Origin of the sequence: Collinsella aerofaciens (assembly GCF_028207065.1) — a bacterium.
In the GTDB taxonomy this organism is placed as follows: domain Bacteria; phylum Actinomycetota; class Coriobacteriia; order Coriobacteriales; family Coriobacteriaceae; genus Collinsella; species Collinsella aerofaciens_AR.
Map to the genome: position 1 here is coordinate 1 of NZ_JAQLFP010000012.1, position 57,131 is coordinate 57,131.

A 57,131-nucleotide genomic window follows, 5' to 3' on the forward strand; every position below is an offset into this window, starting at 1 on the left:
CGCGAGTTCCGCACGAGCCGGAGAGCACTTAATGTGCTCTCCGTGCGAGTCAGGACTGTCCGAGCAGGCGACCTTATGCCCCGCACCTCGGGACGACGGGATAGATTAAAGGAGCAGCCATGGCAGGCAAGCCGCAAACATTAGCTACGACCTCGGCATTTGAGATCTTGGGGCCCGTCATGGTCGGCCCCAGCTCATCGCACACCGCCGGCGCCCTGCGCTGCGCCCAAGTTGCCGCCAGCCTGCTGGAAGGCCGCATCACTAAGGTCACCTTTGGCCTGTGGAACTCCTTTGCCCACACCTACCGCGGCCACGGCACCGATCGTGCGCTCGTCGCGGGCATCCTGGGCCTCGACACCGATGACGAGAACATCAAGCAGGCCTTCGACCTCGCGCACGAGCAGGGCCTCGAATATCACTTTGACATCAAGGGCGACGACGCCTCCATCCACCCCAACACCGTCGACATCGACATGGTCGACGACACGGGCGCCACGGCCCAGGTCCGCGGTGAGAGCCTGGGCGGCGGCAAGATGCGCATCAGCCGCATTAACGGCGTCGGCGTCGACATCTCGGGCATGTACTCCACACTCTTCGTGGCGCACTACGACGTCCCCGGCGTGCTCGCCGCGCTCACGAACCTGCTCGCCTACGCACACGTGAACATCGCCTTCTGCCGCACCTACCGCACCGAAGTGGGCGGCCAGGCCTACTCCGTCTTCGAGACCGACGGCGCGCCCGACGACACCGTCGTCCCCATGCTCCGCAAACTCGACAATGTCGATTACGCGACCTTTATCGAGCTCCCCGGTTCTGCCTCGTCGCTCTCCCCCGGTGTCTCGGCAAAGGAGATCTTCGACGACGGCGAGCAGCTGCTCGATGCGTGCGCCGAGCTCGGCCTGAATATCGGCGCCGTTATGGCCGTGCGCGAGGCGCGTCTGACCGGCGAGGCCCACGCCGTCGCCGCCATGCGCCGCGTGCTCGACGTCATGCGCGAGGAGACCACGACCCCCATCGTCAATCCGCAACGATCGCTCGGCGGGCTTATCGGCGGCGAGGCTAAACTCGTCGATGCCACCGGCCGCAACGATTTGAGCACGAGCCTGATGGGCACCGTTCAAACCGACGCCGTGGCCCGCGCGATGGCCGTGCTCGAGCGCTCCGCCACGATGGGAGTGATCGTCGCCGCTCCCACGGCAGGCTCCGCGGGTGTCGTGCCCGGCTGCGTGCTGGCGCTCGCCGATCACCTTCAGCTCGACGACGAGCAGGTCATGGACGCGCTCTACTGCGCAGCCGCCATCGGCCTCAACCTCACCACGAGCGCCTGCGTCGCCGGCGCCGAAGGCGGCTGCCAGGCCGAGGTGGGAAGCGCCGCCGCCATGGCAGCCGCCGCGCTGGTGCAGATGCTCGGCGGCACGCCCGAGCAGGCGCTCGACGCCAGTTCCATCGCGCTGAGTAACCTGCTGGGCCTCGTTTGTGACCCCGTCGGTGGCCTCGTGGAGGTGCCGTGCCAAAACCGCAATGCCATCGGCGTGGCCGCGGCATTTAGCTCGGCGCAGCTTGCACTTGCCGGTATCAAGAGCCTGGTGCCGTTTGACCAGATGGCGCACGTCATGCTCTCCGTGGGCCACGCGTTGCCGACCACGCTGCGCGAGACAGCAAAGGGTGGCATCGCGCAGGCTCCGGCCGCACTTTCGGCCTGTGCAAAATGCGGTGTGTGCGGATAGCGACAAAGAAAGACTCGAAGGTGGGACAAATGTCCCACCTCTTTTGAATGCCACCGTTTCCATACCACAAACAACTGGGTAATCGCTATAATGCAAGCCCAGTAAAAACACGATGAGCCGCAAGGCGAAATTCGAAGGATATGCATACGATGTCGCAAAACGATCGAACTCAACTGATTCCCGATCCGCAGCAGCCGAGCAGGCACACAGGCGGCGTTCAGTCGCCGCGTCCTATCGCGCCGAGCCGCGGTCAGCAGCGAGGTGCGGCAAACGTTTCCCAACGTCCGAACAAGCAGCATCAGCAGCGCCAGGCAAATGGCAATGCGCCCAAGCAGCCCCCCACGCACGCTCGAGGCGATCGCGGCCCCGCACGCAAACCCGCCGAGAACAATAAGTCGGGCAAAAAGACGACGCTCTTTGTCGTCCTGGGTCTTATCGTCATTGTCTATATCGTAGGCGTCGTAGCGTTTTCGCAGGTAGCCTACCCCAACACCACTATCGCCGGCGTCGATGTCTCGTTCTCCAACGCTTCGTCTGCCGCCACCAAGGTCAACTCGGCTTGGAAGCACTATAAGCTCACCGTGACAGGCGATGACTTTAGCTGGACCTATCAGCCCGAGTCCGATGAGCCCATTGTCGACGGCGAAGCTGCCGCAAAAGAGATTATCAGCCGCAACGAAGCCTTTGTATGGCCGGTTCGCCTTGTAGAATCCTTAAGCGGCAAGACCAAAACAACCGCTAGCTCCAACGAAGTCGATCTTGATCAAGACGTCGACCTGTCCATGCTCTCCGACACCTTTGACCAAAAGCAGTTTGAGAAGGATCTGGGCGCCGCCATCGACGAGTTTAACGAGGGGCGTTCGGGCGCGTTCGAGGCCAATAGCTCCTATGACGAGCAGGCCGGCAAGTTTACCGTCGAGAAGGCGCGCTCCAACGAAAAACTCAACCGCGAGCATATCATTAAATATGCCGAGCTCGAGCTTGCCTCGCTGGCCGAGACCGTAGACCTTTCCAAGCTCGGCAACGATGCCTATGAGCCGCTCAATGGAACGCTGACCGATGATCAGATTCAGGCCGCATGCGATGCCGCCAACAACTTCCTGGGCGTCAACGTGACCCTCAAGCTCAACGGCGAGGATGCCGGCAAGGTTGATGGCAGCTCCGTGTTGCAGTGGATCAGCTTTGCCGATCCGGCCAACCCCACACTCGATACGTCGCAGATCAGCAGCTGGGCAGCCGAGCTCGCCAACGGCTTCAATACCGTGGGCTCCACTCGCTGGTGGACGCGCGCCGATGGCAAGCAATGCGCCGTCGAAGGCGGCGACTTTGGTTGGTCCATCGACAGCAGCTCGCTCGCCAAGCAGGTCGAGGACGCCATTAACAACAAGCAGACCGGCGAAATCGAGATCAAGTACTCCCAGAAGGCCGACACCTTTACTGCAAAGGGAGAGCCCGACTGGAAGGCATACGTCGATGTCGATCTGTCCGAGCAGCATGCGCGCTACTATGACGAGAACGGTAATATCGTTTGGGAGGCCAACTTTATTTCTGGCAAGCCGGGAGAGGACGCCACCCCCGAGGGCGTATGGCAGATCAACAGCAACAATGGCGCCAGCAAGCTTATCGGTGCCAAGGACCCCGAGACCGGCAAGCCCAAATACGAGAGCCCGGTCAGCTATTGGATGCCGTTCGAGGGCAATATGGTCGGATTCCACGATGCAACGTGGCAAAACGACAAGAGTTTCGACGATCCCAACTCCTACAAGTGGTGCGGCAGCCACGGTTGCATCAACCTGCGCCTGGCCGATGCAAAGGCACTTCACGACTGCATCAAAGTCGGCCTGTGCGTGGTTGTCCACTCGTAGTGCAACGCGCGCATTAATACAACGTGGAACCGCTGCAAACAATCTAACAGTTCCGAAAGAAACCGTCCTATGCGCCCATCCCAACCGATGGGCGCATATACTTATCGAGGTTCTATCTATAAAGGAGACGCTATGCCGAATGTCCCCACGATCGCCCCGGGCCCGGATGATACCGAGCACACGCCCGAAGGTGCCACCGAAACGATTCCTCTGATTACAAACGTACATGCCGACAAGCAGAGCGAACGCACGAACGATACGGCCGAGATTTCCGATGAAGAGGCGTACGCCAAGCTCAAGGCAAAACGTGCCGACCGTCGACGCAAAAAGCTGATTCGACGCGGTATTGCCGTCGGCGTCGTAGGTGCCATCGCGCTCATTGCCATTGTCGCAACCCTGGTTATCAATGCGCAGCCACAGGGCGCTAGCGAGCCGGTAACCGACATGGTGACCGAGGGCACGTTTAGCACAACGGTCGAGGCGAAAGGCCAGCTCAAACCCATTTCGTCCTCAGTGGTCTCCCCTTCTGTCGACGGCACGGTCGATTCGATCAACGTGCAGGCGGGCCAATCCGTCAACGAGGGCGACGTGCTCATGACCATTAAAAACGACGAGCTCGATCGTAACGTTGCCGAGGCGCAGCGTGCAGTTGCAGCCGCTCAAGAAGACCTCGCCAACGCGCAGAAAGCCGCAGCTGCCGCGCAGGCCAACCCAACGACGGACGTCGACGGAGGTTCCGCAGCGGCTGGCATCTCCGCCGCATCAGCGGACACGAACGCCGTATCGGCCGCTCAGCGCAGTCTCGCATCGGCCCAGGCAAACCTCGATCAGGCGAACGCCAAGGCCGCCAGCCGAACGGTCACGGCCCCGAGCTCGGGCAGCATCGTGGAGCTCAACGCCAAGGTGGGCGCCACGGTAACAGGCGGAATGATCATGGGCGAAAGCGATACGAGCGGCGGCAAGCAGTGCATGCAGATCGCCGACCTGTCCAAGATGAAGGTGACGGTTCAGGTAGGCGAAAAGGATATCGCCAAAATTGCCGTGGGCCAAAGCGCCAACGTGACCTATCCCGCGTTTCCCGATATCGTGAGCCAGGGCACCGTCACGGCTATCGCCTCGGTTGCAAACTCTGACTCCGGCTCCGGTAGCGGCGGCAGCGTGACCTTTAACGTCGACATCCTCATCGAAGCACCCGACAGTCGCCTCAAGCCGGGTATGACTGCCGAGGTCTCGGTAGTGACCGAGAAGCTCGACGACGTGGTGATGGTGCCGACGATGGCGCTCATGACCGAAGATGGCGAACACTATTACGTCAACGTGGCAACCGATGACGAGGGCAAGCAAACCCGTCGCGTGAAGGTGACCATCGTGACACAAAACGACAACGAAGCCGTAGTCGGCAAGACACAGATCAAGCGCGACGACCAGGGCAACGAAATCAATCCTGGCGTGCCCACAACCAAACTGCGCGACGGTGACACCCTCGTCATGGACACCGGAGCGGGCGCAACGGCTGACGGCGGCCACAGCGCGGATTCGGGCAACATGTCTGCCGACGAGGGTATGTAATGCGTCCCGTCATCGACATTCGCAACGTGCACCGTATCTTTGAGAGCGAGGCCGGCTGCGCCCATATCCTGCACAACGTGAGCCTGGCGGTAGATCCCGGCGAGTTCGTCGCTATCACCGGCCCCTCGGGCTCGGGCAAGTCGACGCTCATGAACATCCTAGGCTGCCTGGATAAACCGACGGCAGGCGACTACTACCTGCAAGGGCTCAACGTGGCCGAGCTCGATGATGACGAGCTCACCGAAGTTCGCGCCCTGAGCATTGGCTTTGTCTTTCAGAGCTTCAACCTGCTGCCGCGCCTGTCGGTTATCGAAAACGTCATGCTGCCGCTGGCCTACACCAATGTGCCCCGTAGCCAGCGCGAGATGCGCGCCGTGCACGCACTGCAGGCCGTCACGCTACCGGTCGACCACTGGGACCACCGCATATCCGAGCTCTCGGGCGGCCAGATGCAGCGTGTCGCCATCGCGCGCGCCCTCGTCAATGACCCGCCCATCATCCTGGCCGATGAGCCAACGGGAAACCTGGACTCCGCAACCGGAGCGCTTGTGATGGAGACCTTCCATAAGCTCCAGGAGCGTGGCAAAACCATCGTGCTTATCACACACGACCCCGGCATTGCCGCCGAGGCCGACCGTGCCGTGACCATACGCGACGGTCGCATTCACGACGGCGCGTATATTCCACATGCACCGCGGACCCTGCGCAGCGCCGTAGATAGCCTGCCCATGATTTCCGCCTCCGCCAACCCGCCGAAAGGAGTGATGGCATGAGCGCCCGCGATCTCATCCAGGAAGCCCTTCATTCGCTCGAGGCCAACAAGGGGCGCAGCCTGCTCACCATCCTGGGAATCGTCATTGGCATTGCCTCGGTCATCGCCATGACCTCGCTCATCGGCGGCATCCAAAACAGCCTGGTCAACAGCCTGGGCCTCAATGCGGCACGCATGGTGCAAATCTATTCGTCGCAAGAACTCACCGAGTCGGACATCGAGAAGCTTCAAAAACTGTTGCCGCAGATTGAGCAGATCGGCATTGTCGACAGCGCGTATACCGAATACAAGACCGGCGATAAAAGCTATACCGTCATGGCGCAGGGCGTCGACAGCGACATGCTCGACGCCGTGGGGGCCAGCAAGCTCGTTGCGGGGCGAACCTATTCCCAGGCCGAGTCCCAATCAGGCTCGCGCGTGGCGCTCATCAGCCGCGGCGGCGCCGATCAGCTTTACGGCAACGAACAGGACGCACTGGGGAAAACCATCAAGGTGTCCAACGGCGAGGTGCAGATTGTAGGCGTGATTGATGGCGGCAGCGACTCCATGGGCTCGCTCACGCTGTATATGCCACGCGAAACCATCTCCGGCCTGTTTGGCGACGAGAATCCTTCATTTCCCAGCGTGACGGCACTTGCCGCCGAGGGCACAGACATGGACGAGCTCTGCAAGACCATCGAGTCTAAGGTGCGCGCGATGAAGGGCATCTCGGAGGATGATGAGTACGACAGCGTATCGGCGACCTCCATGAAAAGCGCCATCGATGCACTCAACTCGTTTATGGGCGCCTTCTCGCTCATCATGGGCGCTGTCGCCAGTATCTCACTGCTTGTCGGCGGAATCGGCATTATGAATATGATGCTTACCAACGTGACTGAGCGCATCCGCGAGATCGGTATTCGCCGTGCCTTGGGCGCCAGTCGCCGCGATATCACCGCGCAGTTTTTGGCCGAGTCCTCGGCGCTGTGCGTCACCGGTGGCCTGCTGGGTGTCCTGATTGGCTATCTGCTGGCCTGGGGCCTCGCGATGTTTGCCGCAGGATCAGGGGTTCTCAACGAGCTCGGTGCCAGTGGGGAGATCACACCGAGTTTTTCGATCGCCACGGTGCTGCTGGCCTTCGGCGTCTCCGTCGGCATCGGCGTAATCTTTGGCTTCTACCCCGCTCGCCGCGCGGCAAAGCTCAACCCGGTGGAGTGCCTACGCTACCAGTAAGCCACCACCAGCTACCAGTAAGCCACCACCAACAAGTTGCGGTGAATTAGGGACTGAATATGCTATCTAGCAGCAAAAACAGACACTATTTCACCGCAACTTATTGAAGGGCTGTTTGCGCCAGTTCTGGGCGTCGTCCTCGAGCTATTGATGGATGACGGGCTTGTACGGGTCGAGCTTGCTCGGGACGCTCCTCCTCGCGGGCGGGAGGGCGCGCAGGCGCGGCAAGCGCCTAGCGCGCGAACTCCCGTAAGAGCGCGTCTTCCACTTCCCGAAGCGAAAGGGCCCCGCTTCCCTCGGCGGGACGGGTGACCACGATGCAGCGCGCTCCCACGTCGCGCGCGGCGGCGAGCTTCTCGGCCGTGCCGCCTACGGTTCCCGAGTCCTTAGTCACAAGCCACTGGGCGCCCACCTGCCGAAGCATCGCCTCGTTGAGCTCGCGGGTGAAGGGCCCCTGCATGCCGATGACGTGCGACGGCGAAAACCCCGCGTCGATGCACTTCGTTATAGCACCGGGCAGCGGGAGCACACGCACGAAGAAGCGCTCCGCGAAATCGGCGACGCGCGTGTAGGGAGCAAGCTCCTTGCTCCCCGTCGTGAGAAGCGCGCGACCCGGGTTCTCGGAGAGAAAGCGCGCCGCGCAGGCGATCGACGCGACCGGCACGACGCCTTTGGGCAGCGCCTCGACCGGGCGCGCAAGGCGCAGGCATCGTGCACCCACGGCGAGCGAAGCGGCCCGGATGTTGCCGCTTGCGAGCGTAGCGAAGGGGTGCGTGGCGTCGACAACGATGTACGCGCCGGAAAGCTCGCGCTCCATGTCGGCATCGTCGAGCCTGCCCGCATACACCTCGATGCCCGGAAGCTCGCCCAAAAGCTCGCCTCCGTACTCGGTTGCCGCGTAGGCACGGGCGGGGATGCCCGCCCTGCTCGCCCATTCGCACAGAAGGCGGCCCTCGGTGGTGCCGGCGAAGATGCGCAGCGCCAGCGCGGATGCGGGGGCCGTCACTTCGGGCCGCCTGTGCGCGTGATCTGGTAGAGCAGCGCGTTCATAATGGCGGCCGCCACGGTCGAACCGCCCTTGCGACCCCTCGCGACGATGGCCGGAACGCGTCGTGCGAGTAGCTCCTCTTTCGCCTCGACCACGTTCACAAACCCGACCGGCACCCCAACGACGAGCGCGGGCGCGATCTTCCCCGCGTCCATGAGCTCGGCGAGGCGCAGAAGTGCTGTGGGAGCGTTGCCGACGGCCACGATGAGCGGACCCTCGATGCCGCAAGCTTTGTCCATGCTCGCAACGGCGCGAGTCGTGCCCGCGGCGCGCGCAGCCGCGGCGACATCAGGGTCGGCCATGAAGCACACGGCCTTGCAGCCGAGCTTCTCGAGCGCGGGCTTGCTTATGCCTGCGAGCGCCATGTTCGTGTCGGTGAGCACCGTGGCCCCTGCGCGCAGTGCGTCGAGCGCACAGTGCGCGGCGTCATGGGTGAACACGAGGGAATCGGCGTACGAGAAGTCGGCAGTGGTGTGGATGACGCGCTTCACGACGGGCTCTTCGAGCGGCGGGAACGTGCGGCCGCCGAGCTCTTCGGTGATGATCTCGAAGCTGCGCCGCTCGATGTCGCCGGGCGCCATCTCCTTGGAATCCATCTAGTACTCCACTCCTTCCCTTGCACATATCCCCTGCTCGTAGGGGTGTTTCTCGCACCGCATCTCGGTTATGTAGTCGGCCTTCTCCACGATCTTGCGGGAAGGCGCGCGCCCGGTGAGCACTACTTCGACGCCGAGCGCGGACATATCGAGTGCGCGGTCCACGAGCGCCTCGTCGACAAGCCCCTTCGAAAGCGCGTCGAGCGCCTCGTCGAGCACGAGCAGTCCCTCTTGCGCGCACTCGAGCTCGACGAGCGCGGAAGCGAGGTTCCCATCGTGCAGCTCGCACGTCGCGGCAAGTTCTTCCGACGTCATCGACCAGGTAAACTTGTCCGACGCCTTCCCCGCGAACACGGGCACGCCGAAATGCTCAGCGAGCAGGCGCACCTCCCCGCTTTCGCCGTCTTTCAGGAACTGTACGACGACGACGCGGCGGCCTGCAGCGAGCATGCGAAGGGCGAGGCCCATCGCCGCCGTGGTCTTGCCTTTGCCGTCGCCATGATACACGTGGATCATACGCCCTCCTCGATAATGCGGTAGACATACTCCATGTCGAGCGCCCCGCGCACGACGTCGGCCAGGCGGTCGAACTCACGCGCACGGTGATCGGCCGCGGACGCCGCGCCCGCGTCACCCACGACGCTCTCGGGCAGGCCGCGCATGCGCGCGAGCGAGCGCGCGAGGGCGAGCGCCACCCCCGGTTCGTCGAACAGGCCGTGGAGATAGGTTCCGAACACGTTACCGCAGGCCGCGCCTTCCGGTTTGCCGCCAATCGTGCCCGCAGGGGCGCAGGAGACGGTCGTTTCGCCGTCGTGAATCTCGTACCCGCGCGCCATCATGCCGTTCCACACCGAGAACGCGCCTTGGGCGCCCGTGATGCGCAGTGCCGACTGGGCGAGGCGCTTTTCCTTCTTGAAAACCGTACTTGCAGGGATGAGCCCGAGCCCGCGCGCGGTACCAGCGCCTTCCCTGCCGTGCGGGTCGGAAAGCTCGTCTCCCAAAAGCTGGTAGCCTCCGCATATGCCGAGCACCGGCGTGCCCGCGCCCGAAAGCGCGCGTACACAGGCTCCGATGCCGCTAGCCGCAAGCCAACGCGCGTCGTCGAGCGTAGTCTTCGAGCCGGGAAGCACCACCAGGTCGGGTCGGCCCAGATCGGTCGTCGAGGAAACGTAGCGCACGCCCACGCCGGGCACGCGCGAAAGCGGGTCGAAGTCGGTGAAGTTCGACAGATGCGGAAGACGCACGACGGCGACGTCGATGACGCCGCGCGCCTCGCGGGCAGATAGGCGCGGCGCGAGCGAGTCCTCGTCGTCCAGGTCAAGCGTGAGATACGGCACGACCCCCACGACGGGAACCCCGCACATCTTCTCGAGCGGGGCCAAACCCGGGCGCAGGATTTCCACATCGCCGCGGAACTTGTTCACCACAAGCCCCCGCAAAAGCGCGCGGTCCTCGGGCGCAAGGAGCGCGACCGTGCCGTAGAGCTGGGCAAATACCCCGCCCGGGTCGATGTCGCCCGCAAGCAGCACGGGGGAGGACACGGCGCGCGCGAGCCCCATGTTGACGATGTCATTTTCGGCAAGGTTGATTTCGGCGGGGCTGCCGGCGCCCTCGATGACGATGACGTCGTTTTCCTCCGCGAGCGAATCGAACGCCTCCAAAATCTGCGGCATGAGCGCCTTCTTTCGCGCGAAGTAGTCCCTCGCAGCGAAGGCTCCCTGCGCCTTGCCGGCCACGATGAGCTGGCTTCGGTGGCCGCTTTCGGGCTTGAGCAGGATGGGGTTCATGCGCACGTCGGGCGCGATGCCGCACGCCTCGGCCTGCATGATCTGGGCGCGCCCCATCTCGAGCCCGTCGGCCGTGACGCCGCTGTTGAGTGCCATGTTCTGGCTCTTGAAGGGAGTCACGCGCAGGCCGTCCTGCGAAAGTACGCGGCACAGCCCCGCCGCGAGCAGGCTCTTCCCCGCGTTCGACATGGTGCCCTGGATCATGATGGGCTTGGCCCTACCCACGGGTATCGACCTCCTTCGCCAAGCCTCGGCCATCCGCGCCCGCCATAGCGCCGCTGAAAGAAGCGCCGCCCCGTTCGTCGGGTTCGCCTTCGCCCGATGCGTCTTCCGCCCGAAGCGCACGGCCGAACGCCATCGCAAGCCGGGCGTTCTCCTTGCGCGTGCGCACCGCGACGCGGCACCAGAAACGGGACAGTACCGAAAACGAGTCGCACGTGCGGACCAAAACCCCCTGATCATACAGGCGCTCGGGGATGTCTTTCGCCGGCGTGCGGACTAAAAGGAAGTTCGCATCCGACGGCACGACGGAAAGCCCGAGCGAGGAGAGCTCGTGGGAAAGCCACGCTCGCTCGCCCTCCAATACATTGCGCGTGCGCGAGACGTATTCAATGTCTTCCAGGGCGGCGATGCCCGCGGCCTCGGCGACCGAAGAGACGGGCCACGCCTGCCCCGCCCGGCGAATCCCCTCGATGAGTTGGGCGTTTCCGCTGATCAGATATCCCAACCGCAACCCCGCCATTCCGTAGAGCTTGGTGAACGCGGAGAGCACGGCCACATGGCGCGAACACGCGGCGCGTGCGGCCACGCTCCTTTCGCGGGCGTCGGGCGCAAATCCGAGGAAGCACTCGTCCACGACGAGCAGCGCGCCCACCTGCTCGCAGCGGCAAGCCGCGGCATCGATCACACGGGGGTCGACGAGGCGCCCCGTCGGGTTGTTCGGATTGCAGAGGTACGCCACGTCTCCCGGCCCCTCGATCGCGCGGGCGAAGGAGGCGGGCACGTCGAAGTCGTCCGCTTCGGAGAGCGGGAACTCCTGCACGCATGCGCCGTAGTACGATGCCGCCTCCGCATATTCAGAGAACGTCGGCGCGCACACGACGATGCGTTTCGGGCGCACCGCCGCGGCGAGCCGCCAGATGATGTCGGACGCGCCCGCGCCGCAGACGATAGTATCTTCGGGAATGCCCTGGTCGCGCGCTAGGGCGCGAACGAGGGCGAGGCTTTCCCTATCGGGGTAGGCGTCGATTCGAGAAAGCGCCTTGCAAGCTGCGGCGACGGCGCGCGGCGAGGGGCCTGCCGGATTCACGTTCACCGAGAAGTCAATGAGGTCGGAGGCACCCCCTTCGCAAGCGATGCCGAGCGATTGCGCGCTGCCCCCATGCGTGCGGGCGCGCAGGATTCCCCCGGCAGCCCGGGGCGCGGCGTGGTCTTTCCTCATGCCATCGCCCCCACGGCGAGCACGACCGCCGCGCGCGCGGCGCCGAAGACGACGAGCGCGCATACGGACGCGGCGAGCATGAGCCTTGTCGCCCGGGCGATGTCGCCCCACTCGATTTCGCAGGACGCGTCGCCTATCGTCGGTTTCTCAACGAGCTTGCCGAAATACACCGCGGGTCCTGCCAGGCGCAGTCCGAGCGCACCCGCGCACGCCGACTCGGTCTGCGCCGCGTTCGGGCTCGCATGGCGACGCCTGTCGCGGCGCCAGATGCGCGCCGCCCCGCGCGCGTCGAGCCCGACGATCGGGCACACGGCGATCATGAGCAGAGCCGATAAGCGCGAGGGAATCCAGTTCAGCGCATCGTCGAGGCGCGCCGAAGCGCAGCCGAAGTCGATGTAGCACTCGTTTTTGTAGCCCACCATGCTGTCGAGCGTGTTCACCGCCTTGTACGCCATGCCCAAGGGCGCACCCCCGATCATAAGGTAGAAAAGCGGCGCGATGACGCCGTCGCTCGCGTTCTCCGCCACCGTTTCCACAGCGGCGCGCGCGACGCCCTGCTCGTCGAGAACAGACGTGTCGCGTCCCACGATGAGCCCGACGGCTTCGCGCGCCTCGACAAGTCCGCCCTTCGAGAACGCGCGGGCCACGGCCAGGCTCTGGCGGCGCAGCTCGCATGCCGCGAGAATCTGATAGCTCGCCCATGCCTCGGCCACGAAGCGCAAGCCGGAGTGAACCATGCCGCAAAGATGCAGGATTCCCCAGGTCAAAAGCCCACACGTAAGCGGAAGCGCCACGGCAAGCACAAGCCCTGCGGCGCGCGTGCCCGCGGACGTTTGCGGGAATGCGCCCCGCAGGCGGCCTTCGGCCCACGTGATCGCGCGCCCCATGGCGACGACGGGATGGGGAAGCCAGCGCGGGTCGCCGAAGGCAAGGTCGGCCGCGAACCCGGCGGCGACGGCAAGAATCGTCATCACCGGGCATCGCCCCCCGAAGCGGGGCGAACGTCGCGAAGGCAGCGCCCATCCCAAGTGGCGGCCCATGCGCCGCCCGGCTCGGTATGCACGTCGAAGTATCCCATTTTCGGGACAGCTAGCTCGGAGAGCAGCGCTTTCACGGTACCCGCGTGAACGACGAAGACGGCGCGCCCACTCCCCTGGGCGCGCTCCGATTCGCACGCCTCCCGAAACGCCGCGATGACGCGGCGGGTGAAATCGCTCTTGCCCTCGCCATGCGGGCAGCGCGTCTCGCACCAGGAGTCTACCCAGGCGCGATAGCGCGCATCCTCTTTAAGCTCGGCGGCGCTTCGCCCCTCGAAGTCGCCGAAATCCATCTCGCGCAGACCGGGGCACGCCATAAGCTCCGCGTTCGGGAAGAGGATGCGCGCCGTCTGGTCGGTGCGGGCCATGCCGCTCGTGATAACACGGAACACGTCACGATCGCACGCGAGGTCGCGCAAAGCGCGCTCGCCCGCACTCGACAGGGGCTCGTCGGTGCCCGCCCCGCTGTAGCGATGGTCTTCCGTGCCCGCCGTGGCACCATGGCGCACGAAGACGACTTCCAAAGGCGCACCCGCGCCCTGCGTCCCTCGAGGTGCATCGGCAAGGTTTCCTTTGATGACCTGGGGAATCCCGCACGTCATGCGCACGACGACGTCGGCGCGCGCAGCGAGCGCGCATCCCAGGCGCCCCGCGCGCTCGCGCCATTGGGCGTCTTCCGCACTCATGGGGACGACCCCCGAGCCGACCAAGGGCAGAATCACTGCGTCGAAGCCGATCAGCCGCTCGAGCGCCCGGTCAGCGTCGAGCGCGCGTACGAGTTCCTCAGCACGGTATGCGACGCGGCCGGCAAAAGCCGCGGGCACGCCGCCCTCCGCAAGCTGCGCCGCATCGACGAAATCGTCCGCCGCGAACCCGAGTTTTTCGCGCACGAAGGTCCTCTTCCCCGAATGCGCGCCACCTACCACGAGCATCATAGGAGCATGCCCCCCACCACCAGCATGGCAAGCATCGCGAGCTCGGCCCATTGCAGAAACCATCCGGCCAAATCCCCCGTCACCCCGCCGAAGCGGGACAGGGCAACATGGCGGTACCACGCGAGCACCAAAAGCCCCGCCACCGCCATAAAGGCGCCGACGGCCTGAGCGCACGCGACCATCCCTGCAGCCGAAGCCGCAGCGAAAGCGCAAAGCGGCACGACGATCGCCGCGCGCTTCTTCGCAGGCGAGAGCCCCGCGGCCATGCCGTCCGCCCGCGCGGCAGGCCAGCATTCAACGGCGAGTCCCGAAAGCGCGCGGGAGAACACGAGCGAGCACAGAAGCGCGAGGAACGCCCCCGCCGTAAGCGGCAGCGCGGTGAACAGGGAAAACTGCAGAATAAGGTACACAACAACACCGATGACCCCGAAGGCGCCCGCCCGCGGATCGTGCATGATCTCGAGCTTTCGCTCGCGCGGGGCCCAACTTGCAAGCGCATCGGAGGTGTCGCAGAGCCCGTCTAGGTGGATGCCTCCCGTCACCGCCACAGGCAGCGCCACGAGCACGGCCGCGACGATGGTCGCGGGCACGCCGAGCAGGTTCGCCACGTGCCCCCACACCGTCATGAGGAACCCTTCCGCAAGGCCCACCAGGGGAAACGCGGCAAGCGCATGGGTTGACCCGAAATCGGTCCAGGCCGATTTCGGGACGGGGATGCGCGAGAACGTTCCGAACGCCGCGCCGATTGCCTCTGCTATCTTCACCTTGTAGGTCCTTCGCCTTTCATCCACACGGGAATCCCGCATACCACTTCGACTGCATGGTCGGCCAGCGCCGCCACGCCCGCGTTCACGCGCGCGAGCGCGCGCCTCCATGCCTCGGTCCCCTCATCGTAGCGCATCTCATCGGCGAACACGTCGACGGTGACCACCACCGTATACGCAGCGGCCTGAGCGAGCCGTTCGATGCCTCCGAGCACCTCGCGCGCCGCAGCGTCGGGGTCACGTGGGGACAAGCCGCCTTCCGCGAAAAGCTCGTTCGCAACCAGGTTGCCCACGTCCTCCAAAAGAAGCGTGCAGCCGCGCGGAAGCCCGGACACTGCGGCGCCCACGTCACGCGTTCGCTCGAGGGTGGAAAACCCCTTGCCCTCGCGCAGCGCCCGATGGCGCGCGATGCGGCGGGCGCCCTCTTCCCCGAAGGGCTCCATCGTTGCCAGGTACACGCGAGGGCCGTCGTGCCCGAGGCACAGGGACTCGGCGTAGGCGCTCTTGCCGCTCGCGGCGGCGCCGATGACGAGCGTCACCGTCATTTCCCGGCCTCGAAATGCTCGTAAGCAGCCATGCCAGTCGCCGTGAACGTCTTCCCATCCCGGTACACGCGCAGCGCCGAATCCAGAAGGGGGAGATACGCCATGGCGCCCGCGCCCTCGCCCAAGTGCATGCCTGCGTCGAGGGGCGCCTTTATGCCGAGCTCGCGAAGGAGCTCCCGGCTTGCGGGTTCGCTTGATGCGTGGGTGCCCACGAGGTAGCCCAAGGCGTTGGGGCACAGGCGCGCCGCGCACAGGGCCGCCGTGCAGGATATGACCCCGTCGAGGAGCGCCGGCGCCTTCGAGACCGCGGCCCCCAGGTAGAAGCCGCACATCGCAGCGATGTCGAAGCCGCCCACCTTCGAGAGCACGTCGATCGGGTCGGCGGGATCGGGCGAGTTCGCGTCGATAGCGCGCTCGACCACGTCGCGCTTGCGCGCGAGCGAGGCGTCCGAGAGCCCCGCGCCGCGCCCGACAAGGCTCCGCGCGTCCGCCCGGATGAGCACTGCGGCCACCGCCGCCGAGGTGGTCGTGTTGCCGATGCCCATCTCGCCCGCGGCGAGAAGGCGCACGCCGGCGCGGGCAAGCCCGCACGCGACGGCGATTCCTACCTCGATCGCGCGCACGGCCCCATCGCGAGACATAGCGGAGCCGAGAGCGATGTTGCCGCTCCCCCGCCGCACGTTCGCGCGCACCATGCGCGCGTCTTCTATGCCCCGGGCCATACCCACGTCGACGGGCACGACCTCGGCACTCGCGAACGCCGCCATGCGGCAGGCGCTCGCGGCCCCCTCGCACATGTTGCGCGCGACGGCTCGCGTCACATCTTGCCCGCTTTGCGACACGCCTTCGGCAACGACCCCGTTGTCGGAGAAGAATACCGCGAGCGCACGGGGAAACTCGGCCACCTCGGCGCTCCCCTGAGCTGCGGCGATACACGCGACGGCGTCTTCAAAGTCGCCCAATCCCCCCAAGGGGTGCGCGATGGAGTCCCACGCGGCGTACGCGGCGGCACGGGCGCACTCGTCTGCGGGCGCGATCCGGGAAAGCGCGGCTTCGAGCACGGCGCCCGGCGCCGACGAGAACACGCGCTCGACTTCCTCGCGGATGCAGGCAAGCGCGGTTTTGGTTGCTTCAGCCATGCCGCCTCCTCTCTGTGAACGACGCTGCGGCAGACGCGAACGCGCGCGCAACGTCGGGGTTCGCAGGATAGTACACATGCGGGAAGCCCGCCACCAGGGACGGGGTGGTCGTCATGCACGGCCAGCCCTTGTCGCGCCGGGGCTTCTGCGCCCAAAAGTCGCCGCCCGGGCAGGTGGACTGCCAGTAGTGGAACTCGTGCGCGCGGATGCGTGTGCCGCGCGGCCCGTAGAGCCCGTCGCGTTGGGAAGTGAGCTCCACGTACCCGAAATGGGACAGCCTTCCCCCGTTCTCGCTTGCGCCCTCAAGGGCGCCCGCAACAGGCCAGCGCCACCCCTCGCTATCGGCGATTTCGCGCTGCAGGTACAGAAACCCACCGCATTCGGCGACCGTCGGCATGCCGGATTCCACAGCGCGCCGCACCGCCCCGCGCATCGACACGTTCTCGGAGAGCTGCCGCGCATGGAGCTCCGGGTAGCCGCCCCCCAGATAGAGGGCGCTTGTCCCCCGGGGCAACTCGCCATCACACAGGGGGCTGAAAAAGGCCAGCTCGCAACCCAGGTCCTCGAGCGCGCGCAGATTCTCCTCGTAGTAGAACGAGAACGCCTCGTCACGCGCGACGGCGACGATGGGCCGCGCTCCCGCGATCGGCTCCAACCGGTAAGGTTCCTCGCGGATATCGGGTGCCGTCGCCGCTATTTCGAGCAAGCGGTCGACGTCGATGCTCTTTTCCACCAGCTCGGCCATCTTGTCGATGCGCGCGGAGAGCTGCTCGACCTCGTCGGCGGTCACAAGCCCCAGATGCCGGCTTTCGAGCGAGAACGCCTCGTCGGCGGGGATATTCCCCAAAACCGCGACGCCCGTGTGCTTCTCGATCGCAGGCGCCGCGTAGGCGCAGGCAGCGGCGCTCGTCTTGTTCAGCACGACGCCGCGCACGTTCGCACAAGGCAGGAACTCGGCGATGCCGCGGATTACAGCGGCGAGCGATAAAGACGCCCCGCGCCCGTTCACCACTAAAACGACCGGCGTTTCCGTGTCGCGCGCAACCTGGTAGCTGCTCGCGTCGGCCACGCCGGGCGCCATGCCGTCGTAGAAGCCCATAACCCCCTCGAGCACCGCGACATCCGCGCCCGCGGCGCCGCGTGCGAGCAGGGCGCGCAGCGTCGGGGCGTCGGTGAAGAAGCCGTCTAAATTGCCCGAGCGCGCACCCACGACGCGGCGATGAAAGAGCGGGTCAATGTAGTCGGGGCCGCATTTGAAGGCCGCGCATGCAATGCCGCGGTGCGCGAGCGCGCGCAGGAGCGCGCACGTTACGACCGTCTTGCCGCTCCCGCTCGAGGGCGCAGCGACCATGAAGCGCGGGATGGACGTGCTCACCGGGCGCCGCCTTCCCCACCTGCGGCGCTGCAGTTAGCAAGCGAGACCACCTCAACGGATGGGTTCCCCTCGACAGAGAGGTCCTTCCCGACAGGCGACTCAGCAAGCGCGCCGACTTCGGCAAGCTCCTCGGCATCCGCGCCCGCACCACGCGCGCTGACGAGGAACACGGGGTTTTGCGCCTTCATAAGATGGTGCGAGCCTACAGCCTCGGCACGGGCGGCCGACACCTGGCACGCCTCGAACCCCTTAAAGCGCGAACCCGAGAGGAGCGCGCACGCCTCGGTGAGCGTCTCAACGGTGACGCATGGCACGCACAGGCGAACCTGCGAGCTCTTCTCGAGCGCCGCCTCCACGATGGAGGGAAGCTCGCCCGCGCTCCCGCCGACGAACACGGCGTCGGGGACAGGCAGTTTCGCGAGCGCTTCGGGGGCGACACCGGGGACCGCATGCACGTTGCCGCACCCGAATGCATCCGCGTTCTCTCGGATGAGCCGCACGCCGGCCGCGTTGCGCTCGACCGCCCATACCGACCCCGCTCGCGCGACGAGCGCCGCCTCGATCGACACGCTCCCCGTGCCGGCGCCGACATCCCACACGGTGTCGGTCGCGGTAAGGCGCAGCTTCGCGAGCGCGACGGCGCGCACCTCCTGCTTGGTCATGGGAACGTCGCCGCGGATGAAGAGCTCGTCGGGAATGCCCGAGGAAGCGTACGGCCAGCGGGAGCTCGCGGCGCGGGATGCGCCCGCAGAGTCCGCCGCGAAAGAAGCCGCCGCGGGCGCAGACGCGCCGGCCGGCGCCTCGGAGGCTGCGCTAGAGCCCGCAGGCGACCCGGCGCAGCCTGCGAACTCGATAAGCATCACGTTCAAGTCATCGAACGTCTGACCTGCGATTTCACTTGCGGTCGCGCAGGTGATGCGCTCGTCGGGGTACGACAGGCGCTCGGCCACCGTCACGCGCGCGTCCCCGAAGCCCGCCTGCACAAGCTCGCCCGAAAGCCGCGAGGGGTCTTCCCCGCCCGACGTGGCGAGGAAGAGCTCACCTGCGCGCTCGGCCTCGGCCACGATGTCGCACGCCACGCCGTGAGCGCTCGCGAAGCGCCAATCCTGCCATGGACGCGCGAGGCGCGCGGCGAGATACGACGCTGAGCTTATGCCGGGAATGACGCGCACGTCCACCCGCGCGTCGCCGGAGAGCGCCTCCACCAGGCGGCGCGCGCCGCTGAACAGCCCCACATCGCCCGTCATCACGACCACGGCGCGCTGCCACGACGCCGCATCGATGAGAGCGGCGACGATGTCCGCCGTCTTCACGAGCTCGCATCTCACCACGTCGGGCGGCACGTCGATGCCGACAAGCGCGCGATGAGCGCCGATGACCACGTCGGCGATGTCGATCGCGTCGAGCGCCGCGCGCGAGAGCAAGTCGGGGTTTCCGGGCCCCGCCCCGATGATCGTTACCTTTCGCATGGAATCTCCCGATACCCGCGCGGCGTGACCATACGGCCGCCTACGCGCTTCGTGTCCGCGTTGCCGACGAACACGGTGGTGAACATGTCGGCGTCGAACTCCCCCAGCTCGGAGAGCCTGCACATGCCCGACTGCTGCCCCTCGCGCCCGATGTTGCGTACCCAGCCGCAGAGCGTGTCGGGGGCCTTCCATTCGAGCATAATCTTCGCCGCGCGCGAGAGCCTGTCGGCGCGCTTTCTGCTGCGCGGGTTGTACAAACAGATGCAGAAGTCGGCGCTCGCCACGGCGGCGAGCCTGCGCTCGATGACCTCCCACGGCGTGAGCAGGTCGGAGAGCGACACGACCGCGAAGTCGTGGGCAAGCGGGGCGCCGAGCACCGCCGACCCGCTCTGAGCCGCGGTGGCCCCGGCGATAACTTCCACGTCTACATCGGGGTAGTCCTCCGCAAGCTCCAGCACGGGGCTCGCCATGCCGTACACGCCCGCGTCACCGCTGCACACAAGCGCCACGGCTTCTCCGCTCTGCGCGCGCGAAAGCGCCAGGCGGCACCGTTCGACCTCGTGCATCATCGGCGTCGCTAGATGCGCCGCGTCGGGCACGGCGGCGAGCGCGAGCTCCACGTATTTCGTGTACCCCACAACGATGTCGGCCGCCTCGAGCGCGCGCCGAGCCGCAATCGTCATGCCGTCGGGGCCGCCCGGGCCGATCCCCACCACGAAGAGCTTTCCCATCACAGCTCCTTAAACGAAAGTTCGATAGTTACCTTGGAAAACGCGACGGTCACGCCGCCGTGAGCGAGCTTCGGGAAGATTAGTTTGCCCCCGTCCGCGAGCGCCGCGCGCTCGCACACGTTGTCGACCCCCACCGTCGCGCGCACGAAATCAGATGGCGAAACGCTGCCTTCGACCTGCGACAACTCCTCTACGGAATACGTCGCAAGCGGAATCTTGCGCGCGCGGCAGAAGGCGAGCAGACCCTCCTCGTGCGCCTTCACGTCGATCGTCGCCGCCTCGCGCACGGCCGAAGGCGAGATACCCGCCTGCCCGCACGCGAGAAGAAACGCCTCCCCGATCGCTTCGGCGCACGCACCGCGACGGCATCCTATGCCCGCAACGATGCAGGGCACGACAAGACGAAGCGGCTCGGGCGCAGGCTCCTGCGCCCGCACGCCCGCCGGCTTCCCCGTCTCACCGGCGGGCACAACATCGCCCGTCGTCTCCGCTGCGCGAACGGACGCACCTGCATTCGCGCCAGCGAACGGCGACACGACGATATCGGCCCGAGCGCGGTCGGACGCAATGTCAACCCCCTCAGGCGGCTGTCCCGAAATCGGCATGTCGGAATAGAGCGCCACGCGCCCGCCCGAAAGCAGCCGCGCCGACACTCGCTTGATGGCCTCGGGATTCGAAACGGCGAGCCCCGCACAGCGCGCCCACGTATCCACCGCCCACACGCCGCGGACGTCGGTCGCCGTGGTGATGACGGGGATGGCCCCTGCCGCGCGTGCCACAGTTTGCGCAAGCTCGTTCGCACCGCCCAAATGCCCCGACAAAAGCGGGACGGCAAAGCGCCCCGCCTCGTCGATCGCCACAACCGCGGAATCGCTTGCCTTCGAGGCGACATGCGGCGCGATCGCCCGCACGGCGATGCCCGCCGCGCCCACGAACAGAAGCGCGTCCGACGCTTCCCACGCGAGCGCCGTCCATGCGCGCAGGTCGGCCTTCCCCTCGCCGAACCCGCGCGAAACGGAAACGTTCCAGCCAGGGTCATCTTCACCTGTCTGCGCGCAATCGGAAAGCGCGCGTGCGACGCGCTCCGCCAACGCATACCCCCTCTCAGTGAACGCTATGCAGGAAATCCTCATCTAGCGCACCACCATCGTCGAGAAGTAGCTGCCCCGATCGGGCACATCGTCGAGCGAGCGGTACACGCGCTCGCCCGGAAGCCCACAGTCCTCTACGAGCTCGGCACCGTCGAAGGCGCCCTCCTCGCGAAGGATGCGCTTCGTGTCCGCAAGCGAGCGGCGCGCCCTCATGACCACCTTCGTCCCCGGCCAGCCGATTGCGTGGCGCACGTCGTCGTAGCCGCCGGGCACGATGTGCAGAGGCGACGACATCTCGGGCGTGAGGTCGCGCTCGAGCGCCGCGGCGACCGCGCAGAAGCTCGGCACGCCGGTAATAGCGCACGCCTCGAACCCGCGGGCGCGCACGTCGGGCGCTATGCGCTGGAAGGTGGCGTGGATGCTCGGGTCCCCCAGGTTCAGCAGCGCGACGTCGCGGACCGCATCCAGGTGAGCGACAAGCTTGCGAACAAGCGAGGCATGCTCGGCCGCGCGGCGCTCGGCGTCGCGCGTCATCGAGAATCGCACGGGGATCACCGTCTTGCCTGTAAGGTCGACGGCGCCGCGCACAATGTCAAGCGCGACCATGACCCCGTCCGCCGTCTGCGGCGCGGCGATGACCGGACACGATTCGATTGTGCGGACGGCCTTGATCGTGAGCAGCTCGGGGTCGCCAGGCCCCGTGCCCACCCCGTACAGCACGCCTTTACTCATACGTCGCCCCCAATTCCCCGATAATTGCATCGGCGCCCGACGTGCGGAAAAGCTCGCAGCGCTCGGCGTCGAACACGACCGCGGCGATGTCGCATCCGCCCGCCGCGCGGCGGCGCAACCTGTCCTCGATTGCCACAGCGAGCGAGGCGCGCGCAGCGTCCCCCACGCCGGCGGCCTCGATTACCTCGAGCGCCGCCGTGGTCGTGACCGACGACATGATCTCGCGCACAGTCTTCGTGCCCGCGCCGGCCAAGGCCGCGTGGGCGGCCAGAATCTCCGCGCGGCAGTCGGCGGTACGCGAATGGGTGTCCATGATGCCGCCCGCGACCTTCACCAGCTTGCCGATGTGTCCCACAAGAAGGACATTGGTAAATCCCTCGCGAACGCAGCAATCAATCGCATCGCCCACGAAGTTGGAGATGAAGACCACCGGCGCACCGTTTAGGTGGAAATGCCCCGAGATGAACTGCGCGCCGTAGTTGCCGGGCGTGAGCACGACTCCGCGCCGCCCCATAGCCGCATGCTGCCGGATCTCGAGCTCGATGCTGTCGCGCAAGGCAGCGAGGCTGCGCGGCTCGACGATGCCCGTCGTGCCCAGGATGGAGATGCCGTCCTCTATCCCCAGGTGCGGGTTGAAGGTCTTTTCGGCAAGGGCAACACCCTCGGGTACCGAAATCGTCACAGCAATATTTCCAGAAAAGCCATGCGCGGCGCACACCTCGCGCACCGCCGAAGTGATCATCGCGCGCGGCGTCGCGTTGATGGCGGCCGCCCCCACCGGCTGCTCGAGCCCGGGCAACGTCACGCGCCCCACGCCCACGCCGCCATCGACGGAAACTTCCGATTCGCGCGCGGGCACGCCCTTGCTGCCCGCAGCACCCGTGCCCGACCCCGCATGTTCCACGCGCGCGTACACGAGCACGCCGTCGGTCACATCGGCATCGTCGCCTGCGTCCTTTCGCACGGCGCACTGGGCGCGCCCCTCGCCGATACATGCGTCGACCACGTTCGCCTCGACGGGCAGCCCGCCGGGGGTGACGATCGACACGCGGCCGACGGGCTTTCGTGACAAGAGCATCTCGCAGGCCGCCTTCGCCGCGAGCGCGGCGCAGCTCCCCGTGGTGTAGCCGCAGCGCAGGCGGGTCGTCCCGGTATATATGTAGTGCTCGAAGGCCACGCTAGCTGCTCGCCTTCCGATACCCTGTGGCAAACGAAGGGTCGTAAAGCTTGCTGCGCTCGTACGACTCCGCTTGCCCGCCGTTGTGCGCAAGCCCGCCGCGAGCTCCGAGCACGCGGCCCACCACCACGAGCGCCGTGCGGTCGATGCCCTCTCGCGCGCCCGCATCGGCGAGCGTGCCCACTGTGCATCGCACCACGCGCTCCTCAGGCCAGGTCGCCTTGTACACGAGCGCCGCCGGCTCGTCGGAGCTGCGGCCCGCGGCCAAAAGCTCGGCGGAAAGCTCGGCGAGCATACCCGAGCTCAGGAAGATGACCATAGTCGAGCCGCTTTCCGCCATGGTGCGCATGCCCTCGCCCGCGGGCATGGGGGTGCGCCCGGAAAGCCGCGTGATCACGACCGACTGGCTGATTCCCGGCAGCGTGTATTCCTGGCGAAGCGCCGCCGCGGCACCGCAAAAGCTCGACACGCCGGGCACCACCTCGTAGTCCACGCCGCGCGCGTCGAGCGCGTCCATCTGCTCCTGGATGGCGCCGTACAGGCACGGGTCGCCCGTGTGCAGGCGCACCACTTCCTCGCCCCGCGCATCCGCCGCGCACATCACGTCGAGCACTTCCTCCAAGGTCATGTGCGCGCTGTCGTAGACGACGCAGGATTCCTTGCACTCGGCGAGCAGCTCGGGGTTCACAAGGCTCCCCGCCCAAACGACCACGTCGGCCGCGCGCAGAAGACGCGCCCCGCGCAGCGTGATAAGGTCGGCGGCGCCCGAACCTGCGCCAACGATATGAATCATCCGAGCCTTCCCTTCCCGTTTCTCATCGCAACCGTTTACGCCGCCCTTCGCGCAGCAGGCAAGACACGGCGCCCGCAGCGGCAATCGGCGCAAATACGTAGGCAGGAGGCGCAATGCCGCCCGCCCTGGCTTTGACACGCCCACAAACGCCCACTATCATAGTGGTAGTTTCGGCAACGAGCATATGACAATCGAATAAAAGGAAATGACCGGCGCGGCGCCCACACAGCCCGCGCTGGCTTGCGGAGGGAACCAGGTGGGAATCCTGGGCAAGGGACATTACTGTGTAGGACGCGCGGGCGAACCACCTCGCGCCCCAAGCCAGACTGCTTCGCCTTTTCCTCACGGCATCGCCGTGGCGTTATCTCCTTGTGAACCCCGAGGAGTGCGCTTCCCTTTCGAATGCAAGAAACAGGCGCGCTATCCCTTTGCGGACGAGCGCGCTTTTCTTTCGCTTGTGCCGATAAGCAACTGTCGCCGGGGGACCGGCAAACCGAGGAAAGGGAAAACCATGTCCGACCAGATGTCACGCCGCGGCTTCATGGGCGCCGCAGCAACCGGAGCCGTCGCGCTCGCCGGATTCGCGCTCGCGGGCTGCTCCAGCACCTCCGCGAGTCCCGAGAAATCGAGCGAAAAGGAGAAGGCCGTGAAGCCGGTCATTCTCGTCACGAGCTTCGGCACGAGCTACAACGACTCGCGCCACATCACCATCGGCGCCATCGAAGACGCTATCCGCGAGAAGTACTGGCAGGACTACGACATCCGCCGCGCCTTCACCGCGCAGATCATCATCGACAAACTGAAGAAGCGCGACGGCATCACGATCGACAACATGACCGAGGCGCTCGACCGCTGCGTGGAAGACGGCGTGAAGGAAATCGTCGTGCAGCCGACGCATCTCATGGCTGGCCTGGAATACGCCGACGTGAAAGACGAGCTCGACAAGTACGCCGACAAGTTCGACAAGATCTCGCTCGGCGACCCGCTGCTCACCTCCGACGACGACTACAAGAAGGTGGCCGCAGCCATTAAGGAGAACATGGCGTCCTTCGACGACGGCAAGACGGCGCTGTGCCTCATGGGCCACGGCACCGAAGCCGATTCCAACGCCGACTATGCCAAGATGCAGGAAGTGTTCAAAAACGAGGGCTTGACGCAGTTCTTCGTCGGCACCGTCGAGGCTGAACCGACCTGCGAGGATGTTATCGCCGCTGCGAGCGCCGCAGGGTACAAGAAGGCCGTGCTCGCGCCGTTCATGGTGGTCGCGGGCGACCACGCGAACAACGACATGGCAGACGAGACCGACCCCGACAGCTGGGCTGCGAAGTTCGTGGCCGCCGGCTTCGAAGTGACGTGCCTGCTCCAGGGTCTGGGACAGAACGCCGCGGTCGACGACATCTACGTCTCGCACGTGGACGACGCCATCGCCAAGCTGTAAACTCGCCGCGCACGGGGGCGCCGGTCGCGTCCCCGTGCAACGGGCATGCGCCTTCCCCGACCGACGGCGCATGCCCGTTGCATTCGCATCCCGCCCGCCCACCGCACGGCGCGGGCGGTAGAAGCGATTGAAAGGAACCCCTCCATGTTGAAGAAAACCCTCGTCTTCGCCCTGTCGGCGGCGCTTCTCGCGTTCTCGCTCGCCGGCTGCGCCGGAAATTCAAGCGACAGCGCAAAGGCAAGCAATACCGATTCCCAGGAAAAGACCGAGCAGGCGGCCGATGCGACCGAGGGCGCAAGCGCTGCCCCCATCACCGCCGACAAGGTGGCCGACGGCACCTATCCGATCACCGTAGATTCCAGCTCGAACATGTTCAGGATTGTGGACGCCCAGCTCATCGTGGAAAACGGCTCCATGCACTGCGTGATGACGCTTTCCGGCACGGGCTACGGCAAGCTCTTCATGGGCACGGGCGACGAGGCTGCCGCCGCGAGCGAGGCCGACTTCATCCCCTATGTGGAAAACGCGGAAGGCAAGTACACCTACGACGTGCCCGTTGATGCGCTCGACGAGGACACCGCCTGTGCCGCGTGGAGTATTAGAAAAGAGCAGTGGTACGACCGCACGCTTGTGTTCGAATCCGCCGGCGTCGATCTGCGCGCCGACGCACTGAAGTAACGCCATGCGGTTGATTCTCCCCAAGGGGGAAAACAGGAAGCGCCACAGCATCGCGGCGCGCGCGATCACCTGCGTTCTCGTCGCCCTGCTCGCGCTTCCCTTCGCGGGGTGCAGTGCGAGCCCGAACGCAACCGGTGGCACGGCGGGCTCTCAGGAATACACTGTGAATGTCTCGCTTTCCGGCGGGTCAGGGCGCGCAAGCATCGCCTCACCCACCACAATTGTGAAGGATGGCGACACCTACACCGCGACCATCACCTGGTCGAGTTCGAACTACGACAAGATGACCGTCGACGGCGTGGACTACGCTCCCGTAAACGACGGCGGCAACTCCACGTTCGAGATACCCGTCACGCTCGACGAGGACATCGCCGTGTCGGCCGAGACCGTCGCCATGTCGACGCCGCACACCATCGACTACACGATCCACTTCGACTCATCCACCATGAAGGAGAAATCGGGCGACGATGCAAGCGGCGGCTCCCCTGCAGGAACGGCTTCAAGCGCCGCGGCCGACTTCCACAACGCCGATTTGGGCTGCGGCTGGGAGCCGACGGGGGCGCTTCAGCTTGAATTCGCCGAGCACTTCACTGTCGACGAGTTCGAAGGCGGTCTGCGGCTTATCTGCGTTTCGAATGGGGAGCGTTTCCTCGTGGTGCCGCAAGATGCGAAGGTACCTGATGGGTTGAGCTCCGACATCGCGGTCATAAGGCGCCCCGCCGACAAGGTGTACCTCGTGTCGTCGGCGACGATGTGCCTGGTCGACGCGCTCGATGCGAACGACAATATCATCATGTCGGGCACGAAGGCCGACGATTGCTCGGTCGCAGGCTTCAAAAGCGCGCTCGAAAGTGGGGCGATCGCCTACGGCGGCAAGTACAGCGCGCCCGACTACGAGCGAATATCGGCCTCGGGCTGCACGCTCGCCATCGAGAACACCATGATCAACCACACGCCCGATGTGAAGGAAAAGCTGCAGAAGCTCGGGCTCGTCGTGCTCACCGAACAGTCGTCGAGCGAGCCCGAAGCACTCGGGCGCGTCGAGTGGATTAAGCTTTTCGGCGTCCTGTTCGACAAGGAAGACGAGGCCGCGCACCTGTTCAACGAGCAGAAGGCCCGCGTCGAGCAAACGTCGGGGCTCGCGTCGTCAGGTAAAACCGTGGCGTATTTCTACATTAACTCGAACGGGGCCGCCGTCACGCGGCGGGCGGGCGACTACGTGGCGCAGATGATCGAGCTTGCAGGCGGCAGCTATGCGCTCGATGACGCGCAGACGGCGTCGACGTCAGGTTCGTCAGTAACGCTCGAAATGGAGCGCTTCTACGCGACGGCTAAGGATGCCGACATCATCGTCTACAACGGCACCATCGACGAATCGGTTGCCACCTTGAACGACTTCGTAGGCAAAAACGCGCTATTGTCGCAGTTCAAAGCCGTGAAGAACGGCAACGTCTGGGTCACAAGCGCCGACATGTACCAGCAGATGACTTCTACCGCCGACATTATCGACGAGCTGCACGGGGCGTTCACCGGCGATGACGCGAGCGACTTCCATTATCTGAGGAAGCTCGGTTAGCGCCATGAGAAGCCGGCTTTCCATGGCATACGACGAATCGGGGCGCGCCGCGCGGTGTCGCGTCGTGACGTCGCTGCTCGCTGTTGCCCTCATCGTGCTCGTCGGGGCCAACCTGTGCATCGGGAGCGTGCTCGTGCCCGCAGACCACATCCCCGGCATCCTTTCGGGCGGCGCGGCCAATTCCATGGAAAGCCAGGTCATCTGGGAGATTCGCCTGCCGCGCGTGCTTTCAGCCGTGCTTCTCGGCGGGGCACTTTCGCTTTCCGGGTTCCTGCTGCAGACGTTTTTCAACAACCCCATCGCCGACCCGTTCATCTTGGGCGTCTCCTCGGGCGCAAAGTTCGTCGTCGCGCTTACGATGATCGTACTTCTAGGCGCGAACCAGGCCATGTCCTCGCCGGCCATGGTGGCCGCAGCGTTTCTGGGCTCGCTTATCACCATCGGCTTCGTGCTCCTCATCGCACGGCGCATAAGTTCCATGGCCATGCTCATCGTGGCGGGCGTCATGGTGGGATACATCTGCTCGGCGGCGACGAACTTCCTCATCGCCTTCGCCGACGACCAGTCCATCGTGAACCTGCACAACTGGTCTTTGGGTAGCTTCTCGGGTTCGAGCTGGGACGACATCGCGGTCATCGCGGTCGTGGTGATTACCGTGAGCGCATGCGTATTCGCGATATCGAAGCCCCTTTCCGCCTTCCAACTGGGAGAAGCCTACGCGAAAAGCGTCGGCGTGAACGTCGAACGCTTCCGCGTGGTGCTCGTCCTTCTAGCGAGCATGCTCTCCGCCTGCGTGACCGCGTTCGCTGGTCCGGTGTCGTTCGTAGGCATCGCGGTTCCGCATCTCGTGAAGTCGGCGCTAAAGTCGTCGAAGCCCATCCGCGTGATTCCTGCGTGCTTCTTGGGAGGCGCCATCTTCTGCGCGGGCTGCGATTTGATCGCGCGCACGCTGTTCTCTCCCGTCGAGCTTTCCATCAGCGCCGTCACCGCCATCTTCGGCGCTCCGGTGGTTATCGCGCTCATGTTGAAGAAGCGGGTGAGGTAGATGGGGGAATTCGTGCCGCGGCCCAAAACGCTCGGAGGGGACATTCCATGCTTAGACAGTCCTGAGCTCGCACGAAAGCGCCAGAAGGCACTTTCGGCTCGTGCGGAACTGCGCGCGGAACGCCTCCTCCGAGCGGAGCCGAACCTCGAAACTACGGTCGAAACGCAGGCTGACGGAGCGCCGCTTTTCCACATAAGCGACCTGTCGGCGGGCTACGACAAGAAGGTCGTAGTCGAAGGCGTCGATCTGGAGGTTCGCGCGGGCGACGTCGTGGCGCTCATCGGGCCGAACGGCTCGGGCAAGTCGACCATCTTGAAAACCATCACACGCCATCTGGCACCGCTTGCCGGCGCGGTCGAGCTCGACGGGCGGGAGATTTCCCGATGGAAGACGGCGGAGTTCGCAAGGAACCTTGCCGTTATGCTGACAGATCGCCCCCGGACCGAGCTCCTCACCTGCCGCGATATCGTAGAGGCGGGAAGGCATCCCTACACCGGGCGAATGGGCACACTCTCGCCCGACGACAATAGTCGGGTCGACGAGGCCATGAAAACCGCACATGTGGAAGAGCTCGCCGAGCGCGACTTCATGCAGATAAGCGACGGGCAACGCCAGCGCGTCATGCTCGCACGCGCCATCGCGCAGGATCCGCGTGTGCTCGTGCTCGACGAGCCCACGTCGTATCTCGATATCCGCTACCAGATCGACCTGCTGCGAATACTTCGACACCTTGCGAAATCGCGGAATGTGGCTGTCATCATGTCCATCCACGAACTCGAGCTCGCGCAGAAAAGCGCCGACAAGGTGATTTGCGTGAAGGACGGCCGGGTCTTCCGCGCCGGCGTACCCGAGGACATATTCACGCGCGAGACGATTGGCGAGCTCTACGGCCTTCAGCATGGCACCTTCAACGAGCGCTTCGGCAGCGTGGAAATTGGGCGCCCGCACGGCGATGCGCACACGTTCGTCATCGCCGGCGCAGGTACGGGTTCGGCTGTGTTTCGCCAGCTCATCCGGCAGGGCAAGGCGTTCTACGCGGGCGTTCTGCACGAAGGGGACATCGACTGCGAGCTCGCGCGCGACTTGGCGGCGGAATGCGTGGTCGAGCGCGCCTTCGAGCCGATCGGGGATAAAACCATAGCCCGCGCCAAAGAGCTCCTCGTCCACTGCGCGCGCCTTATCGTGTGCCCCGCCGCCTTCGGCACCATTAACGCCCGCAACGCAGAGCTCGTCGAGTTCGCACGCTCGCACGGTATCGAAGTCATGCGAGCGTGCGAAGGCGCATCGGAGGATTCCCAATTGGGGTGGAAAGGATAAACTGGACTTTCTTTTAAGGATCCTCAGGCTACAGCTCCTACGCCGGCGAGGTCTACAAGGCGCCGGAGAACCTCGTAAACAGGAATTTCCACGCCGACGAGCCCAACCTGCTGTGGCTCACCGACATCACCGAGTTCAGGCTCCCGGGCGGCGAGAAGGTCTACCTGAGCCCGGTCATCGACTGCTTCGGCGGGATGCTCGTCGCCTGGTCGATCGGGCTGCACCCCGACAAGCGCCTCGCGAACTCGAGCCTGCGCCTAATCCAATCGAGATTCCAGACTCGACAGGCCATTGAGAGTCAGGTCGTTGGCGACCTCCGAGACACGCTCGATAGGAACCGAACCGTCAGACAGCGCCCACGTGCGATAGATACCGATAATACCGGACAGCAAAAACGCCAGATAGTAATCGAACATCTCGTCCTTGAGGCCGTGGGGCAGCAAGTCGCGCTCGGCAATCTCATGCTCGAGCGGCACGCGCAAACGCGTCATAAAATCGTCGAGCGGGATGTTTTCAATCAGCTGGCGATTGAGCACGAGGTTATTGCAAAGTGCCTCGTTGATGGTCTTAAAGAAGGTAGCCGCCGCTCCAAGGGCGCGCTCGTTGGGGTCACTGCCCATAGTGGAAAGCGTCTTTTCGACCGAGTCGACGATCATCTCGACCACATCGGCGGCGATGGCATCGAGCAGGCCGTCGACCGTGCCAAAGTGCACGTAGAAGGTCTTACGATCGACATTTGCCTCACGCGCGATGGCACTCACGGTAATATCGGCAAGCGGTTTATCCATCAGCAGGCGCTCAAACGCAGAAAGGATGGCATTGCGGCTGCGAACGATGCGACGGTCGAGGCGCGGTTTGCTGGTGTCCATGGACGTGTCCCTTCGGAATGTGAGCATTCATCAACAGATGAGAGTTAATCTACGTAAGAGGATTATCCCCCATCCGGCACAAAAAAGCCCGGCAACATGAAGAACGCACGACCAACTGTTACGCCTTAGGGAGCTTCATTTTGTTCAAAGCAGCCGGGGACACACGGATGCCGTCGCCTGTCTGGCGCACATAGGCCTTATGCGACGGTTTGGCGGCCCCAGAAGCCTTCTGAGCATGCTGATTGGGATCCACGGTAACCGCATTCACAGGATGGGGCTTTGCAGGCTTAGAGGACGTCTGAGGCGATCGTCCGAGCTTGCGCATCGCGCGATCCCAGCGTGCGTGGATACTCTCGTTGTGAGCGCTCTTAAGACCCAGCAGGGGCGCGGCCAAAATCGTCGGCGCGATAAACGTAATGAGGCGCCACAGCAGATAACCGGCGGTCGACGCCGATCCAAAGAAATGACCCAGGAACAGTGCGAAGCCGCCCTCGGCGCCGCCGGTGCCGCCGGGCAGGGGAACAGCAGAGCTCAGGAGCTGAACAAAGGCACTCGCGGCCATGACCGAGAAAAAGTCGACTTCGTGGTGGCCAAAGGCAAGCATCAGAAAATACGGCACGAGGTAGAAAAACGCGAGCTGCAACATGGTGATGACCACCGTGAGCAGCATGGACGAAAAGTGGCCGGCCGAAAGCTTGAACTTCTCGGAGAACGAGTAGATTTCGCCGTCGACAAACGTACGCCAGCCCTCGATCTTAGTGCCCGAGACGCCCATTCGCTCGAGCCAATTGATGATGCAGTGTGCGACGCGCGTGACGGTCTTGGGCATGAGCGCGACGGCAAAGATGCCAAGCAGAATGCAGCAGTGACCGCCAAAGCTAAAGACGCACAGCAGCGTCATGTCGCCATAGCGCTCGGCGAAAAACGGCATGCGGGCAAGCAGCAGAATGGCGCCCCAGGCAACAAGGCCAAACTGATACACGATAAAGCGCGTGAACTGCGTGGCACCGGCCTCGCCGACATTTTGGCCGGCCTTGGTCAGGCGGTAGATCTGGGCAGGCGTAGAGCCCATCATCATGGGCGTCAGGTTGCCAAAGAAGATGCCGCTCGCCTCGACCGAGATCAGGTCGCGAATGCCGACGGGCGAATTGGGATCGAGCCAGACGGCAATCGCATAGGCGACGATGCCAAAGAACAGATATAGGAACATGCAAAAGCATGCGGCAACGAGCCACGGCGCTTGAACGCTCGACATGGCAGCCCAGAACTGTCCCATCTGACCGGTCGCAATCAGATAAACGATATAGCCAACCAGCACGACGCCGATAAAAATGGCACCGCGACGTGCACCCTTGTTGTCATCGCCACCCGAGGCCTCAACCTCGACCTGGGGCTTAGATGTATGCTGAGAGGACTCCTTCATGAGGCTCCTTCTGACCGTCCAAATATCTTGCATATTGTACCCGCAAGGGCCACAAGCAGAACGTAAAGCTATGGGCCAAATGGGAATTGCAGATGGTTTGCTCGGAAATAAAAAACCCGGGCTTCCGTGGGAAGTCCGGGTCTCAAATTCAAGGTAGCCCGTACCAGATTCGAACTGGTGATCTCCGCCTTGAGAGGGCGGCGTCCTAAACCGCTAGACGAACGGGCCATAAGCCTCAGCAGAAAAGAAGTGGTAGCCCGTACCAGATTCGAACTGGTGATCTCCGCCTTGAGAGGGCGGCGTCCTAAACCGCTAGACGAACGGGCCATAAGCCTCAGCAGAAAAGAAGTGGTAGCCCGTACCAGATTCGAACTGGTGATCTCCGCCTTGAGAGGGCGGCGTCCTAAACCGCTAGACGAACGGGCCACATGACATCTGCACTGCCGTGCTGCGAGGAAATATATTACGGGACAAAAAACGCAAGCGCAAGAAGAAATTCCAAATTGCCGAAATTTTGTCGCGAGGTTATGGAACGCGCAGGTCAACAAGGTAGTAAATTTGGAACGGGGCTATTTTAGCTACCCTAGGTGGAGATGAGTCAGGAGGGCTTCGCGGTTGTTGGGGATGTTGTCCTCGATAACGGCTTCGAGGGCGGCGTTGAGTAGCTGGCCTAGCTCGGGCCCCGGCTTCACACCGGCACGAATCAAGTCGCCGCCGTTGATAGCAAGCATCTTGAGCGAATAGGGCTCCCCCGCCTCCAACAAATCATGGGCGAGTGAGCGCATCTCTTCGATCGTCTCGACGTAATAGAAGCACGACGGCGCCTTGCCCAGCGTGTCGGCACGCTTAAGGTCCATAAGCTCGTCCATCAGGCGCGGCGTATCAACGCCCTCGCCCGAAAGCAAGCGCATCATATTGAGCAGGCAGGAGCGCTCGGGGCGCAGCGGCTTGTCGTGGTACTTAATGAGCAGGCACACGTCGCGGACCAAGTCGTGCGAAAGCGCCAAGCGATCCATGATGGCGCGCGCCTTCTTGGCCCCGAGCTCGGGGTGACCGTAAAAGTGGCCGCTGCCCGCATGGTCGACCGTAAAGCAATCGGGCTTGGAAACGTCGTGCAAAAACGCCGCCCACATTAGGCTCATTGAGGGTGTAAAGCCGTCGCACAGCGCCAACTCCCCCGCCACCGTCAGCACACGGGCGATATGCTCGTAAACGTTAAACGCATGATAGACGCTGCGCTGATCAAACCCGCGACCCGCTGCCAACTCGGGCACGGCGGAGCAGATGAGCTCGGGGTAGCGCAGCATGGCGTCTCCCCCGTGGCCGGTCGAAAGGATACCCTCGAGCTCAATGCCCACGCGCTCGCGCGCCACAGCATCGAGCAGCGGCGCGCACTCGGCAAGCGCCTGTTTAGTCTTAGGCTCGATCATAAAATCCAGACGGCAGGCAAAACGCACCGCGCGCAGCATGCGAAGCGCGTCCTCGTTAAAACGACGCTTGGGATCTCCAACGGCGCGGATGAGCTTGCGGTCTAGGTCGCCCTGACCATCGTAGCGGTCGACAAGACCACGCTCGGGATGCCAGGCCATAGCGTTAACGGTAAAGTCACGACGCGCCAGATCGTCCTCAAGCGACGCCGCACGCTCCACACTCTGGGGATGGCGGCCGTCGGTGTAAAAGCCGTCTAGGCGGTAGGTGGTGACCTCAATGCGCTCATCATCGCAAATAGCCGTGATGCCGCCAAATTTAATGCCCGACTCAACCACGGCAATATCAGCCGCTTCGAGCGCCTCTTTGGACTCCTGCCACAGGCCGCTGCAGCACATGTCAACATCGTGGCTGGGGCGTCCCATCAGGGCATCACGTACCCAACCGCCCACGTACCAAGCCTCAAGACCTGCTGCCTCAAGCGCACGCAGGACACGGATAGAGGCATCGGTCGGCTGCGTACCGTTGAGCGAAACATTGCACATGCCTATGGCCTCCTGCGACTATCAAATTGGCTATCGATTGCGTCTGCAAGAAGTCTAGCAAGAAACAGCCTCCACTGCACACGCAAGTCCGATAAACAAAAACGCATCCGTCCTGGTCTAAGACGGATGCGAAATAATTGAACTATTCAGGCAAGGTGCCGGAACTAGCAAACCTGACGGATTGCAATACCCTTCTGATACTCATCGACCTTGGCAAAATCGCCCAGACCCGGGCACTCGACCACGTTGGCGCCGGTGGCCATCGAGAGGCGCAGGGCATCCTCGACGCGCTCGGGGGCGTCGTGCCACACGGACAGGAAGGCGGCCAGCGAGGAGTCGCCCGCGCAGACGGTCGACAGCAGCTTGACGTCGAAGGTGCGGTTGGCAAACCAGATGTGCTCGCCGTTGGAGAAGTACGCGCCGTCGCCGCCGAGCGTCAGCAGTACATTCTTAGCGCCCTTGGCGTGCAGCTCGGCCATGGCGCCCTTGACGGACTCGTCGTCGCCACCGCTCACCTTAATGCCAAAGATGTCGAGCAGCTCGTCGTCGTTGGGCTTAATGAGCAACGGCTCCATGGCAATGAGGTCGGCCAGCTGATGGCTCGAGATATCGAGCACGAACTCGGCGCCCTTCGCCTTCACGCGACGCAGGACCTCTGCCAGGAAGCCCTCGGAGGTGTTGGGGGGCAGCGAGCCGCTGATAACCAGGCAGGTCATGTCATCGAGCGAATCGATAAGCTCAAACATCTCCTGCTCGTTGGCTTCGTTGATGGCGGCACCGGCGTTGACCATGTTGTACTCGGTGTCGGGGCCGGCATTGAGGAACACGTTGACGCGCGTGATGCCGTCAGTCCACACGGGCTTGACGGGCACGCCCAGGGCCTCGGCGCCCTTAACGATATACTCACCCGAGAAGCCTGCGAAGAAGCCCAGGATCGTGGTGTCGACATCGTAGTGGTCGAGCGTAAACGAGACGTTGAGGCCCTTACCGTTGGGCGTGTAGACGGCGTTACGGGTGCGGGTGACGGTGTTGGCGGACAGGCCATCGCAGGAGATGTTGTAGTCAATAGCGGGATTTGCAGTAAGCGTGTAAATCATGAATGTTCCTTTCACGAAGCAACGTGTTAATGAAAGTATATTCCACGTTTCGGCAAAAGGCTACAACAACTCGGTGAACGGTGTGGAACGCGTGAAGCGCGGCTCCGAGGTTCGAGTGGGACAAAAAAACGGCGCCCCGGCCGAAACCGGAGCGCCGCATGAGCACGAATATGTCGCGTTTCGCTTACTTGCGATCGAGCTTGCGGACAGCAACGCGCTTGCTGTACTCGTCGACGTGACCAAAGTCGCCGATGCCGACGGACTCAGCAACGTTGGCGCCGGTGGCCATAGCGAGCTTCATGGCCTCCTCGACGTTGTCGCGATCCCTGTACCACTTGTGCAGGAACGCAGCGAGGGTGCAGTCGCCGGCGCAGACGGAAGAGACAAGCTTGATGTTGAACTCACGCTTGGCATACCAGATGTCCTCGCCGTTGGAGAAGTAAGCGTCACCGCGGCTACCACGGGTGAGCAGCACGTTCTGGACGCCGGCCTCGTGAGCCAGCTTCATGGCAACGCGGACCTCGTCGTCGGTGTCGACCGGCACGCCGAAGATAGCCTTCATCTCGTGATGGTTCGGCTTAATGAGCAGCGGCTTCTTGTGAGCGAGCTCCTTGAGCTTGTCGGAGGACAGGTCCAGGACGACGTCAGCGCCACGGGCCTGAGCGTGCTCCATGACCTTTGCCAGGAAGTCAGGCGTAGCTTTGGGAGGCACGGAGCCAGAGACGATCAGGCACTCAAGATCGCCCGCGGTGTCCAGGATGTTGTAGAGCTCCTCCTGGTGCTGCGGCGTGATCGGAGCACCGGGGTTCAGGATGCCGTACTCGTGCTGGCCATCGTTGACGTAGGTGTTGATACGCGTGATGCCGTCGGTCCAGACCGGGCGGCACAGGCAACCCAGGTTCATGACCTCCTCGACGATGAACTTGCCCGTGAAGCCGGCGAAGAAACCGAGCGCGACGGTGTCGACGCCCATCTTCTTAAAGGCGAAGGACACGTCGAGGCCCTTGCCGTTAGCCGTGTAGCTGGCCGAGCCGGTGCGGACGTTCTCGTCGGGCTCGAGCGGAGAGCTCGAAACCGTCATGTCGACAGCCGGGTTAGCGGTTAGCGTGTAGAACATTTACAGTACCCCCTGTATATGTGAGGGCCGCGTGGCCGGCCCATTCCAACCACGCGGTTACCTCTGATACCAAATTAGCGAGCTGCGGACTCGAGCAGTGCCTTGACCTCGGCAGCGGTGTTGCAGGCGAGCGCCTTCTCGGCGAGCTCGTCGCACTCGGCCTTGGTCCACTGGCTGATGGTCTTGCGGGCGCGCAGGATGGACGGAGCGCTCATCGAGAACTCCTCCAGGCCCCAGCTGATCAGCAGCGGCTCGAGCAACGGATCGGCAGCGGCCTCGCCGCACATACCGACCATGATGCCGGCCTTCACGCCGCTCTCGATGATGTTCTTGAGCGAGCGGAGCACGGCGGGATAGTAAACCTGGTACAGGTTGGAGATGGTGTCGTTGCCACGGTCGGCGCACATGGTGTAGCCGATCAGGTCGTTGGTGCCGATGGAGAAGAAGTCGGCGACCTCGGCCAGGCGGTCAGCGAGCAGCGAGGCGGCAGGCGTCTCGACCATGATGCCGACCTCGATGTTCTCGTTGAACTTGCGACCCTCTTCGGTCAGCTCGGTCTTGCACTGCTCGACGAGCTCCTTGACGGCCACGACCTCCTCGACGCAGGTGACGAGCGGGATCATGATCTTGACGTCACCAAAGGCGCTGGCGCGCAACAGGGCGCGGAGCTGGACCTTGTACTGATCGGGGTTGGCCAGGCAGTAACGCACGGCACGGAAGCCCATGAAGGGGTTCTCTTCCTTGACCATGTGAAGGTACGGAATCTCCTTGTCGCCACCCACATCGAGCGTGCGGATGATGACCGGAGCGCCCTTGAGCGCGCTGGCGACCTTACGGTAGGCGTTGAACTGCTCCTCCTCGGAAGGAAGCTCAGCAGAGTCCATGAACAGGAACTCGGAACGGAACAGGCCAATAGCCTCGGCATCGTGATCGAGCGCGTTGGGCACGTCATCGGGGTTGCCGATGTTGCAGGCAATGATCTTCTTGATACCGTCGGCAGTCACGGACGGCTTGCCGCGGAAGGCCTCGAGAGCCGCCTTCTCGGCAGCAAAAGCCTCGGCCTTGGCAGTGTAGGCGGCGAGCGTCTCCTCATCGGGATCGGCCTCGACGATACCCTTGCCACCGTCAACGACAACGGTCATGCCGTTGCGCAGTGCGGTGCAGCTGTTGGAAACCGAAAGGACAGCCGGGATCTCGAGGGCGCGCGCAATGATTGCGGAGTGCGACGTGCGGCCACCAGTCTCGGTGACGATACCGGCAACGTGGGCCTTATCGATCGTGGCGGTCATGGACGGCGTGAGGTCGTGCACGACAACGACGGTGTTCTCGGGCAGGACGGAAAGGTCGACGACCTCCTTGCCCAGCAGCTCGGCCAGAATACCGGTGCGGATGTCGGCGATGTCGGCCGCGCGCAGACGGAACATCTCATCGTCCATGGACAGGAACATGTTCTCGAACATGGTCGAGGTGTCCATGAGCGCCTGCTCGGCGCAGGTGCCGCCGTCAATGGCGGCGTTGATGGCGTCGGTCATGCCCGGATCCTGAGCCAGGACAATGTGTCCGCTCATGATCTCGGCCTCGGCCTCGCCCACCGTCTCCTTCATGTGGTCGGCCTGAGCCTGGGTCTTCTCGCAGAAGACCGAAAGAGCGGTCTGATAGCGCTCCTTCTCTGCTGCCGAATCAGCAACCTCGTGCGGCTCAAACGTCAAGTCGGGATCGACGGCGACCATGACGGTGCCGATACCGATGCCCTCGGAAGCGTTGACTCCCTGATACATTCCCATTCCTCTCTCCGTGTCATGTGATAAAGCGTTTTGCCATATCCATGACAAAAGAGCGCAGCTACCTTAAGACAGGTCACTGCGCCCCCAAATATGAACTTAGTTGTTCAACATGCGACCCGTTTGAGTTCTACTCGCCAAGACCGCTCTTGATGAGCTCGATGGCAGCAGCCAGAGCCTCGGCCTCGTCGGCGCCGTCGCACTTGACCTCGACCTCGGTGCCGCAGGGGATACCAGCAGCCATGAGGGCCATCGGGGACTTGCCGTTGACCTCCTTCTCGGGGGTGACGACCGTCACGTCACAGGCGTACTTGCCCATGGTGGAGGCGAACAGACCAGCCGGACGCATGTGCAGACCCTGAGGATTAACGAGGGTAGCCTTCTCAGAAACCATAATTGACTCCTTTTTTGTGTTTAACCCCTGTCATGCATGTGGCAGGAGTCAGATTCACGACGTTGTTTATATTAACTCACATCAAACGGTTTTTCATTGTGTTTCGCACGAATTGTTGGACAGATGTCGTTCGCTGTCCGCTCGCCTGCCGGGCGGGGCGGTTAAGTTTGCTGCTCTACAATCCTGCGCAAGACGGAAAGCACATTAAGTGCTTTCCTTTGCGTGCGGAACTCGCGACAAACTTAACCGCCCCGCCCGGCAGGCGAGCTGCGGGAACATGCTTCCGTCCAAGAAATATCGTGCAAAAGGAATTCTGGCTGAATTATTGTTCGCGTGGGTGATTCACTCGATGAGGGCTATTTATGCCCTGTTGGGTACTAAGGAGTGTCCCGGGGTGCCGGCAGAAAAGGAACGTCCCTGAGTGCCGCTTGGTATGAAAAAAGGCGAGGACCCGTAGGGAGTCCTCGCCTTTGTTACAGGGGGCGATGTTATTCGCGTACTGCGGAATTAGACCAGGCGGGCGTTGATCGTCTTGGCGATCTCGGCGGCGTCGGTGGAACCCTTGACGGTGGCACGGAAGTCCTCGTCCATGAGCGCCTCGGCGACCTTGGACAGGATCTTGAGGTGCGTGGTGCCAGCCTGTGCACCAGGGATGAGCAGGGCGATGCCCACGTTGACGGGAGCGCCGTCCATGGTGTCCCAACCGGTCACGCCGGACTCGTCCTTGACGACGATGACGGCAGCCTCGGTAATGGCGTCGGACTTGGCATGCGGAATGGCGAAGCCCTCCATCATGCCCGTGGTGCCCTCGGCCTCGCGGGCCAGGAAGGCGTTCATCACGGCGTCGGCGTCGTTTGCGATACCGGCCTTGACGGCCTGGTTGGAAACGAAGCTCAGAGCCTCGTCACGAGAAGCGAAGTCCTCGGCGACAAAGACATTCTCGACCTTCACGAAGTCGGCAGCCTCGGCCTTGGGAGCCTCGACGGCAGCGGCCTTGGGGGCCTCAACGGGCTTGGCTGCAGGAGCGGCCTTCTGATTCTTCTCGAAGTCGTACTTCTTGAAGGCCACGAACAGGATGCCACCGACAACAGCGCCGATGAGGATCGCGAGGACCCACAGCGGACCGTTCTCGACAACGGGCAGGACCAGGAAGCCACCGTGAGGCGCCGGATCGTGAACGTTGAACATGATGGTCAGGATCGAAGCGATAGAGGAACCGAGCATCATGATGGGCATGACCGGCCAGATGTTCTTGGTCATGAACGGAATGGCGCCCTCGGTGATGTGGGTGCAACCAAGGATGAGGTTGACGACACCGGCGTCGTGATCCTCCTGGCTGAAGTACTTCTTGCCGACAACGACGGCAAAGGTGGTGATCAGCGGCGGAACGATGCAGGCGGCGGAGACGGCAGCCATGAAGTTGGTGCCGAAGTTGTAGGTATCGGTGCCAACGCCAGCAGCCAGCGCCTCGGTGAGCATAGCGGTACCGGTGACGTAAGCAGCCTTGTTGACCGGGCCACCCATGTCAAAGGCACACATGCAGCCGATGGCAAGACCCAGGACAACGGCGCCAGAGGCGGACAGGCCCTTGAGGAAGTCCATCATGGCAGTGTTGATGGCAGCCATGGGGCCAGAGATGCCGAGCATGACCAGACCGACGATGGCGGTCGAGAACAGCGGGTACAGGAAGATAGCCTTGAGGCCGTCCAGGTTCTTGGGCAGACCGGCAAAGACCTTCTCGAGCAGCAGGATGACATAGCCAGCGAGGAAGCCGCCGACGATGCCGCCCAGGAAGCCGAAGCCCACGCCGGCGCCACCGGCGTCGATCATGCCGGTCTCGGCGTTAACAGGCAGGCCCTGAATGGCGATCATACCGGCAACAAAACCAGGGACGAGCGCCGGGCGCTTACCGATGGACTCGGCGATGTAGGCGGAAAGTACCGGAACCATGAGGTTCATGGCGATGCCGCCGATGATCTTGAGCATCGCAGCAAAGCTGTTGTAGTCAGACGCCGTCGAATCGAAGGACGTAATGCCCCACAGGAACGAGACGGCGGTCAGGACACCACCGGCAACGACGAAGACCAGCATATGGCTGACGCCGTTCATAAGGTGCTTGTAGATGACGTGACCGATGGACTCCTTCTCCTCGGCCTCGTCCTCGACATCGGCAGCGGCTGCAACCGTGTTGTCGCCCTTGGCGGCGAGCGCGCGGTCAATCAGCTTACCGGCGGCCTCAACGGACAGGGCCTTGGAAACACCAACGGAAACCATGGGCTTGCCGGCGAAACGCTCAGCCTGGACATCCTTATCGGCTGCGACGACGACGGCCTTGGCACCGGTGATCTCGCTCTTGGTGAGCTCGTTCTCGACACCGACCTGGCCATGGGTCTCGACCTTAATAGTCAGACCTCGCTCGGCAGCTGCCTTCTCCAGTGCCTCCTTCGCCATGAAGGTGTGCGCAATGCCGGTCGGGCAACCGGTGGCGGCGATGATGTCAAACTTAGCCATGTGTCCCTCCTTTTTAAGTTTTGCGCCCGCAGGCGCTCCCCTACACGCGCGTCCTTGCGCGCTTTTCCACAACTGAAAGATACCAACCTACCGTCCGCGTGAGAAGAGACAAGGCGCAATTCTCCGGTGAAAGGTTCTTTCATAACCGTAAACGGTAGGTGAAAGTTTACCATCAACACTTGAAACGGCAAGGTGTATCTTGTAATTGAAAATCCCCCTATACTATGACATTACAAAACGAGTCCGATTTTCATGCCAACCAGGAGCCATCCATGACCGATAGTAGCAAGAGCGCACTTTCCCTCATTAGTACCCATCAGGGATACAGCGAGTCCGAGCAGCGTATTGTCGACTATATATTGGAGCACCAGTCCGAGGCGCCACGCCTCACGGCGGCTCAGCTCTCGCGCGCCGCCGCCACGTCCGAGGCGACCGTTTCGCGCTTCTGCCGCAAGCTTGGCTTTGGCAGCTTCCGCAGCTTTCAGTTTTCGTTGGCGAGGGATTTGGAAAGCCAGCGCAACGAGGGCCTGACTGACGAAGTCTCGCTCGACAATATGGAGCAGAGCCTTAAGAACATCCTGGCTGCCAAGGTGAGCGAGCTTAATGCGACCATCGACGGGATCGACCACGATACGTTAGCGGCTGTTGTGCATGCCCTTAAGCATGCAGGGGTTATTGAGTTTGCGGCTGTGGGCAATACGAACGCGGTCGCGCTCGATGCGACGTTTAAGTTTTCGCAGCTGGGCCTGCGCTGCATGGCGAGCACCATTAGCGAGACATCAATCGGCTTTGCGCTCACGTTGCACCCGGGTGACGTCATCGTGCTCATCTCAAACTCCGGCAAGTCGCGCCGACTGAATCGCATGGCAAAAGCGGCTCGCGACTGCGGTGCCACCGTAGTCGTCATCAGCAGCGACAGCAAGTCTCCACTCGCGCGCCTGGCAGACTACACTTTTAATACCGTCAACCACGAGGCGCTGCTGACGACGGGTGACTTTGCGTTCTCCAAGATCAGCGCCACGATGATCATCGAAGTTATCTACAACTTCCTGCTGCCCGAGATTGAAGACGCTCGCGAACATATCAGCTACTACGAGGAGCTCATCCAGCCGGACAAGGTCGTTGAGTAAAACGCGTAGTGGGACATAAATTTCAGTCTATTTTGTCCCACCAACACCGCTGATACGACCTAGCCTCGAACTTCTTCGAGCATCTGCTTTGCGTGGGCCAAGCTTGCCTCGGACTGATCGCCGCTGAGCATGCGGGCGATCTCGGCGGTACGCGCTTCGCCGGTTACCTCGTCCAAATGCGTCTGGGGAACATCGCCCGGCTCCTTGCTGACAACATAATGCTTGTCGGCCATGACGGCGACTTGCGCCAAGTGGGTTACGACAATCACTTGATGCGTAGCGGCAAGATCGACCAGCACACCAGCAAGAGCACGAGCCGTGGAGCCGCCGACACCGGCATCGACCTCGTCAAATACCAGTGTATCGACGCCGTCAGCATTACCCAAGACCACCTTGCTCGCGAGCATAACGCGGCTGAGCTCGCCGCCCGACGCAATTCGGCGCAGGGGACGCGGCGTCAAGCCGGCACCGCTGCGATACAAAAGCTCGTAACTCGAAGGACCCGCCGGCGTCCACTCAGCGCGCGGAAGATCATGCGACTCCCAAACGAGCTCGGCACCGCCCATCTCCAAGCGTGCCATCTGACGACCGACCTCGTGGCAGAAGCGCGGGGCCGCCGTATTGCGAGCGCGCTTGAGTGCCTTGGCGGCAGCGAACAGCTCGCGCTCGGCGCTCCCGAGTGCCTCACGCGCCTTTTTGATCTGTTCATCGCCATCATCGACCAGGGACAGCAGCTCTTGCGAGCGATCGCGCATGGCAAAAACATCGTCCATCGTGGGACCCCACTGACGCAACAGGCCCTTGAGGTCGGAATACCGCTCACGCATGCGAGCGAGCTCGCGCGGGTTGAAGGCGACGCCATCGCGATAGGCACGAAGCTCGTTCGCGCTATCCTCAAGGGAGATGCAGGCATCCGAAAGCGCATCGGCAATGTCGCCCAGTTTGCGATCGACGGTAGCCATACGGGAAAGCTCTGCCACGGCGCTGTTCACGGCATCGAGCGCTCCACCTTCGGCGGCAAGCGATGCATGGGCATCGTTAGCTGTGGCAACCAGTACCTCGGCATGTTCGGAGCGCGGCAGCAGTTCCTCGAGTTCCTCATACTCGCCCGGCTTGGGGTCGACCTCGCCGATGCGCTCGAGGGCAAAGCGAGCCTCCTCGACACGGCTCCCCTGCGCGCGTGAGGCTTCCTCCACGCGACGGACCTCCTTGGCAGCCGCACGCGACGCCTTGAAGCAGGCACGGTAACGGTCGAGCGCCTCGAGCGCAGAGCGACCAGCCCAGGCATCAACCATGGCAACATGATGCGCCGGATCGAGCAGACGCTGGTGTTCATGCTGGCCGCACAGATCCATCATCACGCCGACGCGCTCGGAAAGCTCGCGCACGCTAGCGATGCGGCCGTCAATCTTGACGCGGCTGCGACCCTCGGCAGAAAGGCTGCGCTGCACGGTAAAGCCCTCCGTGTCGTGCGGGTCGTCGAACAAGCGCGCCTCGACGCTCGCCAGCGCCTCTCCCTCGCGCACGGTCGACGAATCTGCACGCTCGCCCAAAATGAGCTTGAGCGCCGAGAGCAGCGCGGTCTTGCCGGCACCGGTCTCGCCAGTCAAAACCGTTAGGCCCGCACTCGGCACCAGCGTCGCCTCGCGAATGAGCGCGATGTTGGAAACCTGCAGCTCATCGATCATGGCGCACTCCATAGAACACGCGGCTCACCGAGTTATAGAAGCTCTCGGGACCGTAATCGAGCAGCAGCACGTCTCCGGGACCGCGACGCACCGCCACGCTCTCAACGGTGCCATCGCAGGTAATAAACTGTCCATCGATAGCGATCGCCGGAACACTCGGACGGTCATCAGACATAAAGATCTCGACGACATCGCTCGGCGAGGTCAAAAAGGCGCGAGCCTGAATGGTATGCGGAGCAATCGGCACACAGACCATGCCCGTGTAATCGGGGCTGACGATGGGACCGCCGGCGGATAGCGCGTAGCCGGTGGAGCCAGTCGCCGTCGATACAACCACGCCGTCGCCACGCAGTCGATCGATATGGTGGCCCGACACCGTGATGTCGAACTCGACCATATCGGACAGCGGACCGCGGGTAAGCGCCATGTCGTTGAGGGCGAAGGTGCGCACGACATCCTTCGTACCGTCTTCGCGCACGGACACGATATCCGCGGCGATGGTAGCGCGACGGCTCACGTGCAGCTCACCGGACAGGGCATCGCTCACAACCTGCAAAATGTCGCGCTCCTCGGGGCTCGCGGCCGTCAAAAAGCCCAGGTGACCATAGGAAAGACCGAGGATAGGAATCTCGCGATGGTTGAGGATGCGGGCAGCGCGCAGCAACGTACCGTCGCCGCCGAGCGTAATGACCAGATCGGAGCCGTCAATATCAGGCGTGCTTTGAATCTTCGATCGCTGGTCGGCAGCCCATGCGACCTCATAGCCCTGGCGCGTCAGCCAAAGCTCGAGCATCAGGCCGCTCTCGACCGCTTCTTGCTTGTAGTAATTGGGAACCAGAAAGACCTTCATAGCGTTGCAGCTTTCTCGCTCATAACCGATACCTGGGATTGCAGCTCGTCTTGCGAGCGGTCGCCGGGGGCATACCTCGTGCCGTACAAGAAAAACTCAACGTTTCCCTTGGCACCATGAATGGGCGACACGCACACATCGACCGGAAAAAGGCCCTTGGCTGCAAAGAGTTCAACCGCCGCCACGAGTGTATCGCGGCGCACGGCGAGATCGGTCACAATGCCGCCCTCACCCACCAGCGCCGCCGGAGCCTCAAACTGCGGCTTTACGAGCGTGCAGAATGCACCCGTAGGCGCCAGGCACGCCAGCACCGCATCGATAATGTTCGCGATGCTGGTAAACGAGACATCACAAACAGCCAGGTCGATGGCGCCGGCATAGCCAAGCTCAGGCAGCTGCGTCACGTTGGTGCGCTCATGCAGCGTCACGCGATCGTCCTGACGCAACGACCAATCGAACTGTGCGCGACCCACGTCCACCGAGATAACGGTCGCAGCTCCGCGCTTGAGCAGGCAATCGGTAAAGCCGCCGGTAGAGCAGCCCACATCCAGACAGCTAAGGCCCGTCGGATTGATGCCAAACGCATCAAGCGCGCCTTCGAGCTTAAGACCGCCGCGGCCAACATAGGGAATGCGCCCCTTCACGTGCAGCGGCAGACCCGGGGTCACCTTAAGCCCCGGCGAAGTCAAGCGCTCGCCGCCGCTCGAGACCAAGCCGGCCATAAGAGTGCGAAGGGCATCCGCGCGATCGGCGCAGATGCCCTGTGAAATCAGTTCGTCATCAAGACGCACGCGTTTCATGAATGCCATCAACCATTCGTATCCGGAGATGCGGCCTAGCTATCCTGGGATTCGTTTGCCGCATCCTCATCGTATTCCTGCTCGAGCTTGTCGGCCTCACGCGGCGTCAGCTCAAACTTGTCGACCATATCGACCGCGCGGGAGCCCAGCTCAATCGCCTCGTCAAACAGATCGAGCGAACGCTCCAAGGACGTATCCTTGGAGCGAACGGTAGCGATGATCTGGTCCAGACGGTCCGAGATCTCGTCAAAGTTGCGGACAGAACCCTCTGGCATGGCTACTCCTCGACGGAGTCGATGTCAGCCTCGGCGGCGTCCGCATCCTCGGCCAGCACGCCAGCCTCGGCCTGGGCAACCGCAACCTTGGCGGCAGCCTCAGCAGCCTGGGCCTCCTCGCGAGCGCGATCCTCGGCCAGCAGTTCCTGGTACAGGTCCTCGCCCGGCAACTCCTCGCTGCGCGCGATCTTGCCCAGCACGCCGTTGACGAACGACGCGGACTGGTCGGTGCCATAGGCCTTGGCAAGTTCGACGGCCTCGTTGATCACGATAGCGTCCGAGACCTCTTCGTCGGTAAGGAAGCGCATCTCGTAGACGGCGATACGCAGCAGATTGCGGTCGGCGCCGGGCATGCGCATAAGATCCCAGTTCTTGGCGACGGCGCGCAGGGCACAGTCGATGCGATCGATATGCTCGTAGGCACCGCGGCACAGCTCCAGCGCATAGGGGTCGAGGGGGCCCTTCGAGATCAGGAAATCACCCTCGAGGACGCGCTCGAGCGGGCTGTCCGTGGCCTCGGCCTGAAATAGCAGCTGCAGCGCCTGACTGCGGGCAAGCGTACGCCCGCGATAAACCTTAAGGCTCAAAGGTTACTCCTTGGGGAAAACGAGGCCGTCGATGCAAACGTCAACGCGCTCGACCTCAACGCCCACCTGGGCATCGATGGCGGCGACCACGGCGGCGCGAACGGCCTCGGCGAGTTTCTTGAACGGATAGCCAAAGAACACCACGACACGCACGGTGAGTGCGAGCTTGTCGCCGATGACCTCGGCCTCGACCGCCGGCTCGGAAGCCGGGGCCTTGGACGAGAGCATCATGGAGACAAGGTTAGTGGCAAGGTCCTTGACGCCAACGGAGGCGATGCCCTCGACATCCGACACGGCGCGCGAGACGATGGCGGTCAGAACATCGGGCGAAATGCCGATGCCGTCAATCTTGATTTCCTGGGGCATGAGTCCTCCTAGAAGAGTTGGTTGCTAGACGCGGGAGACGAACTTGCCGTCGCGGGTGTCAACCTTGATGACCTCGCCCTCGTTGAGGTACATGGGGACCTGGATGACAGCGCCGGTGTCGATCGTGGCCGGCTTGGTGGAACCCTGGACGGTGTCGCCCTTAAAGCCCGGGTCGGTCTGGACGATGGTGGTCTCGATGAACATCGGCGGGGTTACGCCCATGAGCTCATCGTCGGCAAAGAGCAGCTGGCAGATGTCGTTCTCGCGCAGCCACTTGGAGTTCTCGCCCACCATGTCCTCGGGAACGGGAACCTGCTCATAGGACTCGTTGTCCATGAAGATGTAGTCGGTGCCATCGTTGTAGAGGTACTGGAACTCACGGGTGGTGAGCATGACGCTCTCGAACTTGGTGCCGGCGTTGCAGGTGTTCTCGACAACGCGGCCGCTCTTGATGTCGCGGGTCTTGTAGCGCACAAATGCGCCGCCCTTGCCCGGCTTGACATGCTGGAACTCGACGATGGTGTAGACCTTGTCCTTAATACGGAGACCGAGGCCGTTCTTGAAGTCGGCGGTAGAAATGGTAGGCATAGCGACCTTTCTTCTTATGGGCAGAACGCACAGGCGTCCAAATTACATACGACCGAAATTATACACTTGCAGACGGCGCCTGCAGCGAGCGCATAAAAAGAGAATGCGGGGCGTCCGAATCGATCCGGACGCCCCGCCCCAAAATCTATCGAAATGAGCTAGCAATCGATGACGTGGAGGTCATGCGGCGTCTTGGTGAAGGGCTCGTAGCCGTTCTCGGTGACCACGCCGTAGTCCTCCAGGCGCACGCCGCCCACGCCGGGCAGGTAGACGCCGGGCTCCATGGTGATAACCGAGCCGACCTCGATGATAATCTTGCTGCGGTTGAAGTTGGGCAGCTCATGGATGTCGATACCGACACCATGGCCCAGACCATGGTTGTAGTAATCGCCATAACCGGCATCGCCGATGATCTTCTTGGAAAGCCTGAAAATGTCATTGCCCTCGACGCCCGGATGGATGGCGGCGACGCACTCCTCGTGCGTACGGCGCACGAGCGCATAGAGGTCGAGCTGCTCCTGGGTAGGCTCGCCCATCACGACGGTGCGCGTCATGTCGGAACGATAGTCGCAGTAGCCCGCGCCGTAATCCATGAGGACGAAGTCGCCCTTCTCGATCACGCGGTCGCTCGGGACGGCATGCGGATTGGCGGTATTGGGGCCGCTCGCCACGATGGAGCCAAAGGCCAGGCTGTCGGCGCCATTGGCGAACATAAAGTTCTCGAGCTCATTGCGAACCTGCTTCTCGGTCATGCCGGGCTTAATAAAGCCGAGCATATGCTGGAAGGCGGCATCGGTGATCGACTGCGCATGGCGCATGAGCTCGATCTCCTCGGCGTCCTTGATGGCGCGCATCTTACGGATGTCGTCATGCATCAGCGGCAGCATGCAGGCGACGGAACGATCCTCCAGACCACGCTGAATGCCCTGGTAGAAGTTGATCTGCATGTCGTCCTCGACAGCGCAGACGCGGCACTTGTTGGCCGCGATCTTGCCGGCGACCCAACCGGGGATGGTACCCTCGTCCATATCGTAGACCCAAGGGCTGCCGGCGGGCGTGTTCTCCTCAAAGCTGTTGAGGTAGCGCGAGTCGGTATGGAACAGGCACTGGTCAACCGTAATAAACGCCGCGTGCGGGAACTCGAAGGTGTAATCGAAGACGCCCTTCACGCCCGTAAGCCAACGAAGATTGGCCTCGTCGCGCACCACGATAGCGTCGTAGCCGCGCTCGGCCATCAGGGCACGGACACGCTCGATACGACCGGCAGGACCGGCAGCAAACTCAGACATGCAGATTCCTTTCTTGTTGCCTCTATAAAGACGGGACGGGTCTCAACCGAACGACGGAATCGCATGCGATCCGCAATCGATTAAAACCCGCCCCTCAACATGATACGAAAGACGATGGAAGTCAATAAATCTTAGAGAAGTTCTTTGCGAGAAGCCAAGTAGGCGTGAGCATGGCGCTCAAGAACCTCGTCCTCAACGCTCGTTAGACGAATGGCGCCGAGTGCCGCGGGCAGCGGCAACATGCTACGGTTCGAGCGAACAAACTGCTGCCTGCGGAACTCCTCGATATATGCGGCAGGCTCCAGATCGAAGGCAAGCTCCTCGATGCCAAAGTCCTCCAGGCAGTCATCGACCTCAAAGACGTAATCGATATCGAAGTCGCAGGCATCATGTGCTAGGCGCGCCTCAAAGCGCATGCCCTCGGACAACAGCTGGTAGACAGGGACCTGCAAAGCGGCATCGCCCAAGCATGCGCGCAGGGCACGCTCCCCCGTCTTGCCAAAATCGAGCGCATGGCGGGCGCTCGGGTTCGTAGCCATCAGCACGTCCTTGCGGGCAGTCTGAGACCACTGAACGGCATTGACGAGCGCGACCTCCTCGCCCGCGAGAATCTCGGGAACGGTCTCGGTAAACTGATTCCAGCGGGACTTGCTGCTCGAAAGCATGGTGCCAACAAGTACTGCATAGCCGAGCTTGAGGTCCTCGGGGGCCGCCTCGCGAACAAGGTCGAGGTCACACACGACCAAGCCCGGCTCGGGACGGAACGCGATAGCGGGAAGCGCATGCGCCGACGAGGCGACAAGCGGCTTCATGGTCGTCGCGACCATGAGCATGGCGTCGAACGTCGTCGGCAGCAAGGCGCACTCGGTGCGACCGCACCACTGATTGGCACACCAGCAAACGACCGAGCAGGTCGCCGTGTCGCCGACAGCGACAACGAGATCGTCACAGGTAATGCCGTTAGCCGACAGGGCGCCAAAGACGGTATCGGCATCGGCCAGCGTAGCACCGGCAGGCGAAACCTCGAGGACGAGCGGCGACACGGCAAAACCGGCGTCAACCAGTGCATGCTCGACAACCTCGCCAAACCGCTCGGATGTAGCGTCGTTCCAAACCACCATCGCGCGCTTAGGCTTGCCCACAGCCGAGGCAAACATGCGCGGCAGCTCCTCGAACGCGCCCAATCCGACGCGGACATCGACACTGCGGTTTTGGAAATTGATAAGTTGACGGCGAATCATAGCAGTCCACGCTCCAAAAGCATCTCGGCACAAAGGTAGGAAACGTCCTCGAAGGACTTGTTGCGAATATCAAGGGTAATATCGGCGGCTTGGCGATACAGCGGACGGCGATGCTCAAACAGGCGCGCAGCATGCTCGGGCGAGCGGAAATCGGGCCGGGTATCGGAGCGGCGAATCTGGCGCAACGAGTCCTCAAAGTCGCCTTCGAGGTACACGCATGTACCCATCTCGTGCATCAGTTCAATGTTCACCGGCGTCTCGACGATGCCACCCCCGCACGACACCAGCAGGCTGCGCTCGCTTTGAAGCGAACGGAGTGCCGAGGTCTCGAGCTCGCGAAAACGATCCTCGCCCTCGGTCTCAAATATCTCGGTCACCGACTTGCCACATCGACGCACAACCAAACGATCGGTATCGATAAAACGCCGCTTGAACATAGTGCCGACGTTGCGCGCGAGCGTCGATTTGCCCGCGCCCAAAAAGCCGATAAAGAAGATATGGTCGCAGCCGTGTTTGATGTGCTGAGACATGGCGAAACCTATTCCTCGCAGGGAAGGTCGCGCAGGGCCCGGCGCTCAAAGATACGGAAGATCTGCGTGTACCACAGGTCCTGGGTTGCCTGCGGCTTGACCAGAATAGTGTCAACGCCGGCAAAATTACCGCTCCACACGTCCGTGTACAGCTGATCGCCGATCAGCACCGCCTCGTCTGCCGTTGCGCCGAGGCGCTTAAGACCCGCCTTCAAGGCAAACGGGGCGGGCTTCATGGCGTGGCTGATGGCCTCGAGTCCCAGCTCGCGTGCAGAGCTCATGACCTGATCGCGATGCCAGTTGTTGGACACCATGCACAGCTTAAAGCCTTTGGCGCGGGCGGTATCGAGCCAAGCGGAGACCGCGGCGGGAACCTGCTCAGTGTCGCGCGGAACCAGAGTGTTATCGCGATCGAGCAGAATGGCGCGTTTGCCGTCGGCCCACAGGGTATCAAGGTCGATGCGATCGACCGAGGCAACGTATCGTTTGGGGCTAAATATCCTCATGCTAATTCCAAGACTGTTGATGCTCTTCGTAGGTTTGCGAGAAGTACTCCTCGTCCTGCGTAATGTAGAAATACAGGTCATCAGAGTCGGTCGGCTCAAGCGTGGCCTTAAGTGCCTCGAGCGACGGAGAGCAGATGGGCGTGGGTGGCAGACCCTCGTGCTTATAGGTGTTATAGGGGCTATCACTCTGCAGGTCGTCGGCGGTAACCTCGCCACCGGTGACATACATCATGGTCGCATCGCTGTTGAGATAACGCAGACCGTCGAGCTTGCCGGCAAGGCGGTTGTAGAAGACCGAGGCCACGTGCGCACGTTGATCGGCGTTGAGGCCCTCGCGCTCAACGATAGAGGCCAAGTTGACGATGTCGTAGTCGGACATCTCCACACCGTAGCGCTCCTTGATCTTGGCTTCGCAGCTCGCAAAGTCAAGCGATTTGTACTCGGTGTTGAACTGGTCAAGCATGGCGCGAATCACATCATCGGCAGAAGGGTCCTTACCCAACGAATAGGTCTTGGGGAATAGGAAGCCCTCGAGTGAATCGTTTGCAGCGTCTTTAAGGAAAGCGTAATCATTCACATAATTGCTCGCCTTGGCCTGGTTAAGGAAATCTTCCTTAGAAATGCTGTCGTATGCCGCGGCCACACGATCGGCGACCTGGTCGACCGTCAGGCCCTCAGGGATAGTCAGTGCATCGGAGCCCGCATTGGGGCCTTCCATGAGCTGCTGAACAACCTTGGTCGCGTCCATGAGCGTGGTAAACGAGTAGGTGCCAGGCTTAAGCGACATATCGGCATTGAGCTTTTTGACCGCCGCGTAATAATCCTTGGGGTCTTCGACGATATGGTTCTCGGAGAGAATCGAGGCGATCGTATCGCCCGAAGCACCGTCGGGAATGGTCACCGTAACTTGCTGGCCAGCAGCGACTTTCGCATCCTCGCCGGCAAAGAAGCCCTTGACGGCCGGCACAACAAAGAAAACGATCGCGACAAGCGCAAGCACGGCGATGACGCCACCGATAATCATAGGCACCGGAGAGCTTTTCTTTTGGACGCCACGGCGGGCATGCGTGTTATAGCTCGAGCGCGTGGCCGGAGCAACGCCGTGCGAGTCATGAGCATGATGTGCGTGGGGGCGTGATTGCCGGGCCTGCCCCTGCGTGCGCTGGGCAGGAGCCTGCTGCTTAAAACGAGCGCCGCCAGCGGGCTGCGCGGGACGAGCTGCGGGCTGTTGAGCGGCACGCTGAGCAGGTTGAGCCGAACGCTGCGTCGGCTGCGCCGGGCGCTGGCCAGGCTGAGCAGGGCGCGGCGCAGGCTGCCGTGTACGATTCTGCTGGCGCGGATCGGAAGCGCTAGGCATGCGAAACCTCCTCGTTTTTACGATCGAGCCATGTCTGCAAGAAAAGGCTGGCGGCGATCATGTCAATCTTGCCCCTCATCTGCTTTTCGTTGAGTCCCTGCTCTCGCAGGATTCGCTTGGCCTCCTGCGAGGACAGACGCTCGTCCTCAAACTCCAGCGGAAGTTCGAGCTCGTCGGCAATCTTTTGGGCCACTGCGGCGACGCGCTCGGCCTGGGGGCCGGGCTCACCTGCCATGGTCAAGGGACGTCCACTTACCAGGATATCGGGCTCATAGTCCTCGACCAGGTAGCGAAACGTCTTTGCCATACCAGTGACCTCGGCAGCCGGAAGCACCTTGACAGGCATCGCCATCTTGCCATCACGGCTCGAGACGGCAATGCCAATCCTGGTCTCCCCTATGTCCAGTGCGAGCGCGACCACAGCGACTACTTAGGTTCTTAGGCGCCGAGCGCGGTCTTGGCGGCCGCGAGGGCATCGGCGATACCGGCAGCATTCTTGCCACCGGCCTGGGCCATGTTGGGACGACCGCCACCGCGACCATCGACCAGGCCCGCGATCTGCTTGATCACGTTGCCGGCGTGGAAACCGGCCTTCACGGCGTCATCGGAGCCGGCGGCGAGCAGGGCCGGGGTGCCCTTCTCGGTAACGCTGGCAACGACGCAGGCGACGGGGCCGGCAACCTTCTGGTGCACGGTATCCCACACATTGCGCAGGTCAGCAGCCTCAAGACCCTGAAGCTCAGCGACTACGAGCTTGTAGCCGTTCAGCTCGACAGCGCCCTCGATGGCGCCAGAGATAGCGTCGGAGGAGCCACCGGTGAGTGCCTTCTTGAGCTTGTTGGACGTCTCGCGCAGCTCGGCCTGCAGGTTCTCCACGCGGGCGGGAACCTCGTCAACACGGCACTTGAGCGCAGCAGCAGCGGCGTCAACGAGCGCCAGGCGGTCGGCCATGTAGTCGAGGGCGCCCTTGGAGGTCACGGCCTCGATACGGCGGACGTTGGAGCCCGTAGAGGACTCGGAAATGATCTTGAACAGGCCGATCTCGGCAGTATTGGCGGCATGCGTACCGCCGCAGAGCTCACGGGAGAACGGCTGATCCTCGGCGCCCACGGAGACGACGCGGACGACGTCGCCGTACTTCTCGCCAAAGAGGGCGACAGCACCGGCGGCCTTGGCCTCGTCGATGCCCATGACGCGGGTCACGACCGGTTTGGAAGCGAAGATCTGCTGGTTGACCAGGTCCTCGACAGCCTTGAGCTGCTCGGAGGACAGGGCCTCGAAGTGCGTGAAGTCAAAGCGCAGGTGCTCGGGCGTCACCAACGAGCCAGCCTGGGAGACATGCTCGCCCAGGACCTGCTTAAGCGCGGCGTCGAGCAGGTGCGTGGCAGTGTGGTTGCGGCGCAGGAAGCCACGGCGCTCGGCGTCGAGCGCGGCTGTCACGGTAGCACCGACGGTCAGTGTGCCCTCGGCAACGTGCGCAACGTGAGCATACAGGCCATTGTGGTTCTTGGTGTCGGCAACAGTCAGCGCAACGCCCTCGGCGGAAAGCTCACCGGCATCGCCCTGCTGGCCACCCATCTCGGCGTAGAACGGGGTGCGGTCGAGCACGACCTCGACGTCCTCACCGGCGGAAGCAGACTCGACGGACTCGCCGTTGCGAACGATGGCGACAACCTTGGCACCCTCGATCACATCGTTGTCATAGCCGTCGAACTCGGTCGCGGCAACCTTGTCGGAAAGCTCGACCCACACGTCGTTGAAGCTGCCCCAAGCATCGCCCTTGACGTTGGCGCGAGCGCGGGCCTTCTGGTCCTCCATGCAAGCGGTGAAGCCGTCCATATCGACGTCGTGGCCAGCGACGCCGGCAATCTCGACGGTCAGGTCAATGGGGAAACCAAAGGTGTCATGCAGCTTAAAGGCGACGTCGCCCGGAAGGACAGCACCCTCGGCAAGCGCGGCCAGAGCCTCATCCAGGTAGACGCGGCCGTTGTCGAGCGTCGTGGAGAAACGCTCCTCCTCGGAAGCGACGATACCCTTAACGAGCGCGACGTTCTTGAGCAGCTCGGGATAGGCCTCGCCCATCTGGGCGTTGACCTCGTCAATGAACTTGGTCAGGAAGGCGCCCTCGATGCCCAGCAGGCGACCGTGGAACACGGCGCGGCGGAGCAGGCGGCGAAGGACGTACTCGCGACCCTCGTTACCGGGGAGAATGCCGTCCGAGATCATAAAGTCGACGGCACGAGAGTGATCTGCGATGATGCGCAGGGAGCGGCTAGCACCGGAGTAATCGTCGGCGTCATAGGTCTTGCCGCTGATCTTCTCGCCCAGCTTGATGAGGTGCTGCATCAGATCGCCGTCGTAGTTAGCGGTCTTGTGCTGCATGATGGCGGCCATGCGCTCCAGACCCATGCCCGTATCGAGGTTGCGGTGCGGCAGCTCCGGCATGGAGCCATCCTCCTGGCGGTCGTACTGGGTAAAGACGAGATTCCAGAACTCCAGGAAGCGGTCGCAGTCGCAGCCGGGCTTGCAGTCGGGGCTGCCGCAGCCGACCTCCTCGCCCATGTCAAAGTAGATCTCGGAGCACGGACCGCAGGGGCCGGTGGGGCCAGCGGCCCAGAAGTTGTCGTCCTCGCCCAGGCGGGAGATGTGATCCTCGGCAACGCCCAGGGAGCGCCACACGTCATGGGTCTCGTCGTCCTCGGTAAAGACGGTGAAGTACAGGCGATCGAGCGGCAGCTTGAACTCCTTGGTAATGAGCTCAAAGGCCCAAGCGCAGGCCTGCTGCTTGGAGACGCCACCAAAGGAGAAGTCGCCGAGCATCTCAAAGAAGGACAGGTGACGGCCGTCCTCGCCGATGCAATCGATGTCGTTGGTGCGGACGCACTTCTGGCAGGAGATTGCGCCGATCTCCTTCATGGTCTTCTTGCCCTGGTAATACTCCTTAAACTGGTTCATGCCGGCGTTGGCAAGCAGCAGCGAAGGATCGTCGGGGACGAGGGACGAAGAAGGATAGAGCTTAAGACCGCGCTCCTCAAAGAAGTTGAGGAACTTAGAGCGAATCTCGGCCGTAGTCATTGACGGGTAGTCAGCACTCATAGAGGGAATCTCCTCGATTTCACATCGAAACAGTTCAAACGTAACGATATTACCATCCCACCGCGCCTGTGCAAAAAAGAGGGCCGGCACAATGCCGGCCCTTCAGCGAAATTGCATGTTAGCGCGTATGAATGTTAGCCCGAATTACCCCGCTACTTGTCGTCATCGTCCATGGAGCCGTCGATGCCGGTTTTGGTATCGTCGTCAGTGTTGGAGTCATCGTCCTTGGCAAAGGGGTTCTTGAAGAAGCCCGTGGCATCGGGCTGCAGACCAGAGAGCTTAATCCAGGGATTATCGAGTTCGGGCTTGGGCATGGCCTTGGCCTCGGGCGCGGTCTCGTTGCCGATGAGCTCGGACTCATAGATGAACGTATCGTCTCCAAGCGCGTCGTAGGCGGCGACCGGGTTGCCCTCGGTATCGCGATACGGCGTGCCCTTAAACACGGCGCCATCGTATGCCACGAGCTGACGCCCGGTCTCGTTCTCAAAGTAGTAGACGAAGATGCCCTTGAGGGCCGCGCACAGCGGAATGGCGATAACCATGCCGATGGGACCCATGAGTGCCGAACCGATAACGAGAGCCGTCAGGCTCATAACGGGATGCACCTGCACCGAGCTCTGCATGACCTTAGGCGAAATGACATTATCGGTGACGTTTTGAGCCACCATGGTCACGACAAGCGTCCATAACGCCAGCATAGGGCTGAACATAAAACCGAGCACCGTGGCGATCGCCGCGCTCACCCAGGGACCGACAACCGGAACCAAATGCATGATGCCGGTAAAGATGGCCATGAGCGCTGCGTATGGATGGCCAATGAGCATAAAGCCGATAAAAGCCAAAAAGCCACCGCAGATGGACGTCACGACCATGCCGCGCATATAGCCGCCGACCGAGCGTGAAAGGATGGCAACCATAAAGCGGTACGAGGTCTCTTTTTCCTGTCCGATGATGGTGCAGACCTCGTGGTGCATGCGGGGATAATCGCAGGCAAGCCAGTAGGCAAGCACCAGACCCAGGAAGATGACGAACAGCTGCGAGGCCGTATTGGTAATGAGCGGAAACACGCCGCGGCCGAGCTCCGCAGCGATTTGCGAGACGTACTTGGACGCTACGGTAACCAGCGAAGAAAGATTGTCGTCCAGATACTCCTTGAGCGGCGTGTTGTTGAGCGTCTTAGCGTGCGAGAGCATCTCGTTGAGATCGCCACCCGCAACACGAAGCTGCTCGGGCAGGCGGCTCAGGACTTCCATGATTTGACCGAGCAAAATAGGCGAGAGGATGCAGACGACGCCGACGAGCACGGCAACAACCACAATGAGCGCGATAAGCGAACCGATGCCGCGATTCACGCCGTGATGCTCGAGCCAGTTGGTGATCGGCGACATGACAAAAGCGATGATGGAACCGACTGCCAAAAACTCGATGACCGGTGCCAGGATGCCCATAAGGTTAAAGATGACGGCAGCGATGACAATGCAGCCGACGACGCCCCAAATGCGCAGCGTCAGAATACGGGTATCGCGAAGCGTGCGGTCGATTTGTTGGGGGTGCTCACTCATGAACGAACCATCACTCCGTCGGGGTCGATCTTATCTTGAATCTTCTTAAGCGTGCGGCGCAGCAGACGCGAAACCTGCACCTGCGAGATGCCCAGCTTCTTGGCAATCTCGATCTGGGTCATGCCCTTCACAAAACGCAGCTCGATAACCTCGCGCTCGCGCGGCGAGAAATCGCGGATGGCTTCCTCGATTACCAGACGGTCATCGGTAAAGTCGAGCTCGTTGTCATCGTCGGCGTAACG

52 protein-coding genes, 3 tRNA genes and 1 pseudogene (1 of these 56 running past the window's edge) are annotated in these 57,131 nt (G+C 62.9%); 12 read left to right on the forward strand and 44 right to left on the reverse strand.

From position 1 onward, the window contains the following. The first annotated feature begins 119 nt into the window (after positions 1-119). The 5 genes from sdaAA to PMX72_RS04800 all read left to right on the forward strand — a co-directional run bounded on the left by sdaAA (position 120) and on the right by PMX72_RS04800 (position 7,145). Positions 120-1,727, forward strand: coding sequence for an L-serine ammonia-lyase, iron-sulfur-dependent, subunit alpha (gene sdaAA / locus PMX72_RS04780; protein WP_271729113.1), 1,608 nt, complete (start codon positions 120-122; stop codon positions 1,725-1,727). Positions 1,728-1,876: 149 nt separating this feature from the next. Beyond that, positions 1,877-3,592 carry a L,D-transpeptidase gene (locus PMX72_RS04785; protein WP_271729114.1) on the forward strand — a complete coding sequence of 572 codons (1,716 nt, stop codon included), beginning with the start codon at positions 1,877-1,879 and terminating at the stop codon, positions 3,590-3,592. 132 nt (positions 3,593-3,724) lie between these two features. Further along, positions 3,725-5,161, forward strand: coding sequence for an efflux RND transporter periplasmic adaptor subunit (locus tag PMX72_RS04790; RefSeq protein ID WP_271729115.1), 1,437 nt, complete (start codon positions 3,725-3,727; stop codon positions 5,159-5,161). Next, positions 5,161-5,934, forward strand: a complete 774-nt coding sequence (locus tag PMX72_RS04795) for an ABC transporter ATP-binding protein (protein WP_271729116.1) — start codon at positions 5,161-5,163, stop codon at positions 5,932-5,934. Before PMX72_RS04790 ends, PMX72_RS04795 begins: the two co-directional genes overlap by 1 nt. Further along, positions 5,931-7,145, forward strand: a complete 1,215-nt coding sequence (locus tag PMX72_RS04800) for an ABC transporter permease (RefSeq protein WP_271729117.1) — start codon at positions 5,931-5,933, stop codon at positions 7,143-7,145. Before PMX72_RS04795 ends, PMX72_RS04800 begins: the two co-directional genes overlap by 4 nt. Positions 7,146-7,377: 232 nt before the next feature. Here PMX72_RS04800 and cobK read toward each other — a convergent pair whose 3' ends face one another. The 17 genes from cobK to cobM are packed head-to-tail and all read right to left on the reverse strand — an operon-like array spanning position 7,378 to position 23,805. Continuing rightward, positions 7,378-8,151: a precorrin-6A reductase gene (gene cobK, locus PMX72_RS04805; protein WP_271729118.1), complete on the reverse strand. Its 774-nt coding sequence runs from the start codon at positions 8,149-8,151 to the stop codon at positions 7,378-7,380. After that, complete coding sequence (locus PMX72_RS04810) at positions 8,148-8,789, reverse strand: precorrin-8X methylmutase (protein WP_117861862.1); 642 nt, start codon at positions 8,787-8,789, stop codon at positions 8,148-8,150. The genes cobK and PMX72_RS04810 overlap by 4 nt, the downstream gene beginning before the upstream one ends. Continuing rightward, positions 8,790-9,305, reverse strand: coding sequence for a cob(I)yrinic acid a,c-diamide adenosyltransferase (locus PMX72_RS04815; RefSeq protein WP_148331370.1), 516 nt, complete (start codon positions 9,303-9,305; stop codon positions 8,790-8,792). After that, the gene (locus PMX72_RS04820; protein ID WP_271729120.1) at positions 9,302-10,801 is read right to left on the reverse strand and encodes a cobyric acid synthase; all 1,500 of its coding nucleotides are present in this window, start codon (positions 10,799-10,801) and stop codon (positions 9,302-9,304) included. The genes PMX72_RS04815 and PMX72_RS04820 overlap by 4 nt, the downstream gene beginning before the upstream one ends. Further along, the gene (locus PMX72_RS04825) at positions 10,794-12,017 is read right to left on the reverse strand and encodes a pyridoxal phosphate-dependent aminotransferase (RefSeq protein WP_271729121.1); all 1,224 of its coding nucleotides are present in this window, start codon (positions 12,015-12,017) and stop codon (positions 10,794-10,796) included. Before PMX72_RS04825 ends, PMX72_RS04820 begins: the two co-directional genes overlap by 8 nt. After that, positions 12,014-12,988, reverse strand: coding sequence for an adenosylcobinamide-phosphate synthase CbiB (cbiB, locus tag PMX72_RS04830; RefSeq protein ID WP_271729122.1), 975 nt, complete (start codon positions 12,986-12,988; stop codon positions 12,014-12,016). The genes PMX72_RS04825 and cbiB overlap by 4 nt, the downstream gene beginning before the upstream one ends. After that, entirely contained in the window at positions 12,988-13,989 is a 1,002-nt protein-coding gene (locus PMX72_RS04835; protein ID WP_118376665.1) for a histidine phosphatase family protein, read from the reverse strand. The genes cbiB and PMX72_RS04835 overlap by 1 nt, the downstream gene beginning before the upstream one ends. After that, a complete protein-coding gene (cobS, locus tag PMX72_RS04840; protein ID WP_253056102.1) occupies positions 13,986-14,753 on the reverse strand; it encodes an adenosylcobinamide-GDP ribazoletransferase in 768 nt (255 codons plus the stop codon). The genes PMX72_RS04835 and cobS overlap by 4 nt, the downstream gene beginning before the upstream one ends. After that, positions 14,750-15,298, reverse strand: a complete 549-nt coding sequence (locus PMX72_RS04845) for a bifunctional adenosylcobinamide kinase/adenosylcobinamide-phosphate guanylyltransferase (protein ID WP_271729123.1) — start codon at positions 15,296-15,298, stop codon at positions 14,750-14,752. Before PMX72_RS04845 ends, cobS begins: the two co-directional genes overlap by 4 nt. Continuing rightward, positions 15,295-16,437 carry a nicotinate-nucleotide--dimethylbenzimidazole phosphoribosyltransferase gene (locus tag PMX72_RS04850; protein WP_271729124.1) on the reverse strand — a complete coding sequence of 381 codons (1,143 nt, stop codon included), beginning with the start codon at positions 16,435-16,437 and terminating at the stop codon, positions 15,295-15,297. The genes PMX72_RS04845 and PMX72_RS04850 overlap by 4 nt, the downstream gene beginning before the upstream one ends. Next, positions 16,430-17,812, reverse strand: coding sequence for a cobyrinate a,c-diamide synthase (locus PMX72_RS04855; protein ID WP_271729125.1), 1,383 nt, complete (start codon positions 17,810-17,812; stop codon positions 16,430-16,432). The genes PMX72_RS04850 and PMX72_RS04855 overlap by 8 nt, the downstream gene beginning before the upstream one ends. Further along, positions 17,809-19,281, reverse strand: a complete 1,473-nt coding sequence (cbiE, locus tag PMX72_RS04860; protein WP_271729126.1) for a precorrin-6y C5,15-methyltransferase (decarboxylating) subunit CbiE — start codon at positions 19,279-19,281, stop codon at positions 17,809-17,811. The genes PMX72_RS04855 and cbiE overlap by 4 nt, the downstream gene beginning before the upstream one ends. Beyond that, on the reverse strand, positions 19,269-20,012 hold the full coding sequence (gene cobJ / locus PMX72_RS04865) for a precorrin-3B C(17)-methyltransferase (protein WP_042435525.1): 744 nt from the start codon (positions 20,010-20,012) through the stop codon (positions 19,269-19,271). Before cobJ ends, cbiE begins: the two co-directional genes overlap by 13 nt. Then, a complete protein-coding gene (locus PMX72_RS04870) occupies positions 20,012-21,145 on the reverse strand; it encodes a cobalt-precorrin 5A hydrolase (RefSeq protein WP_271729127.1) in 1,134 nt (377 codons plus the stop codon). The genes cobJ and PMX72_RS04870 overlap by 1 nt, the downstream gene beginning before the upstream one ends. Continuing rightward, the gene (gene cobI, locus PMX72_RS04875; protein WP_271729128.1) at positions 21,146-21,835 is read right to left on the reverse strand and encodes a precorrin-2 C(20)-methyltransferase; all 690 of its coding nucleotides are present in this window, start codon (positions 21,833-21,835) and stop codon (positions 21,146-21,148) included. Next, the gene (cbiD, locus tag PMX72_RS04880) at positions 21,828-23,045 is read right to left on the reverse strand and encodes a cobalt-precorrin-5B (C(1))-methyltransferase CbiD (RefSeq protein WP_271729129.1); all 1,218 of its coding nucleotides are present in this window, start codon (positions 23,043-23,045) and stop codon (positions 21,828-21,830) included. The genes cobI and cbiD overlap by 8 nt, the downstream gene beginning before the upstream one ends. Next, positions 23,014-23,805, reverse strand: coding sequence for a precorrin-4 C(11)-methyltransferase (cobM, locus tag PMX72_RS04885; protein WP_117800208.1), 792 nt, complete (start codon positions 23,803-23,805; stop codon positions 23,014-23,016). The genes cbiD and cobM overlap by 32 nt, the downstream gene beginning before the upstream one ends. Positions 23,806-24,316: 511 nt before the next feature. On the opposite strand from cobM, the gene PMX72_RS04890 reads away from it, so the two are divergent. The 6 genes and pseudogenes from PMX72_RS04890 to PMX72_RS04915 form a co-directional block, all read left to right on the forward strand. After that, a complete protein-coding gene (locus PMX72_RS04890; RefSeq protein WP_089571781.1) occupies positions 24,317-25,243 on the forward strand; it encodes a sirohydrochlorin cobaltochelatase in 927 nt (308 codons plus the stop codon). A 144-nt stretch (positions 25,244-25,387) separates the two neighbouring features. Then, a complete protein-coding gene (locus PMX72_RS04895; protein WP_089571779.1) occupies positions 25,388-25,921 on the forward strand; it encodes a hypothetical protein in 534 nt (177 codons plus the stop codon). A 4-nt stretch (positions 25,922-25,925) separates the two neighbouring features. Continuing rightward, a complete protein-coding gene (locus tag PMX72_RS04900; protein WP_271729130.1) occupies positions 25,926-27,497 on the forward strand; it encodes an ABC transporter substrate-binding protein in 1,572 nt (523 codons plus the stop codon). Between the two features lie 22 nt (positions 27,498-27,519). After that, the gene (locus PMX72_RS04905; RefSeq protein WP_271729131.1) at positions 27,520-28,542 is read left to right on the forward strand and encodes a FecCD family ABC transporter permease; all 1,023 of its coding nucleotides are present in this window, start codon (positions 27,520-27,522) and stop codon (positions 28,540-28,542) included. Then, complete coding sequence (locus PMX72_RS04910) at positions 28,543-29,859, forward strand: ABC transporter ATP-binding protein (protein WP_271729132.1); 1,317 nt, start codon at positions 28,543-28,545, stop codon at positions 29,857-29,859. A 29-nt stretch (positions 29,860-29,888) separates the two neighbouring features. Continuing rightward, a pseudogene (locus tag PMX72_RS04915) lies at positions 29,889-30,113 on the forward strand (DDE-type integrase/transposase/recombinase); the annotation flags it as partial. A gap of 3 nt (positions 30,114-30,116) precedes the next feature. Here PMX72_RS04915 and PMX72_RS04920 read toward each other — a convergent pair. From PMX72_RS04920 to PMX72_RS04970, 11 genes are all read right to left on the reverse strand, one after another. Next, positions 30,117-30,728: a TetR/AcrR family transcriptional regulator gene (locus PMX72_RS04920; protein WP_271729133.1), complete on the reverse strand. Its 612-nt coding sequence runs from the start codon at positions 30,726-30,728 to the stop codon at positions 30,117-30,119. Between the two features lie 118 nt (positions 30,729-30,846). Continuing rightward, a complete protein-coding gene (locus PMX72_RS04925) occupies positions 30,847-32,151 on the reverse strand; it encodes a lysylphosphatidylglycerol synthase transmembrane domain-containing protein (protein WP_271729134.1) in 1,305 nt (434 codons plus the stop codon). A 154-nt stretch (positions 32,152-32,305) separates the two neighbouring features. Then, positions 32,306-32,379, reverse strand: a tRNA-Glu gene (locus PMX72_RS04930). 22 nt (positions 32,380-32,401) lie between these two features. Next, positions 32,402-32,478: transfer RNA gene (locus PMX72_RS04935), tRNA-Glu, on the reverse strand. Positions 32,479-32,500: 22 nt separating this feature from the next. After that, positions 32,501-32,577: transfer RNA gene (locus PMX72_RS04940), tRNA-Glu, on the reverse strand. 152 nt (positions 32,578-32,729) lie between these two features. Further along, positions 32,730-34,124 (reverse strand): CCA tRNA nucleotidyltransferase, encoded by a 1,395-nt coding sequence (locus tag PMX72_RS04945; protein WP_271729135.1) that lies wholly within the window; start codon positions 34,122-34,124, stop codon positions 32,730-32,732. A gap of 164 nt (positions 34,125-34,288) precedes the next feature. Continuing rightward, entirely contained in the window at positions 34,289-35,221 is a 933-nt protein-coding gene (locus PMX72_RS04950; protein WP_271729136.1) for a 1-phosphofructokinase family hexose kinase, read from the reverse strand. A gap of 184 nt (positions 35,222-35,405) precedes the next feature. After that, positions 35,406-36,338 (reverse strand): 1-phosphofructokinase family hexose kinase, encoded by a 933-nt coding sequence (locus PMX72_RS04955; protein WP_271729137.1) that lies wholly within the window; start codon positions 36,336-36,338, stop codon positions 35,406-35,408. 74 nt (positions 36,339-36,412) lie between these two features. Beyond that, positions 36,413-38,116: a phosphoenolpyruvate--protein phosphotransferase gene (ptsP, locus tag PMX72_RS04960; RefSeq protein ID WP_118266421.1), complete on the reverse strand. Its 1,704-nt coding sequence runs from the start codon at positions 38,114-38,116 to the stop codon at positions 36,413-36,415. Positions 38,117-38,249: 133 nt separating this feature from the next. Further along, on the reverse strand, positions 38,250-38,513 hold the full coding sequence (locus tag PMX72_RS04965) for an HPr family phosphocarrier protein (protein ID WP_022094575.1): 264 nt from the start codon (positions 38,511-38,513) through the stop codon (positions 38,250-38,252). Between the two features lie 507 nt (positions 38,514-39,020). Next, positions 39,021-41,024, reverse strand: coding sequence for a fructose-specific PTS transporter subunit EIIC (locus PMX72_RS04970; RefSeq protein ID WP_118334405.1), 2,004 nt, complete (start codon positions 41,022-41,024; stop codon positions 39,021-39,023). 272 nt (positions 41,025-41,296) lie between these two features. Between PMX72_RS04970 and PMX72_RS04975 the strand changes: the two genes are divergently transcribed. Next, entirely contained in the window at positions 41,297-42,154 is an 858-nt protein-coding gene (locus PMX72_RS04975; RefSeq protein WP_233543324.1) for a MurR/RpiR family transcriptional regulator, read from the forward strand. Positions 42,155-42,213: 59 nt separating this feature from the next. Here PMX72_RS04975 and PMX72_RS04980 read toward each other — a convergent pair whose 3' ends face one another. The 16 genes from PMX72_RS04980 to PMX72_RS05055 form a co-directional block, all read right to left on the reverse strand. Next, positions 42,214-43,842 carry a DNA repair protein RecN gene (locus PMX72_RS04980; RefSeq protein ID WP_118334408.1) on the reverse strand — a complete coding sequence of 543 codons (1,629 nt, stop codon included), beginning with the start codon at positions 43,840-43,842 and terminating at the stop codon, positions 42,214-42,216. Then, positions 43,832-44,692: an NAD(+)/NADH kinase gene (locus PMX72_RS04985; RefSeq protein WP_035138200.1), complete on the reverse strand. Its 861-nt coding sequence runs from the start codon at positions 44,690-44,692 to the stop codon at positions 43,832-43,834. The genes PMX72_RS04980 and PMX72_RS04985 overlap by 11 nt, the downstream gene beginning before the upstream one ends. After that, positions 44,689-45,492 carry a TlyA family RNA methyltransferase gene (locus tag PMX72_RS04990; protein ID WP_271729723.1) on the reverse strand — a complete coding sequence of 268 codons (804 nt, stop codon included), beginning with the start codon at positions 45,490-45,492 and terminating at the stop codon, positions 44,689-44,691. The genes PMX72_RS04985 and PMX72_RS04990 overlap by 4 nt, the downstream gene beginning before the upstream one ends. A 35-nt stretch (positions 45,493-45,527) precedes the next feature. After that, on the reverse strand, positions 45,528-45,767 hold the full coding sequence (locus tag PMX72_RS04995; protein WP_006233978.1) for an exodeoxyribonuclease VII small subunit: 240 nt from the start codon (positions 45,765-45,767) through the stop codon (positions 45,528-45,530). Positions 45,768-45,769: 2 nt separating this feature from the next. Then, the gene (nusB, locus tag PMX72_RS05000) at positions 45,770-46,354 is read right to left on the reverse strand and encodes a transcription antitermination factor NusB (protein ID WP_118334411.1); all 585 of its coding nucleotides are present in this window, start codon (positions 46,352-46,354) and stop codon (positions 45,770-45,772) included. A 3-nt stretch (positions 46,355-46,357) separates the two neighbouring features. Next, positions 46,358-46,720, reverse strand: coding sequence for an Asp23/Gls24 family envelope stress response protein (locus tag PMX72_RS05005; protein ID WP_035138197.1), 363 nt, complete (start codon positions 46,718-46,720; stop codon positions 46,358-46,360). Between the two features lie 24 nt (positions 46,721-46,744). Then, complete coding sequence (gene efp / locus PMX72_RS05010; RefSeq protein WP_006233983.1) at positions 46,745-47,308, reverse strand: elongation factor P; 564 nt, start codon at positions 47,306-47,308, stop codon at positions 46,745-46,747. Positions 47,309-47,466: 158 nt separating this feature from the next. Then, positions 47,467-48,597, reverse strand: a complete 1,131-nt coding sequence (locus PMX72_RS05015; RefSeq protein WP_271729712.1) for a M24 family metallopeptidase — start codon at positions 48,595-48,597, stop codon at positions 47,467-47,469. 131 nt (positions 48,598-48,728) lie between these two features. Continuing rightward, the gene (locus PMX72_RS05020) at positions 48,729-49,838 is read right to left on the reverse strand and encodes a hypothetical protein (RefSeq protein WP_271729713.1); all 1,110 of its coding nucleotides are present in this window, start codon (positions 49,836-49,838) and stop codon (positions 48,729-48,731) included. After that, positions 49,835-50,368 (reverse strand): shikimate kinase, encoded by a 534-nt coding sequence (locus PMX72_RS05025; protein ID WP_099431675.1) that lies wholly within the window; start codon positions 50,366-50,368, stop codon positions 49,835-49,837. The genes PMX72_RS05020 and PMX72_RS05025 overlap by 4 nt, the downstream gene beginning before the upstream one ends. An 8-nt stretch (positions 50,369-50,376) precedes the next feature. After that, positions 50,377-50,874: a YqeG family HAD IIIA-type phosphatase gene (locus PMX72_RS05030; RefSeq protein ID WP_099431674.1), complete on the reverse strand. Its 498-nt coding sequence runs from the start codon at positions 50,872-50,874 to the stop codon at positions 50,377-50,379. 1 nt (position 50,875) lies between these two features. Then, positions 50,876-52,231 (reverse strand): endolytic transglycosylase MltG, encoded by a 1,356-nt coding sequence (mltG, locus tag PMX72_RS05035; RefSeq protein WP_271729714.1) that lies wholly within the window; start codon positions 52,229-52,231, stop codon positions 50,876-50,878. Further along, positions 52,224-52,652, reverse strand: a complete 429-nt coding sequence (gene ruvX / locus PMX72_RS05040; protein ID WP_089571740.1) for a Holliday junction resolvase RuvX — start codon at positions 52,650-52,652, stop codon at positions 52,224-52,226. Before ruvX ends, mltG begins: the two co-directional genes overlap by 8 nt. A 17-nt stretch (positions 52,653-52,669) precedes the next feature. After that, a complete protein-coding gene (alaS, locus tag PMX72_RS05045) occupies positions 52,670-55,327 on the reverse strand; it encodes an alanine--tRNA ligase (RefSeq protein ID WP_271729716.1) in 2,658 nt (885 codons plus the stop codon). 152 nt (positions 55,328-55,479) lie between these two features. After that, positions 55,480-56,889, reverse strand: coding sequence for an AI-2E family transporter (locus PMX72_RS05050; RefSeq protein WP_271729717.1), 1,410 nt, complete (start codon positions 56,887-56,889; stop codon positions 55,480-55,482). Beyond that, positions 56,886-57,131: the 3' end of an RNA polymerase sigma factor SigF gene (locus tag PMX72_RS05055; protein ID WP_117635146.1), read on the reverse strand. 546 nt of this gene lie beyond the right edge of the window; 246 of the gene's 792 nt are visible here — the last part of the coding sequence; its start codon lies off the right edge, out of view — the gene reads right to left on this strand; the stop codon is at positions 56,886-56,888. Before PMX72_RS05055 ends, PMX72_RS05050 begins: the two co-directional genes overlap by 4 nt.

What these genes read in the sequence shown, in the direction of transcription:
- PMX72_RS04815 (WP_148331370.1), bottom strand. Translation starts at nt 9,305, where the DNA reads ATGATCCACGTGTATCATGGCGACGGCAAAGGCAAGACCACGGCGGCG.
- alaS (WP_271729716.1), bottom strand. Translation starts at nt 55,327, where the DNA reads ATGAGTGCTGACTACCCGTCAATGACTACGGCCGAGATTCGCTCTAAG.
- ptsP (WP_118266421.1), bottom strand. Translation starts at nt 38,116, where the DNA reads ATGTATCAGGGAGTCAACGCTTCCGAGGGCATCGGTATCGGCACCGTC.
- PMX72_RS04890 (WP_089571781.1), top strand. Translation starts at nt 24,317, where the DNA reads ATGTCCGACCAGATGTCACGCCGCGGCTTCATGGGCGCCGCAGCAACC.
- PMX72_RS04980 (WP_118334408.1), bottom strand. Translation starts at nt 43,842, where the DNA reads ATGATCGATGAGCTGCAGGTTTCCAACATCGCGCTCATTCGCGAGGCG.
- PMX72_RS04970 (WP_118334405.1), bottom strand. Translation starts at nt 41,024, where the DNA reads ATGGCTAAGTTTGACATCATCGCCGCCACCGGTTGCCCGACCGGCATT.
- PMX72_RS04910 (WP_271729132.1), top strand. Translation starts at nt 28,543, where the DNA reads ATGGGGGAATTCGTGCCGCGGCCCAAAACGCTCGGAGGGGACATTCCA.
- cobM (WP_117800208.1), bottom strand. Translation starts at nt 23,805, where the DNA reads ATGATTCATATCGTTGGCGCAGGTTCGGGCGCCGCCGACCTTATCACG.
- PMX72_RS04925 (WP_271729134.1), bottom strand. Translation starts at nt 32,151, where the DNA reads ATGAAGGAGTCCTCTCAGCATACATCTAAGCCCCAGGTCGAGGTTGAG.
- cobJ (WP_042435525.1), bottom strand. Translation starts at nt 20,012, where the DNA reads ATGGGAAAGCTCTTCGTGGTGGGGATCGGCCCGGGCGGCCCCGACGGC.
- PMX72_RS05020 (WP_271729713.1), bottom strand. Translation starts at nt 49,838, where the DNA reads ATGATTCGCCGTCAACTTATCAATTTCCAAAACCGCAGTGTCGATGTC.
- PMX72_RS04895 (WP_089571779.1), top strand. Translation starts at nt 25,388, where the DNA reads ATGTTGAAGAAAACCCTCGTCTTCGCCCTGTCGGCGGCGCTTCTCGCG.
- PMX72_RS05005 (WP_035138197.1), bottom strand. Translation starts at nt 46,720, where the DNA reads ATGCCCCAGGAAATCAAGATTGACGGCATCGGCATTTCGCCCGATGTT.
- PMX72_RS04785 (WP_271729114.1), top strand. Translation starts at nt 1,877, where the DNA reads ATGTCGCAAAACGATCGAACTCAACTGATTCCCGATCCGCAGCAGCCG.
- cbiB (WP_271729122.1), bottom strand. Translation starts at nt 12,988, where the DNA reads ATGACGATTCTTGCCGTCGCCGCCGGGTTCGCGGCCGACCTTGCCTTC.
- PMX72_RS05025 (WP_099431675.1), bottom strand. Translation starts at nt 50,368, where the DNA reads ATGTCTCAGCACATCAAACACGGCTGCGACCATATCTTCTTTATCGGC.
- PMX72_RS04870 (WP_271729127.1), bottom strand. Translation starts at nt 21,145, where the DNA reads ATGAGGATTTCCTGCATAGCGTTCACTGAGAGGGGGTATGCGTTGGCG.
- PMX72_RS04905 (WP_271729131.1), top strand. Translation starts at nt 27,520, where the DNA reads ATGGCATACGACGAATCGGGGCGCGCCGCGCGGTGTCGCGTCGTGACG.
- PMX72_RS04900 (WP_271729130.1), top strand. Translation starts at nt 25,926, where the DNA reads ATGCGGTTGATTCTCCCCAAGGGGGAAAACAGGAAGCGCCACAGCATC.
- PMX72_RS04790 (WP_271729115.1), top strand. Translation starts at nt 3,725, where the DNA reads ATGCCGAATGTCCCCACGATCGCCCCGGGCCCGGATGATACCGAGCAC.
- cobI (WP_271729128.1), bottom strand. Translation starts at nt 21,835, where the DNA reads ATGAGTAAAGGCGTGCTGTACGGGGTGGGCACGGGGCCTGGCGACCCC.
- PMX72_RS05015 (WP_271729712.1), bottom strand. Translation starts at nt 48,597, where the DNA reads ATGTCTGAGTTTGCTGCCGGTCCTGCCGGTCGTATCGAGCGTGTCCGT.
- PMX72_RS04845 (WP_271729123.1), bottom strand. Translation starts at nt 15,298, where the DNA reads ATGACGGTGACGCTCGTCATCGGCGCCGCCGCGAGCGGCAAGAGCGCC.
- PMX72_RS04975 (WP_233543324.1), top strand. Translation starts at nt 41,297, where the DNA reads ATGACCGATAGTAGCAAGAGCGCACTTTCCCTCATTAGTACCCATCAG.
- PMX72_RS04950 (WP_271729136.1), bottom strand. Translation starts at nt 35,221, where the DNA reads ATGATTTACACGCTTACTGCAAATCCCGCTATTGACTACAACATCTCC.
- PMX72_RS04800 (WP_271729117.1), top strand. Translation starts at nt 5,931, where the DNA reads ATGAGCGCCCGCGATCTCATCCAGGAAGCCCTTCATTCGCTCGAGGCC.
- PMX72_RS04825 (WP_271729121.1), bottom strand. Translation starts at nt 12,017, where the DNA reads ATGAGGAAAGACCACGCCGCGCCCCGGGCTGCCGGGGGAATCCTGCGC.
- cbiE (WP_271729126.1), bottom strand. Translation starts at nt 19,281, where the DNA reads ATGCGAAAGGTAACGATCATCGGGGCGGGGCCCGGAAACCCCGACTTG.
- PMX72_RS04985 (WP_035138200.1), bottom strand. Translation starts at nt 44,692, where the DNA reads ATGAAGGTCTTTCTGGTTCCCAATTACTACAAGCAAGAAGCGGTCGAG.
- sdaAA (WP_271729113.1), top strand. Translation starts at nt 120, where the DNA reads ATGGCAGGCAAGCCGCAAACATTAGCTACGACCTCGGCATTTGAGATC.
- efp (WP_006233983.1), bottom strand. Translation starts at nt 47,308, where the DNA reads ATGCCTACCATTTCTACCGCCGACTTCAAGAACGGCCTCGGTCTCCGT.
- PMX72_RS04810 (WP_117861862.1), bottom strand. Translation starts at nt 8,789, where the DNA reads ATGGATTCCAAGGAGATGGCGCCCGGCGACATCGAGCGGCGCAGCTTC.
- PMX72_RS04795 (WP_271729116.1), top strand. Translation starts at nt 5,161, where the DNA reads ATGCGTCCCGTCATCGACATTCGCAACGTGCACCGTATCTTTGAGAGC.
- PMX72_RS05050 (WP_271729717.1), bottom strand. Translation starts at nt 56,889, where the DNA reads ATGAGTGAGCACCCCCAACAAATCGACCGCACGCTTCGCGATACCCGT.
- PMX72_RS04990 (WP_271729723.1), bottom strand. Translation starts at nt 45,492, where the DNA reads ATGAAACGCGTGCGTCTTGATGACGAACTGATTTCACAGGGCATCTGC.
- PMX72_RS05030 (WP_099431674.1), bottom strand. Translation starts at nt 50,874, where the DNA reads ATGAGGATATTTAGCCCCAAACGATACGTTGCCTCGGTCGATCGCATC.
- PMX72_RS04955 (WP_271729137.1), bottom strand. Translation starts at nt 36,338, where the DNA reads ATGTTCTACACGCTAACCGCTAACCCGGCTGTCGACATGACGGTTTCG.
- PMX72_RS04995 (WP_006233978.1), bottom strand. Translation starts at nt 45,767, where the DNA reads ATGCCAGAGGGTTCTGTCCGCAACTTTGACGAGATCTCGGACCGTCTG.
- PMX72_RS04835 (WP_118376665.1), bottom strand. Translation starts at nt 13,989, where the DNA reads ATGATGCTCGTGGTAGGTGGCGCGCATTCGGGGAAGAGGACCTTCGTG.
- PMX72_RS04850 (WP_271729124.1), bottom strand. Translation starts at nt 16,437, where the DNA reads ATGGCTGAAGCAACCAAAACCGCGCTTGCCTGCATCCGCGAGGAAGTC.
- PMX72_RS04920 (WP_271729133.1), bottom strand. Translation starts at nt 30,728, where the DNA reads ATGGACACCAGCAAACCGCGCCTCGACCGTCGCATCGTTCGCAGCCGC.
- mltG (WP_271729714.1), bottom strand. Translation starts at nt 52,231, where the DNA reads ATGCCTAGCGCTTCCGATCCGCGCCAGCAGAATCGTACACGGCAGCCT.
- PMX72_RS04945 (WP_271729135.1), bottom strand. Translation starts at nt 34,124, where the DNA reads ATGTGCAATGTTTCGCTCAACGGTACGCAGCCGACCGATGCCTCTATC.
- PMX72_RS04965 (WP_022094575.1), bottom strand. Translation starts at nt 38,513, where the DNA reads ATGGTTTCTGAGAAGGCTACCCTCGTTAATCCTCAGGGTCTGCACATG.